General features: G+C 50.8%; 48 protein-coding genes (1 of these 48 running past the window's edge). 12 read left to right on the forward strand and 36 right to left on the reverse strand.

The annotated features are described in order from the left end of the window. Positions 1-749: 749 nt before the first annotated feature. The 4 genes from BM184_RS09265 to BM184_RS09280 form a co-directional block, all read right to left on the reverse strand. Positions 750-2,246 carry a DUF1538 domain-containing protein gene (locus tag BM184_RS09265; protein ID WP_086943653.1) on the reverse strand — a complete coding sequence of 499 codons (1,497 nt, stop codon included), beginning with the start codon at positions 2,244-2,246 and terminating at the stop codon, positions 750-752. Between the two features lie 72 nt (positions 2,247-2,318). Then, on the reverse strand, positions 2,319-3,122 hold the full coding sequence (locus tag BM184_RS09270; protein ID WP_177208613.1) for an alpha/beta fold hydrolase: 804 nt from the start codon (positions 3,120-3,122) through the stop codon (positions 2,319-2,321). A gap of 67 nt (positions 3,123-3,189) precedes the next feature. Beyond that, complete coding sequence (locus BM184_RS09275; protein ID WP_086943651.1) at positions 3,190-4,389, reverse strand: family 16 glycosylhydrolase; 1,200 nt, start codon at positions 4,387-4,389, stop codon at positions 3,190-3,192. A gap of 270 nt (positions 4,390-4,659) precedes the next feature. Further along, on the reverse strand, positions 4,660-5,370 hold the full coding sequence (locus tag BM184_RS09280; protein ID WP_086943650.1) for a hypothetical protein: 711 nt from the start codon (positions 5,368-5,370) through the stop codon (positions 4,660-4,662). Positions 5,371-5,648: 278 nt separating this feature from the next. Here BM184_RS09280 and BM184_RS09285 point away from each other — a divergent pair, with 278 nt between their 5' ends. The 4 genes from BM184_RS09285 to BM184_RS09300 all read left to right on the forward strand — a co-directional run bounded on the left by BM184_RS09285 (position 5,649) and on the right by BM184_RS09300 (position 10,484). Then, entirely contained in the window at positions 5,649-6,419 is a 771-nt protein-coding gene (locus BM184_RS09285; RefSeq protein ID WP_256213111.1) for a sulfite exporter TauE/SafE family protein, read from the forward strand. 31 nt (positions 6,420-6,450) lie between these two features. Further along, positions 6,451-7,407: an AEC family transporter gene (locus BM184_RS09290; protein ID WP_086943648.1), complete on the forward strand. Its 957-nt coding sequence runs from the start codon at positions 6,451-6,453 to the stop codon at positions 7,405-7,407. 282 nt (positions 7,408-7,689) lie between these two features. Further along, entirely contained in the window at positions 7,690-8,334 is a 645-nt protein-coding gene (locus BM184_RS09295; protein WP_086943647.1) for a TetR/AcrR family transcriptional regulator, read from the forward strand. 98 nt (positions 8,335-8,432) lie between these two features. After that, positions 8,433-10,484 carry an ABC transporter ATP-binding protein/permease gene (locus tag BM184_RS09300; RefSeq protein WP_086628644.1) on the forward strand — a complete coding sequence of 684 codons (2,052 nt, stop codon included), beginning with the start codon at positions 8,433-8,435 and terminating at the stop codon, positions 10,482-10,484. A gap of 277 nt (positions 10,485-10,761) precedes the next feature. On the opposite strand, the gene BM184_RS09305 is transcribed toward BM184_RS09300, so the two are convergent. The 7 genes from BM184_RS09305 to BM184_RS09335 all read right to left on the reverse strand — a co-directional run bounded on the left by BM184_RS09305 (position 10,762) and on the right by BM184_RS09335 (position 16,894). Further along, positions 10,762-11,910, reverse strand: a complete 1,149-nt coding sequence (locus BM184_RS09305; RefSeq protein ID WP_086943646.1) for an iron-containing alcohol dehydrogenase family protein — start codon at positions 11,908-11,910, stop codon at positions 10,762-10,764. Positions 11,911-12,009: 99 nt separating this feature from the next. Then, entirely contained in the window at positions 12,010-12,822 is an 813-nt protein-coding gene (locus BM184_RS09310; protein ID WP_086628642.1) for an ABC transporter ATP-binding protein, read from the reverse strand. An 11-nt stretch (positions 12,823-12,833) separates the two neighbouring features. Continuing rightward, on the reverse strand, positions 12,834-13,892 hold the full coding sequence (locus tag BM184_RS09315) for a taurine ABC transporter substrate-binding protein (protein ID WP_086943645.1): 1,059 nt from the start codon (positions 13,890-13,892) through the stop codon (positions 12,834-12,836). Between the two features lie 12 nt (positions 13,893-13,904). After that, positions 13,905-14,753, reverse strand: a complete 849-nt coding sequence (locus BM184_RS09320; RefSeq protein ID WP_086943644.1) for an ABC transporter permease — start codon at positions 14,751-14,753, stop codon at positions 13,905-13,907. Positions 14,754-14,791: 38 nt separating this feature from the next. Then, positions 14,792-15,109: a P-II family nitrogen regulator gene (locus BM184_RS09325; protein WP_086628639.1), complete on the reverse strand. Its 318-nt coding sequence runs from the start codon at positions 15,107-15,109 to the stop codon at positions 14,792-14,794. Between the two features lie 27 nt (positions 15,110-15,136). Beyond that, positions 15,137-15,466 (reverse strand): P-II family nitrogen regulator, encoded by a 330-nt coding sequence (locus tag BM184_RS09330; protein WP_086943643.1) that lies wholly within the window; start codon positions 15,464-15,466, stop codon positions 15,137-15,139. A 63-nt stretch (positions 15,467-15,529) separates the two neighbouring features. Next, positions 15,530-16,894, reverse strand: coding sequence for an aminotransferase class III-fold pyridoxal phosphate-dependent enzyme (locus tag BM184_RS09335; RefSeq protein ID WP_086943642.1), 1,365 nt, complete (start codon positions 16,892-16,894; stop codon positions 15,530-15,532). Positions 16,895-17,859: 965 nt separating this feature from the next. Here BM184_RS09335 and BM184_RS09345 point away from each other — a divergent pair. Beyond that, entirely contained in the window at positions 17,860-18,264 is a 405-nt protein-coding gene (locus BM184_RS09345) for a type II toxin-antitoxin system HicB family antitoxin (protein WP_086628635.1), read from the forward strand. Between the two features lie 79 nt (positions 18,265-18,343). Then, positions 18,344-18,988 (forward strand): hypothetical protein, encoded by a 645-nt coding sequence (locus BM184_RS09350; protein WP_086943640.1) that lies wholly within the window; start codon positions 18,344-18,346, stop codon positions 18,986-18,988. A 10-nt stretch (positions 18,989-18,998) separates the two neighbouring features. On the opposite strand, the gene BM184_RS15175 is transcribed toward BM184_RS09350, so the two are convergent. The 7 genes from BM184_RS15175 to BM184_RS09385 all read right to left on the reverse strand — a co-directional run bounded on the left by BM184_RS15175 (position 18,999) and on the right by BM184_RS09385 (position 28,310). Then, a complete protein-coding gene (locus tag BM184_RS15175; RefSeq protein ID WP_143091132.1) occupies positions 18,999-19,349 on the reverse strand; it encodes a hypothetical protein in 351 nt (116 codons plus the stop codon). 61 nt (positions 19,350-19,410) lie between these two features. Continuing rightward, positions 19,411-20,319, reverse strand: a complete 909-nt coding sequence (locus tag BM184_RS15710; RefSeq protein ID WP_086943639.1) for a glycine betaine ABC transporter substrate-binding protein — start codon at positions 20,317-20,319, stop codon at positions 19,411-19,413. Positions 20,320-20,367: 48 nt separating this feature from the next. After that, a complete protein-coding gene (locus BM184_RS15715; RefSeq protein WP_086943638.1) occupies positions 20,368-21,222 on the reverse strand; it encodes an ABC transporter permease in 855 nt (284 codons plus the stop codon). Continuing rightward, positions 21,215-22,411, reverse strand: a complete 1,197-nt coding sequence (locus BM184_RS09365) for a quaternary amine ABC transporter ATP-binding protein (protein ID WP_086943637.1) — start codon at positions 22,409-22,411, stop codon at positions 21,215-21,217. Before BM184_RS09365 ends, BM184_RS15715 begins: the two co-directional genes overlap by 8 nt. A gap of 845 nt (positions 22,412-23,256) precedes the next feature. Then, positions 23,257-24,747 (reverse strand): sucrose-6-phosphate hydrolase, encoded by a 1,491-nt coding sequence (locus BM184_RS09375; protein ID WP_086943635.1) that lies wholly within the window; start codon positions 24,745-24,747, stop codon positions 23,257-23,259. Between the two features lie 78 nt (positions 24,748-24,825). Then, positions 24,826-26,304 (reverse strand): sucrose-specific PTS transporter subunit IIBC, encoded by a 1,479-nt coding sequence (locus BM184_RS09380; protein ID WP_086943634.1) that lies wholly within the window; start codon positions 26,302-26,304, stop codon positions 24,826-24,828. 617 nt (positions 26,305-26,921) lie between these two features. After that, a complete protein-coding gene (locus BM184_RS09385) occupies positions 26,922-28,310 on the reverse strand; it encodes a PTS transporter subunit EIIC (RefSeq protein WP_086628625.1) in 1,389 nt (462 codons plus the stop codon). 873 nt (positions 28,311-29,183) lie between these two features. On the opposite strand from BM184_RS09385, the gene BM184_RS09390 reads away from it, so the two are divergent. Beyond that, a complete protein-coding gene (locus tag BM184_RS09390; protein ID WP_086943633.1) occupies positions 29,184-30,206 on the forward strand; it encodes a PLP-dependent cysteine synthase family protein in 1,023 nt (340 codons plus the stop codon). A 450-nt stretch (positions 30,207-30,656) separates the two neighbouring features. Here BM184_RS09390 and BM184_RS09395 read toward each other — a convergent pair whose 3' ends face one another. The 16 genes from BM184_RS09395 to BM184_RS09470 form a co-directional block, all read right to left on the reverse strand. After that, positions 30,657-31,661: an LCP family glycopolymer transferase gene (locus BM184_RS09395; protein ID WP_086943632.1), complete on the reverse strand. Its 1,005-nt coding sequence runs from the start codon at positions 31,659-31,661 to the stop codon at positions 30,657-30,659. Between the two features lie 103 nt (positions 31,662-31,764). Then, entirely contained in the window at positions 31,765-33,111 is a 1,347-nt protein-coding gene (locus tag BM184_RS09400; protein WP_177208615.1) for a leucine-rich repeat domain-containing protein, read from the reverse strand. A 261-nt stretch (positions 33,112-33,372) separates the two neighbouring features. Further along, positions 33,373-34,611, reverse strand: coding sequence for an L-lactate MFS transporter (locus BM184_RS09405; RefSeq protein WP_086943630.1), 1,239 nt, complete (start codon positions 34,609-34,611; stop codon positions 33,373-33,375). A 435-nt stretch (positions 34,612-35,046) separates the two neighbouring features. Further along, a complete protein-coding gene (locus BM184_RS09410; RefSeq protein ID WP_086943629.1) occupies positions 35,047-35,958 on the reverse strand; it encodes an AEC family transporter in 912 nt (303 codons plus the stop codon). A gap of 199 nt (positions 35,959-36,157) precedes the next feature. After that, positions 36,158-36,976: a carbonic anhydrase gene (locus BM184_RS09415; protein ID WP_086943628.1), complete on the reverse strand. Its 819-nt coding sequence runs from the start codon at positions 36,974-36,976 to the stop codon at positions 36,158-36,160. Between the two features lie 191 nt (positions 36,977-37,167). Then, a complete protein-coding gene (gene bioA / locus BM184_RS09420; RefSeq protein ID WP_086943627.1) occupies positions 37,168-38,511 on the reverse strand; it encodes an adenosylmethionine--8-amino-7-oxononanoate transaminase in 1,344 nt (447 codons plus the stop codon). A gap of 10 nt (positions 38,512-38,521) precedes the next feature. Continuing rightward, positions 38,522-39,214, reverse strand: coding sequence for a dethiobiotin synthase (bioD, locus tag BM184_RS09425; RefSeq protein ID WP_086943626.1), 693 nt, complete (start codon positions 39,212-39,214; stop codon positions 38,522-38,524). Next, positions 39,207-40,178, reverse strand: coding sequence for a biotin synthase BioB (bioB, locus tag BM184_RS09430; RefSeq protein ID WP_086943625.1), 972 nt, complete (start codon positions 40,176-40,178; stop codon positions 39,207-39,209). Before bioB ends, bioD begins: the two co-directional genes overlap by 8 nt. A 19-nt stretch (positions 40,179-40,197) precedes the next feature. Then, positions 40,198-40,803, reverse strand: coding sequence for a biotin transporter BioY (locus tag BM184_RS09435; protein ID WP_218151016.1), 606 nt, complete (start codon positions 40,801-40,803; stop codon positions 40,198-40,200). A 256-nt stretch (positions 40,804-41,059) separates the two neighbouring features. After that, positions 41,060-42,040 carry a LacI family DNA-binding transcriptional regulator gene (locus tag BM184_RS09440; RefSeq protein WP_086943623.1) on the reverse strand — a complete coding sequence of 327 codons (981 nt, stop codon included), beginning with the start codon at positions 42,038-42,040 and terminating at the stop codon, positions 41,060-41,062. Positions 42,041-42,353: 313 nt separating this feature from the next. Then, the gene (locus tag BM184_RS09445) at positions 42,354-43,679 is read right to left on the reverse strand and encodes a DEAD/DEAH box helicase (protein ID WP_245830770.1); all 1,326 of its coding nucleotides are present in this window, start codon (positions 43,677-43,679) and stop codon (positions 42,354-42,356) included. A gap of 75 nt (positions 43,680-43,754) precedes the next feature. Next, on the reverse strand, positions 43,755-44,762 hold the full coding sequence (locus tag BM184_RS09450) for a Gfo/Idh/MocA family protein (protein WP_086943622.1): 1,008 nt from the start codon (positions 44,760-44,762) through the stop codon (positions 43,755-43,757). Positions 44,763-44,918: 156 nt separating this feature from the next. Continuing rightward, positions 44,919-45,620 (reverse strand): DNA-3-methyladenine glycosylase family protein, encoded by a 702-nt coding sequence (locus BM184_RS09455; RefSeq protein ID WP_086943621.1) that lies wholly within the window; start codon positions 45,618-45,620, stop codon positions 44,919-44,921. 72 nt (positions 45,621-45,692) lie between these two features. Beyond that, positions 45,693-46,409, reverse strand: a complete 717-nt coding sequence (locus tag BM184_RS09460; protein ID WP_086943620.1) for a CPBP family intramembrane glutamic endopeptidase — start codon at positions 46,407-46,409, stop codon at positions 45,693-45,695. A gap of 83 nt (positions 46,410-46,492) precedes the next feature. After that, a complete protein-coding gene (locus BM184_RS09465) occupies positions 46,493-47,371 on the reverse strand; it encodes an aldo/keto reductase (protein ID WP_086943619.1) in 879 nt (292 codons plus the stop codon). A 140-nt stretch (positions 47,372-47,511) separates the two neighbouring features. Next, positions 47,512-48,390: a metallophosphoesterase gene (locus BM184_RS09470; protein WP_177208616.1), complete on the reverse strand. Its 879-nt coding sequence runs from the start codon at positions 48,388-48,390 to the stop codon at positions 47,512-47,514. A gap of 242 nt (positions 48,391-48,632) precedes the next feature. On the opposite strand from BM184_RS09470, the gene BM184_RS09475 reads away from it, so the two are divergent. The 4 genes from BM184_RS09475 to BM184_RS09490 all read left to right on the forward strand — a co-directional run bounded on the left by BM184_RS09475 (position 48,633) and on the right by BM184_RS09490 (position 52,852). Next, positions 48,633-50,120: a DUF1538 domain-containing protein gene (locus tag BM184_RS09475; RefSeq protein ID WP_086943617.1), complete on the forward strand. Its 1,488-nt coding sequence runs from the start codon at positions 48,633-48,635 to the stop codon at positions 50,118-50,120. Further along, positions 50,121-50,786 carry a P-II family nitrogen regulator gene (locus BM184_RS09480; RefSeq protein WP_086628607.1) on the forward strand — a complete coding sequence of 222 codons (666 nt, stop codon included), beginning with the start codon at positions 50,121-50,123 and terminating at the stop codon, positions 50,784-50,786. Between the two features lie 453 nt (positions 50,787-51,239). After that, complete coding sequence (locus BM184_RS09485) at positions 51,240-52,130, forward strand: transporter substrate-binding domain-containing protein (RefSeq protein ID WP_086628606.1); 891 nt, start codon at positions 51,240-51,242, stop codon at positions 52,128-52,130. Between the two features lie 41 nt (positions 52,131-52,171). After that, entirely contained in the window at positions 52,172-52,852 is a 681-nt protein-coding gene (locus BM184_RS09490; RefSeq protein WP_086628605.1) for an amino acid ABC transporter permease, read from the forward strand. A 159-nt stretch (positions 52,853-53,011) separates the two neighbouring features. Here the strand turns inward: BM184_RS09490 and acnA are convergent, their stop codons facing one another. Further along, a complete protein-coding gene (gene acnA, locus BM184_RS09495) occupies positions 53,012-55,705 on the reverse strand; it encodes an aconitate hydratase AcnA (protein ID WP_086943616.1) in 2,694 nt (897 codons plus the stop codon). Positions 55,706-55,835: 130 nt separating this feature from the next. Between acnA and BM184_RS09500 the strand changes: the two genes are divergently transcribed. Then, on the forward strand, positions 55,836-56,744 hold the full coding sequence (locus BM184_RS09500; RefSeq protein ID WP_086943615.1) for a LysR family transcriptional regulator: 909 nt from the start codon (positions 55,836-55,838) through the stop codon (positions 56,742-56,744). Positions 56,745-56,747: 3 nt separating this feature from the next. Here the strand turns inward: BM184_RS09500 and BM184_RS09505 are convergent, their stop codons facing one another. Further along, positions 56,748-57,671: the 3' portion of a CitMHS family transporter gene (locus tag BM184_RS09505; protein ID WP_086943614.1), read on the reverse strand. 453 nt of this gene lie beyond the right edge of the window; only the last 924 of its 1,377 coding nucleotides appear in the window; its start codon lies off the right edge, out of view; its stop codon occupies positions 56,748-56,750.

A 57,671-nucleotide genomic window follows, 5' to 3' on the forward strand; every position in this document is an offset into this window, starting at 1 on the left:
AAGGGAAAAAATAACAGCTCTACCAAAAATCCAATATTGCAGATGAAATAGAGTTGTTCATATCAAGATTTGGGGTGGTATGAATAATTCAGGTAGTATACGCATAATTTGCTATATAGCTTCTATAATTTGAAGAAGTGGAGATTGTTTACGAAACCCAAAGTATGTTTCTACGCGAAACGAGGTGTGGTACCGCATCGTGCAGTGTGGTGTTACATACTGCGTCGGCTGCTCTGTGTTCTTCGCTATTCGTTCAGTCGACGATTTTTCTTCTTGTCGACTGTTCGGTATTCTTCACTCCTCGTTCAGTCGACACATCGGGTTTTCGTCGGCCCTTCAGTAACATTCATTCTTCGTTCAATTGACATTCTTCTCTTTCAGGTTTATCCAGACTAAAAAGGCAGACGCATCATCCAACGTTGGAGAGGCGGCTGCCTGGTTTTTGTGTATTTGTAGAGCATATATGTTGTTCTAGGGTGTTTTGTGCTTTCGATGGGCGTTAGCCTGACATACATAGTTTATCTCGGCTGTTCGGTATCCTTCGTCCTTCGTTCAGCCGACATATCACGCGGGCGTCGGCTATTCGGTGTTCTCCGACTTCCGTTCAGTCAACACATCGTGCGGGCGTCTGCTGTTCAATGTTCTTCGCTATTCGTTCAGTCAACACATCGCACGGGTGTCGGCTGTTCGGTAACATTTATTCTTCGTTCAGCCGACACCCTTAATCCATAGACGGTTATCCCCAGCCGTCAGCCACATCCATTGTTTCCATCGGCCCGCAGCTTGTACACAAGCCCCAACACTTGAACGGCGATGATTGGGGTCATCGCGACGAGGGCGATCATGCCGAAGCTTTCGGAGATGAGGTTGTCTTCGGCCATCGCGCTGGCGGCGCCTTGGACGAAGGAGAGGATGAAGGTCGCAGTCATCGGCCCGGATGCGACGCCGCCGGAATCGAAGGCGATGCCGATGAATATCTTGGGGACGAAAAAGGTCAGTGTCAGCGCAATGAGGTAGCCCGGCAGCAGATAGTGCCAAAGCTGGATTTGAGGGAATACAATCCGCAGCATCGCCAAGGCGACGGCCGTGCCGATGCCCAAGGACAGAACAGCTTTGACCGCATTCCTTTTGACAGCGCCGTTCGTGATGTCCTCGATTTGGTGCGTCAGGACATGGACGGCCGGTTCCGCCAAGACTGTGACCAAACCGAGCACAAAGCTGATCACAAGCAAATATAGTTTATTATCCAAAGAGGCGACGTTGAAACCGATCGTGCGTCCGACTTCCATGAAGCCGCCTTGCGCGCCGAGGAGGAACAGGAAGAGGCCGATGTAGGTCAGCAGCAGGCCGTAGATGATCCACGAGACGTTTTTGCGGGACAGCCGGAAGGAAACGCGCTGCAGCAGCATGAAAATCAGGAAGATGGGCAACAGCGCCAGCAGCACTTCTTCGGCTATGACAGGCACTTTGTCGAGAAATGGGCCCAACACTGTTTGCGAAACCGTTAAAGGCGTTCGGACCGGAGCCTCAGCGATTGGGGTTCCTTGCAAGGTTCCTCGAAAGCGGTCCATCACCAGAACCGACAGAATGGGACCGATCGAAACAACACCGATCAGCCCGAATCCGCAATCATTGGAAGCGAGGGTGCTCTTGCGCAGCAGCGTGACCCCCAGCGCCATCGACATGATGAAAGGCACCGTCATGGCGCCAGTCGTTGCGCCTGATGCATCGAAGGCGATGGCGAGGAATTCATCGGAGGCGGACAGCGCCAACAGGAACACGCCGGCGTAGAAACCTACGAGCAGTTTGTGGAGGGGGAAGGTTTTGACGATCCGGATCAATCCGATCGCAAGCATGACGGCGATGCCGACCGAAACGACGAGGATAATCCACCATTTCGATACCGTTCCCGCTGTCAGCCGTTCGACTTGCCCGGCCAGAATGTGCAGGTCGGGCTCCGCGATGGAAATGATGAAGCCCAAAGCCAGTCCCGCTCCTGCCAGCAGCAGGAGGCTATCCGTCTTGGCGAAAGTCCGCCCCATCGCCCGACCGATCAGGTTGACGCTCAAATCGATGGCGTAGAGAAAAATGGATAGCCCGGCTGTTATGCAGAGAGCGCCGAACAGAAAACGGGCAAGCTGCAGGCCGGTCAGCGGCGTCAAGGTGATATGCAGCAGCAGGACGATTCCGACGACCGGAAGGACCGCTTGCAGCACTTCCCTGACTTTTGACACGAACAGCTTCATCGTAGGCACCGCCTTTCCTGGATTAGGGCTTGGAGGAATCGCACTTGTTTCTTTATTATTGATGCTGCCGTTTCAATTTTTGTCTGACGTTAGTTGCCCGTCGTTTATGCAAGCAACAATATCCCGTGCAATCAGGGCGGGTTCTTCCCAATAGAGCATGTGGCCCGATCCGGGATACGCGATGAGCTTGGACCCCTTGATTGCTTCAGCCAGCGCGAGCTGGTCAGCCTTGGTGATGATGGGATCCTCTTCGCCCCAGACGATGAGCGTAGGCGCTTGGATTTTGGCGAGCTCGCCAGGAAAGGGTTCCTCAAACAGGCCGTTGCCGGTCTCCACCCATACGTGCGCGGGAGCCTTCAGGTTTTCGGCTATCATACTGGCCAAGCCTTCCGCAGGTGCCGCCCGGGAGAGGACTCTCTCCGAAAAACTTTTCACGAAACCGGGATCAATCGGATCCTTCAGCTCCGCAAACAAGTTCGGCCGTGCTGCCAACGAGGCGGGTGAGCCCAACAGGATCAGCCCCGCCGTCCGTTCCGGATGCGTTGCGGCGAAGCTGCGGGCCGCGAAACCACCGCTCGATGCCCCGACGATAATCGCCTTCTGGATTCGCAGTGCATCCATGAACAACCGCAAATCTTCCACGAAATCACGAGTGCGGTAGCCGGTAGCTGGCCGGTCGGAATCACCGTGTCCGCGTTGGCTCAAGGCGTAAGCATGGACGCTCTCCGGAAGTTCGGCAAGCAGCGGCTCGAAGATGCGCCAAGAATCCGCGATGCCATGCAACAAGATGATTGGTGTGCCGCTATTTGCTCCTTGTTCGGCGTAGCTCAGGTGCAAGCCGTTCGCCAGTTCGACCTGCTTTGCGATAGGTTTCATCGGGCACTTCCTTTCATAAAGATTGCTTTTTAAACATGCACCAAATTGCTGGGTAGGTACTCTTTTCTCATTCATTCTGGCTGACGATTATTTGTATGATTGCTTTCCGGTTGCCCAGGATTGCTTCCGGCATGCCGATGATTTCGCCTTCCATTTCGAACGTTCCGGATTTGTCGAGTTTACTTAGGATGGCGGGCGTCAGCTCTTCCCATTTGACCCAGTGCTGCGTATCGGTGCCGTCGTTGTAGCGGAGTGTGACGTAGGACGGGAACCCGACGAGTTGGCCGTGTTCGATGGCGTATTGGCCGGCTGCCAGCGTGAAAGTCGCATAATCCTGAGAAGCAATTTTCAGTTTATCGACTTGTTCGAAGTCTTCCGGCACTTTTTTCCAGACTTTCATATAATCGATCTGGAACACCTTCGGGTAAGGCGCGGCTGGGTCGAAAGGCCCCACCCACCAATTCTCACGCCCTTCGTAGGCCGAGAGGATGGAGATCATCGGATAGGCGACCTCGGCCTGGAACGTGCCGATTTCTTCGTCATCGAAATAAAAGACGAAACCTTCCGGCGTCCATTCGAAAGTGTAGAGATGGAATTCATTGCTCAAGTCGGCCTCGCCGACATCATAAATGAAATGCTGCTCCCTCGCCAGCGGATCCCGGTGCGCGTAAAGCGAAGCCGTGACGACATTACCGAAATTGAGGGCATTCTCAAAGACATCCACTTCCACATCCTGTTCCGGTGTGTCCTGGATCCCGACGAGCCACCAAGCGCACATATTGCCGAGGCTATTCATCATTTTCGCCCGAATTTCGAAGACGCCGTAATGCGAAATGAAGCCCATGAACGGCTCGATGTCGTTGCGGACTTCCAGACCTTGCTTGAACTCGTGGAGACCGGCCCGGTTGCCGGTCATCACGCTGGATGTGCGAGCGGTTCCATCGAACTCGGGATTCCATGGCTGCGTGTCCTCATTGATGATGAGATTCAGATTACCGTCCACCACTTCGTAGACGGCACGCGCGGACTCCATGTCCGGCGTCCAGGAAGCAAGATACTGTTCGTTCCAGATTGTGGGATCGAGCGGACTTTCGTCGAAATTCTCGTCGAATATCAATCGATAATCGCCGTTGTATATAGGAATCGCCTCTGTTTCATCACCGTTCGCCTGCCACCCGCGCAGAAGCGCGTAATCCGACTGGTGGAGCCAGAAAAAGAGTGCTGCAAGTAACGCAACGGTGATGAGCGGTTTGATTTGTTTCTTCATCAGGATTCATCTTCTCTCGTGGGTCTGAGGAGGATTAAAGGATTGGAGGATTGGAGGATTGAAGGTTTGAGACTGGCCGGAGGTGAAGGCAGTGTTTGTGGTTTTTCCTCCGGTGAGGGTTTGCTCATCGGAGGTGGTGTCTATTTTTGAAGGCTCAGCTCCGGCGAGGCAGGGTTCGTCGGAGTTGAGCCACTGTTACCTGGTTGTCCTCCGGTGAAGAGGTTTCTCGCCGGAGGACAGGTTCAGCTGGTTCGGCGGCAGCAGCCTTTCTTATGGCAGCCATTCGTAGTCTTCGGGCAGTTCGATAAGCTCCGGTGAGGCCGTGTCGCTTATTTCGATGACATCAAGATTGAACTCATTTTCCCCGGAGGTCGAGCGGATCCGTTTCAGGACTTCGCCCTCGAAATAATAAAACATCCGGTCCCCGTTTGCGGTGTAGTATTCTTCATAGATGAGGTTCTCATCCTCCCAGCTGCCCACATACGTGCTGCCGATGTCCTTGAATGGCGGCGCTTCGATGATGCCGTCGTCTGCCGTTTCCCCGGCAGGATCCTCACTTTCGTTACGCGCAATCGTCCGGTTCAGGTGATCAACCACATAAGCCTGCCCGTCCAAGGTGAGATAGGTCGTGTCCGTGTTCTCCCCGCTTATCCGGACTGCCTGATCCGCGCCGTCAACAGCTACAGTCATCAACCGGTCCTCCAGCTGATTCCCTGTGAACTCCTGGTAATGGTACTGCGCCACATATTGTCTGCTCGCAAAAATCATGAAATACGGATCGGCCAAATGAATGCTGGCTATGCTGGTATCGGCTTCTGCAGCTGATTCGCTGTCGCTTCCTGCGGTTGACTCAATTGCTTCGCTTTGGCTACTTGCGATGACGCTGCTTGATTCATCTGATGCAGCCCCGTCCTGCCCGCAAGCGGCTGAAAATATGGCGATTGCCGTCAAAGTCCCTATTAAAGCTATTTTTCTTTTCATTTAAAAAACCTCCTTACGCAAGGCACAAGGTTCTAACTATTGTTCTGGCTTTTGTTTCCTTGTGTCCATTATACGACGGAATGATTGTCGCCACTACGAAAAACACTCCGCATCCAAATGGTGGGCGTTCGGATGTCCGTTCCCTGTCATATCATTTGCATAACCCGCTCCAGTGGGCGCACAATACCTATAGAAGAAAAAAATTATTTTGCGGATGACCTCACCAACTATCCTAGCCCATTTCAGTATGCCATCAAGCAAAGGTTGTGGAAAAAATGATGTATGTGATTGTCTGCCTTGTTGCCCTTGGCGCATCTTTTTTGACCCTTTTCTCCGGATTCGGACTGAGCACCCTGCTGATGCCGGCATTCGCACTCTTTTTCCCGTTGGAAACAGCGATAGCCATGACGGCGGTCGTCCATCTGGCGAATAATGTCTTCAAGCTGGCGCTTGTGGGACGGAAAGTGGATAAGGAAGTGCTGCTGAAGTTCGCCCTACCTGGCATCGCTGCGGCTTTCGTGGGCGCGTGGCTGTTGACCTATTTTTCGGAATTGCCGTCGATTGCAAGCTACGCCTTCGGCCAAAGGGACTTCCAGATTTCGGTGGTCAAGGTCGTCATCGGGCTGCTGATGGTCGGTTTTGCGTTTCTTGAATTGCTTCCGCGCTTCGAAAAGATGGCATTCGCTAAGAACTGGTTGCCGTTGGGCGGAGCCGTCAGCGGCTTCTTCGGCGGCCTGTCCGGTCATCAGGGTGCCTTGCGCTCCGCCTTTCTTAGCAAGGCTGGCCTCGAGAAGGAAGGCTTCATCGCGACCGGCGTTGCCGCGGCCTTCTTGATCGACCTTACCCGGCTTTCCGTTTATGCGAACCATCTGGGCACCATCGGCACGGATGCCGACTGGGCGTTGGTTGCAGCTGCGATTGTTGCCGCTTTTGCGGGCGCCTTCGTCGGCTCGCGGCTTCTGGAAAAAGTGACCTTGCGGGTTGTGCAGCTTATCGTGGGCGTCATGCTTGCCTTGGTTGGTGTTTTGCTCGCTGTCGGGCTGATCTAAAAGCACTGTTGGTGAAGGGAGGATTTGTTTCATGAATGACATCATAACCATCGCCTTGAAGGCCTTTCCCGTCATTGCGCTGATAACGACAGGGGTTGTTCTGGAAAAGACTGCATTCATCAGCGCCGATGCCGTCAGAGGCATGAAGAAGCTGATTTTGAATCTGGCATTGCCCTGTCTTTTGTTTCTTATTTTGTTGGATGCCGACTTGCAAACGGACTACCTATGGGGCTCCGTCGCGGTCTTTATCACTTGCCTGTTGGCTTTTTCGATGGGATTTTTGTTCAAAAAAATGTGGAAATCGCCCAATGCGTTCTTCCCGTCGATCTATTCCAGCTTCGTCACCGGCATCATCGGCTATCCGCTCTTCATCTCCACATTCGGCGCCGAGCACCTCTACAGATTGGCCATCCTCGATATCGGAAATCTGTTGTTCATCTTTATCGTGCTCGCGACTTTTTTGGATAAAGTCGGCTGCAACCAAACCGGCAGAAAAAGGATGAGCCTGAAGGATCAGGTCAAACATATCGTCAAATCCCCTTTCCTGATCACGATTTTCTTGGGAATCCTCGCCTCTATGCTTGGCGGAAGGATGTTTTTCCACACGAATCCCGTGACCTCTGCCTTTGTGATTGCCGCCGGGATGCTCGCAGAAATCACCTTGCCGCTTATCCTGCTGGTGATTGGCTATGAGCTCCACTTCGATTTGAAACAGCTTTTGGTGCCGCTGCCGGCGGTTTTACTGAGGATCGGCATGATGCTCCTGTTCGCCTATCTGCTGAACACTTTCATCATCGACAGGCTGCTCGGATTGGACCGGCTGTTCCAGATGGCCGTCTACACGATGTTCATCTGTCCGCCCTCCTTCATCATTCCTGTCTTCATCGAAGGCGATTGCCCCGACAAGAGCTTTATCCTGAATTTCCTCTCGCTGAACGTCATCCTCTCCATCATGACGTTCATCATTCTGATGACGGTGCTGCTTTGACAGTTCAAGCTGGGGCGGGAGTTTCCCCGCCAAACAGACTTTGGCGGTTTATTTCGGGCCGCACGATGCTGATTTAGCCCGCCAAATCAATTTTGGCGGGGAACTTTGAGCCCCACACGACGTTGTCTCCCCGCCAAACGGCCTTTGGCGGGGAAACTACGCCCGATCTGACATCCGAGATCCACATCTCCGCACATCCGCCACCAATCTTCGGAAACTGCTTGCTTGTTTCCGATTTACACCGTAAGATGGAACCAAAACTACAGTAAAGGAGCGGATAGAGTGGATTCGGTTTTTGAAATCTTTAAACACAAAATCCAGAACAACGAAAAACTGACGCCGAAGATGCAGGCCATTTTGAGCGCCAGTCTGGAGTTGTTCGCGGAAAAAGGCTATTCGAACACATCGACAAAGGACATCGCCCGCTTGGCGGATGTCGCGGAAGGCACCATCTTCAAGCATTTCGGTTCGAAGGAGAATCTGCTGTACGCCAGCATTTTGCCGATCCTCAGCAAGTCGCTCGAAGTGTTGATTCCTGCAGAACTGCAGAAAAATAAAGAGAATATGGCTGACTTATCCTTCCATAATTTTCTCCACCATGTCCTGCCCGACAGGATCGATTTCGCCGGCAACAACATTAAGATCTGGAAAATCTTTCTGACGGAATATCTGTACCAGGAAAACATGCGCGACAATCTGCTGACGCTGATTCCGGGAGCTCTGTTCCAGGAGATCAACCAACTTCTGAATCTGTTCAAACAAAAGCAAGAGATCGTCGACTGGCCGAATGAGGAAATCATCCGCCTGATCATCAGCACGGTTGCTGGCTTTGTCGTCGCGAAATCGATGGGTCTCTCCAGCACCGCCGATGCGAATGTCGAAACCGATCACCTGATTCTTTTTCTCGAAAAAGGCCTCCAGCCGTAATCAGTCCTTGACAGTATCCTCTGTTAAGGACTATACTGTACCCACAAGATAAAAGTGAGTGATTACTCACTTATTTATTTAAGAGGAGGAACAGTTATATGGCATTTTTGGAAGTAAACAACTTAAACAAATATTATCCCATCACCGACAGCGAACGTTTCCACGCATTGAAGGACGTCCAGTTGTCCTTCGAAAAAGGCGAATTGGTTTCGATCATCGGTGAATCAGGCAGCGGCAAGTCGACGCTGATGAATTTGTTGGGCGGCTTGGATTCGCAATTCGACGGTGAAATACTGGTGGACGGCGAGAATATCGGCCAGTTCAAGGAAAAGGAAATGGTCGCTTTCCACAAAGAGAAAATCGGCTTCATTTTCCAAAGTTTCAATCTCGTCCCTCACCTTTCCATTTTGGACAACGTCACCTTGGCGATGACTCTTTCGAACATCGACAGCAAAACCCGAAAAGCGCGCGCCAAAGAGGTGCTGGAGCAACTGGGATTGAAGGACCATTACCAAAAGAAACCGAACCAATTATCCGGCGGGCAAAAGCAACGGGTGGCGATAGCGCGGGCCCTTGTCAACGACCCGGACATCATCATCGCCGACGAACCTACCGGGGCGCTCGATTCCCAGACGTCGGATCAAGTGCTGGACATCATCCAGGACATCGCGAAAACCGGCAAACTGGTCATCATGGTCACCCACTCGGAGCGTGTCGCTTCCCGTTCCACCCGCATCGTGACAATCGATGACGGCAAAATCATCAATGACGAAAAACGCCCGCCGCTGCAGTTCCACGACAACGCCTTCCAAATAAAGGCAAAGCAGGAAAATAAAAACCTGAGTTTCCTCGCGGCCATCCGCATGGCCTTGTTGAACATGAAAGAGAAATTGAGCCGCAACATCCTGATCGCGTTGGGCGGAAGCATCGGCATCATGAGCATCATCCTGATGCTCGCGCTCGGCAAAGGCGTGAACGACTACTTGACCGACACGATGAACGAAAACGTCAATCCGATCATCAGTGAAGCGCGGATGACCGAGGAGACGCAATACGACGCCGCTGCAAGCGTCGAAACCGTCGCGGAAACTGCCCCTGCGCAACCAGGTGGCATGGGAGGGGGTGGCGGAATCGGCGGCACACTGATCGCCGATAATCCGGCTGCGCAGCTTTCGAAGAACATCCCGTTTGAAGAAGCGAATATTGCCGAATTGGAAGCCATTCCGAATGTCGAAAAGTTGGAATTGTCCTACGCTTCCTTCTCGATGGGCAGCGATACGGTCGTTTATGAAGGCGAAAATTATCCGTTCATGAACTTCGGCACGACTTCGGAGTTTATGACCGACTCCAACATCTTGTACGGCGAATTCCCGGGGCAGGATGAAGTCCTGATCACCGAGGAAATGGCAGATGGGATGGCCGGCACCCCAGAGGATATGATCGGCAAGGAAATCGAAGTCAAGCTTTCCGTCAACGGCAATCCTTTGAACGGCACCTACACGGTCAGCGGGATCTACACAGCCGGAAACGCAATCGGTCCTTCCGGCGCTTTCGACTCGGTCTTCATGACGATGGACACGTTCTCGGACATGAACGCTGAAAACGGCTTGACCGTCGAACCGAATGTCGCGTATCTATTCGCGGATGAAACAAGCAATTCCCAAGACATCAAAGATGCGATCAACGGATTGGGTTATGCAGGCTCTTCCACCGACACGCTGGCAAAAACCTTCACGAAATTGCTGGATATCTTCACGTATATCCTAGCCGGTGTGGCTGGCATTTCCTTGTTCGTATCGGCAATCATGATCCTGACCGTCCTCTACATCAGCGTCGTTGAGCGGACACAAGAAATCGGCGTCATCAAAGCGATCGGCGGGCGCAACAAAGATATCCGTCGCATCTTCGTCTCTGAATCTTTCCTGATTGGCCTGTTCAGCGGCCTGTTGGGTGTCGGTATCGCGGCTCTCCTTTCCACAATCGGAAACGTGGCGGTCGAGCGCATCTTCGGGACGACCATCCTGCACATGACCCCGACCTATGCCTTGTTGGGCATCCTGGCCAGCGTCATCATCAGCGTCATCGCCGGTGTCTTCCCTGCCAACAAAGCAGCGAAACTCGATCCGATCGAAGCTTTGCGTCATGACTAAGTTTTAGGGCAACTAAGGAACAGCCATCCAGCCTCGTTTTGAGGTTGGATGGCTGTTTTTTTGGCGTAAAGGAAAAAAAATTCAGAATGTTTCCAACCACGGGGCGGGGATTCCCCGCCAAACAGACTTTGGCGGTTTATTTCGGGCCGCCCGAAGTTGATTTAGCCCTCCAAATCAGTTTTGGCGGGCTATTTTGAACTGTGCACAATAGGAATACCCCGTCGAAACCGGTTTTGACGGGGTATTCCTTGTTATGTGGAAAGAAAAAAGCAGCCGGTTACGGCTGCTCCACATATATATCTTTCTTGGTCAACGTCCCGAACAGATCATAGAGGATGTCATCCGTGATCTTCACTGGATTGTTCTCGAGGTTCGGATGATGGGAAAGCTGAACCAACTCATCAATCTGGGCATCGGACAAGTCCAAATCCGTCAGATCCGTCCGCAAGCCAATCTGTTTTTTCAGCGCTGTGATGGCGTTTGCCATTTCATCTGCATCGGTGAAGCCGATTGCTTTGGCGAAGGCGGTCACGCGGCCATCCGTCTCCAGCAGGGCGTTCACTTTGGCGAAGTAATCGATCGTCAATCCGCAGGCTTCACCGTGCGGGATGCCGTACAAGTTCGTCAGCGGATAGGACATGGCGTGCGAAGAGGTCGTCTTCGGCAGCGCGAAAGCCAGGCCGGCGATGACGGAGGCTTCGGCCATTTTCTCGCGCGCTGTGGCATCGGTCGGGTTTGCATAGGCGACCGGCAGATGCTCGAACACCAATTTGGCGGCATGGATCGCGAGCGCGTCGCAGATCGGCTGGTGGTTCACGCTCCAGTAACCTTCGATTGCTTGGCACAGGACATCGATCCCGGAGCAGGCAGTCACGGTCGGCGGACATGTGTAGGTCAATTCCGGATCGACGACGGCGTAGGCCGGGAAGAAGTTCGGCGACAGGATCGGCGCTTTTTTCCCGGTTTCGTAGTCGGAAAGGACCGAAACGCTCGTGACTTCGCTGCCGGTTCCGGAAGTCGTCGGCACGGCGATCAAAGGCAGGAATGTTTCCGGCAAGGCTTTGCCGGTACCGTGGTAGAGCCTGATTGAATCGTCCACCGTAGCGATTGTCGCGGCGGCTTTGGCGAGGTCCATCACGCTTCCTCCACCCAGAGCGACCACGAATTTGGAGCCCTGCTCGCGCATCAGCTCGGCGCAGGCATCGACTTCGCTCACCTCAGGGTTGGGCGAAACATCGCTGTAGACGGCGGTCAAAAGGCCGTCCGCTTCCGCCATGACTTTGTCGGCCAGGCCGGATTTGCGGAAGGAACGCGAACAGATCAGGATGCCGTCCGTTTCCCCGAGCTCCGCGATGACCTCCTTCAAAGCGGACAGCTTGCCGTTTCCGAAGATGATTTTCACTGGTTGTTGATAATTCCAATCCATTCCATGCACCCTTTCTGCAGTAAGTTTTTCTCTATCAAGCAGTAATCCGAAAGGCGCGCCGTCTAGGCCTGCCCTTCGAATTATTTTTTATTTATTATATCACACAGCCAGCTCGTCTTTTTGGTTGATGACGTTCAGGATCGATTCGCGCATCGTCATGTATTGCTTGGAGTAGCGGGCGCTTTCGCTGTTGGCGCCGTCCATGTCGTAGGTGAAGTCGGTGTCGAGCACCTTCACGATGCGGCCGGGCCGGCTGGACATGACGATGACTTTCGTCGCCAACGACAGGGCTTCGTCCACGTCATGGGTGATGAAGAAGACGGTGCTCTGGTTCTTCATCCAGATGCGGCGGATCAGCGCCTGCATCTTATCGCGGGTCAGGGCGTCGAGCGCGCCGAACGGTTCGTCCATCAGGATCATGCCCGGTTCGTTGACGAGCACTTTGGCCAAGGAAGCGCGTTGCTTCATCCCGCCGGAAAGTTCATAAGGTTTGCGGTTGGCGAAGTCCGTAAGTCCGACGATTTCCAGGTATTCCGCCGTGATCGCCTCACGTTCCTTTTCCGGAATGTTGCGCATGCGCAGTCCGAAATTGACGTTCTCTTTGATCGTCAGCCACGGATAGAGCGGCGGCGACTGGAAGACAACCCCGCGCTGCCAATCCGGTCCTTCGATCGGCCTGCCGTTCATCAAGGCTTGCCCGTCAGTCGGCTGCATGAAGCCCGCGATGATGTTCAAGAGCGTGCTCTTGCCACAGCCGGATGGTCCCATTACGCAGATGAACTCACCTTCTTGGATGTCGAGATTGACTTGGGCCAAGGCCGTCACTGTCCCGATTTCGCTGTTGTAGACCAGTTCGACATCCTCCAGTTTTACCACTGTCTTTCCGTTTATTCCGTCATAAGCTCTCTGCATAGCGGCTCCCCCTATTCTTTGGAATCCAAGTAAGCTTGGATGTATGTCGTGTTGATGCCTTCAGCGAAAGCTTCTTCGCTCGGCAAATCGGTGATGTTGCCTTGATCCAAATAGAACTGGCCCATGTCAAGCATCGTAGCGGCCATTGCGCCGACTGCCTCGGAAGTGCCCAGGTTGGCTGCATCCAATTGTTCCGCTGCGGAAATCCAGTTCTGGCCTTCCATTTGCAGCTTAGCGGACTCTTCAGTGATGTTCAGCGATTTAGCGATGATGGAGATGGCTTGGTCAGGGTCTTCTCGGTAAAGCGTTACGGCTTTATCGACTGAGGCGATGTACTTCTCGACGATTTCCGGATAGGCTTCACCGAATTCGCTGCGGACGATTTCCACGTTGGCTGTCATATAACCCATTTCCGCCACGTCTCCACTGTGCAGAACGATGTTGCCGTCAGCCAGCAATTCGCTGAGGGTAGGCTCCCAAACATATGCAGCATCGATGTCGCCACGTTGCCATGCCGCAAAGATATCGGAAGGCTGCAGATCGATCAGTGTGAAATCAGTCTCTTCAAAACCGCTGGCCGTAATGGCGCGCAACAGGCTGTAGTGGGCCGTACTGGCGAAAGGAACGCCGATGTTCTTGCCTTTCAGGTCTTCCAAGGAGGTAGCGTTCAGCGCGTTTTTCGCTGCCAAAGCCTCTACCGAACCGAGTGTCTCATGGATCCAGATCATTTCGATCGGGATGCCTGAAGCGATGCCCAATACGGCCGAGCCCGAACCGGTCAAGCCGAAGTCGACGGCACCGGAAACCATGGCCTGGTTGATGGCTTTTCCACTTTCGAATTGGACGACTTCGACTGGCACACCCAGTTCATCTTCAAAATAGCCTTCCGCTTTCGCGATGCCTTCATCATTCGGCATTTCCAGGGTCGCGATGACGACTTTCTCAGGCAGATCGCCATCAGCTGAAGCTGTGGAAGAGTCGGTCGCGCTGGACGCGCCTCCGCAAGCCGCGAACAAAAGAGCCGAGCAAGATAAGAACAGTAGTTTAGAGAACATGTGGTTTTTTTTCATAAAAGCCTCCGATTATTTTCCTGCCCAAGGGACAAATTTATTTTGTATGATGACGATGATTTTATCCAAAAGAATGCCGGTGATGCCCATGATGATGATGCCGACGAAGACGATGTCGCTGCGCAGATAGTTGCTGGCATCAAGGACCAGCCAGCCGATTCCGGTCATTGCGGCAACCATTTCCGCCGAAACAAGGGTCGTATAAGCGACGCTGAGTGCGGTGCGCAGGCTCGTCAGGATATCCGGCAAGCAAGAAGGCAGGATGACATGGAAGAACACTTGCGTCTGGCTGGCGCCGACCGTTTTCGCGCTGTTGATGAAGTCTGTGTTGACTTTCGCAACGGCAGAGACGCAGCTGACGTAGATCGGTGCGAAGGCCGCCAGGAAAAGCAAGGCGACTTTCGAAGCATCCGCGATCCCTAGCCCCATTACCAACAGAGTGTAGTAAGCCAATGGCGGCAGCGGGCGGTAGAAGTTGATGATCGGATCCAAGGCGGCTTTGATCTTCGTGTTGTAGCCGCTGAGCAGGCCCAACGGAATCGCGGCGATGATCGCCAATCCGAAGGCACTGAGCAGGCGCCATAAGCTGGTGCCGATGTGCTGCAGCAAGGAGAAGCCTTTATAGCCGTTGAAGAGGATCTCCACGAAGGCCGTCCAAACCGCCAACGGGCTCGGCAGCAGCATCGGGCTGACCAGCCCCAGCGCGGTAACGACATACCAGAGTACCATGATCGTTGCGACGGTGCCGACGGTGATCATTTTTTCCGGCTGGATCCTCTTTCGTCTTTTCTTAACCGCGATCGCGGACGTGCTTTGCTCGGGAATCAGTGCATCGCTTGTGAGCGTATCTGCTTTCTTCATAAAATTGTCCTCCTTGGTCTCTTTTCGCCTAACCTGTTTCATGCGCGGCGTACCTGATATTCGCGGGCGATCGTTTGCACGAAAATTTTGCCGTCCCCCGCCTGGCCGGTGCTGTTGACCGCCAGCAGGATGCCGATCACATTTTCCACATGCTCATCCTCCGTCACGATCGTAAACATCCGTTTCGGCATCAGCACGCTGTGTCCGACTGTTTCGCGGAAGTCTCTCCCTATCAGCGGGTTCTTGCCGCGTCCGAAGACTTTTCGGCAAGTGAAGCCCGGAAAACCGCCTGCAGCCAGTTTTTGTTTCGTTTCCGTCACCTTGTTCAGGCGAATGATCGCTGTCACTTCCTTCATACAATTCCCACCTTTACAGTCCTTCTATTAAAGTCCTTCTGCGCCGCTACTGATTGTATAGGCACTTTCGATTGCGTGTACGAATATTCTGCCGTCGCCGTAATTCCCCAGATCGCTTGTGCGCGCCTGGGTGGTGATGACGTCGACGATTTCCTTTTCATGGGCTGCCTCGGCAACCAGGAACAGCAATTCCTTCGGCAGCTCGTCGTAGAAAACGTCGCCGATATGGATGCCAGCCTGTTTCCCACGTCCGTACACATCCATCCGTGTCACGGCGGTGTGCCCTTTTTCAGCAAGTTTCGCCAAAATCTGTTCGGTCTTCTCCGGCCTCACGATGGCCTCAATTTTCACTAGCATGCGCTCCACTCCTTTTATCCAGTAGATTTTTTGAAATGTGGTGCGGCCGGGATCCGGCGCAGTTTACATATATTGCTCATCGACAAGCGTCAGCACTTCATCCAGGATTGGCATCACTTCAGCCAACTCTGCTTCGGTGATCGTAAGCGGAGGGCAGACGCTGATCGTCGTTTCGCGGCCGAAAGTCGAGAATCCTCGGTCCTTGAGTTCCTTGTAGATGGCCGGCATGATCCGATTCGGCGTGTTGAACGGCACGAGCGGCTCGCGCGTTTCCTTGTCGAGCACCAGCTCCACTCCGCAGAAGAGTCCATAAGTTCGGACATCGCCGACGCAAGGATGCTTGGCTTTCATCTCATCCAGGTAGTCCTTCAAGATTGCGCCGATCTTTTCAACGTTGGCGGCGATGTTTTCATCTTCGTAGACTTCCAATGTCGCCAAGCCAGCCGCGCAAGCCAATGTGTGGCCGCTGTAGGTCAAGCCGCATTGGAGTTGGTTCTCGGTGAAATATTCACTGATCCATTCGGAGACGATCACGCCACCCAACGGCACATAACCTGATGTCACCCCTTTGGCAAAAGTGATCATGTCCGGCGTAAACGCGTATTGCTGGAAAGCGAAAGCCGTTCCGGTCCGGTAGAAGCCGGCCATGACTTCATCACAGATCATCACGATGCCGTAGCTGTTGCAAAGGTTGCGCACCCCTTCCAGATAGCCTTTCGGGTAGGCGATGATGCCGTTCGCGCCGATGACCGTTTCCAAGAGGATGGCCGCCACGTTGTACGGGCCTTCGTATTGGATCTGTTCACCCAGTTTCTTAAGGTAGAAGGCCGTCAATGCCTCTTCGGTTTCAAATGGAAGGTTGTCGCGGTAAGGCGACGGATTGGAGAATTTCACGAAGCCGTTCGCGCCGCCGATTTCAGCCGCGAACCTGCGCGAATCCCCGGAAGCATTCGATGCTGCAAGTGTAGCGCCGTGGTAGCTGTGGTAGCCGCTGAACACTTTCGTGCGCCCCGTCGCGATCCGCGCCATCTTGATCGCATTCTCGTTCGCATCCGCTCCGGCATTCGTGAAGAACACGCGCGCCATATCCCCGCCGGCCAGCTCGACCAGTTTCTTCGCCAACAGAGACTTCACATCGGTCGCATAACTCGGTGCCATGAAGCACATCTTTGCAGCCTGATCCTGGATCGCCTTCACGACTTTCGGATGCTGATGGCCGATGTTCGCGTTCACCAATAAGGAGGACATATCCACTTGACGGTTGCCTTCATAGTCCCAGAAATAAATGCCTTCCGCCTTTTCGACTGCCATCGCCGCTTGGCCCTGCTTCGACCAGGCCCGCATCACGTACTGTTGATCCATCGCTATTACTTCTTCTCCGGTTAGAGTTGTTGCTGTCGTTGTATTCCATGTTGCGTTCACTGTCATGCTGTTACCTCCCGATAAAATTTATTTTAATCAATTTCTAATATGTCCCCATAATACGGGGATTCGGATTCATCGTAAATAAAAAGCTCTAATTTGATGATAGCATTTATGGCATTTCTGCTTTCATCAGGAAAATATTCCGCTTACAACGGGGAATATTTCTTGCTGTTTGTCAGTGATGTAAGGTTTTCCTGAAAAGAAACTGACTTTCTCGGCTGGCTAATTGTGAGGGGTTTCAAGATTGCTATGAGTGAAATGAGGCGAAATAACTATCGATATATTTTAACGACGTTACAGAAAATGACGCCAGTTTCTAGGAATGTGCGTCAGGTTTACTGACATGTTTTGATTGCGGATGAGTTTTTTGGCGTTTATTAAGTGGAAGCATGTGAGGTATTCTGCCGTTGATAGGGTCGAGTTTGGGATAATATTCGGAAGTTTACCTAATAAATAAAAAGACAAAATGTTCAAAAGAACGCAAAAAAGCGAAGACAGCCAGCCTCCTTCAGCTAGTTATCTTCGCTTCTTTCTATTGGGAATCAAACCCAATAATTGGATCCCATAATCATTTTCGGTTTTCAAACTTTTATCCTTCGACTCTGAAATTATCACATCAACGAAAAAAGGTATGTACTGCGTATATTCCTTTTGACATTTCATTTTAAAGCCTATTCAACAAGAGATAGCGACCCATTTGACACATACGTACTAAGTACGTACAATACTATTGAAGAGGAGTTCATTAAATTGAAAACCCGTGACCTTATTAAACTTTTCGAGCAAAATGGCTGGTGGTTTCTGAACCATGGCGACAATCATGATATTTACACGAACGGAAATGTGAAAGAACAGATTGTTCGACACAGGGAAACAAATGAACGCTTGGCAAATGCTCTCATCAGAAAGCACGGACTTAAATAAAACCTAAATTTTACACTTATCATGAATCAACAGGAGGACTTATCATGATTGAAGACAAAGTATACATCTATCCCATCTACATAACCGTCGATTTGGCCGAGGAATACCCTTATTTCGTCGAGATACCGGATGTGGAAGGCTACACACAAGGGAAAGATTTGGCGGAGGCTATCACGATGGCCAGGGATTATATCGGTTTTGCAGTAATCGATAAACTGGAGCAAAACGAGCCTCTGCCCTTGCCAGATCAAATCGCCTATCAACAAAAAAATACTCAGATTAAGACGCTTGTGGATATTAATTTTAAAAAGTATAAAGCCCAGCGCGACAACAAGGTCGTGAAAAAGACACTGACGATTCCAAATTATCTGAATGAGCTCGGCATCGAAAGAGGCATCAACTTCTCGTTGACTTTGACAGAGGCTTTAAAGGAAAAATTGGGCGTCTGATGCAGCGGCATTATTGAATAAATAGTTGTATAATCATTAGGAAGCAAGTTACTTTTCCATTTGAAATGGGGTTTTAGTTATGGAATATTCAGAAGGCAAATTACCACCCAGCTATGATGTCGCGGAAAATGAGCTGCCTTACCAAATAAAATTGGCGTTATGGCAGACGGCATTCGGTCTGCAAAAAGTCGATGGCCTCAGCCCATCCGAGTACATGGTTGAGCTGGCCTACGAAAATATAGAAGGAAAAAAAGGATACGATGCCATTTATCGCGAAATTTCGGATTACCACCTGAAAGAACATGTAGATGCAAACACAGTCGAAGCGGATATCGTTTCGCTCCGGATTGCGGAATTATTGGCCGAAGATCATTTCCTGCTCTCCCCTTCCACGCTGTTGGGAATCCACAGGCATTTGTTCACTGATGTTTTCCCGGAGGAAATTCCTGTGGGCAAGTTCCGGACGGTGAATATCACAAAGAATGAGCCTGTGCTCAATGGGGAGACGGTCGCTGTTTTCGGTATCCAATATTTGAGAAAATTAGGGCTACATATCGACTATTCGCTCTTCAGCGAACATGTTGCCTTCTTCAGGAATGCCCTCGTGCTCTACTATTATCAGGGCGAGAAACAGGATAAACAGTACTTGAAAATGTTTTTCGAAAATCTGTTGTTGGGCAAACAGAACGTGCTGTCGGATGAAGCATTGCGCATGAAAGAATAGGACAAAATGTTCAAAAGAACGCAAAAAAGCGAAGACGATCAGCATGCGGATGCTGATGGCCTTCGCTTTTTTTCGTGAAGTAAACGAATTTCCTGTGGTTATCCGGTTTCCGCGTCTCACCATTGTGCTTTGAACATTTGGATCGAATGTTCGAAGGTTGTCCGATAACGTCGATGAATCGGACATCCGCTGTACGTTCAGTTCGTAGCTTGTCCGATAACACCAATGAATCGGACAACCGGAGCAGGTTCAGATCGATGGTTGTCCGATAACGTCGATTAATCGGACAACCGTTGCACGTTCGGTTCGTAGCTTGTCCGATAACGCCGAAGAATCGGACAACCCAGGCTACTTTTACCAAAAAAGCAAGAGCTGCTACCTCATTCCGAGGCAGCAGCTCCTGCTAGTGTTCAATATTCTGTTTATTCGGCTACACCGGCAGTCCATTCTGCGACTAAATCCGGATTAGCTTCCACGAAGGCTTCGGCAGCGTCTTCAGCTGATTCGCCTTCATAGATTTGGAGCATCAAAGCTTCGACATCTTCGATAGTCCATTGGAATTGATCCAATACTTGGTAAGCTTCAGGCATGTCTGTTTCGAGTCCTTCACGAACCATCGTGTGGACCGTCTCTTCGCCGCCGAAAGTTCCGTTGGGATCATCCAGGTATTTCAGGTCATAAGCCGAGAATTTCCAGTGCGGGTTCCAAGCTGTGATGATGATATCTTCTTCATTTTCGATCGCTTGCCCGAGTGTGACGGTCATGGCGCCCGACGAGGACGTTTCGATTGACCAATCGCTCAAGTTCGGATACTCAGCCAACGCGCGTTCAGCGGCTGCTACGATACCGGCACCTGGCTCGATTCCGGTGATGGATTTGCCGGCTTGATCGGTCAAATCTGCGATCGAGTCGACATCCATGTACGCAGGAACGGCCAGACCGATTTTCGCGCCTTCAAGGTTTCCGCCCAGGTCGACCATCTTGTCACCGTATTCTTCCATTTGCGCGCCGTGCGTTCCTGGCAGCCAAGCGCTCAGCATGGCATCCGCTTCGCCAGTGGAAACGGCTTCCCACATGATTGCGTTGTCCAATGGGGTCAAGGTCACATCGTAACCGAGGTCTTCCAATACTTTGGCAACGACATGGTTTGTGGCCACTGCGTCATCCCATTCGACGTAAGCCAGTTCGATTTCCTGGCCTTTGCCGACTGTATCTTCCATGGAGGCTGTATCTTCTGTCGCACCGCAGCCAGCGGCGATGAGTGTTACACCCAAGCCCAATCCGGCGGTAAGTCCAAGGCGTTTCCAGTTACGTTTTGTAGTTTTAAACATATGTATATTTCTCTCCTTTTTGTTTGGCAATTAGGAATAGTTGAGTCGTTATGCTGCGCTCTTTTTGCTGAATTTTTGGGTCAGACGGTCGATGATGATGGCAAGCACAACCAAAGCCAACCCGGATACGAAACCGGAACCGATTTTGGCGCGCTGCAAGGCGGAAAGTACATTACGGCCCAATCCAGGAGCACCGATCATCGAAGCGATGACGACCATCGACAAGGACAGCATAACGGTTTGGTTGATGCCGGCCATGATCGTGGATTTCGCCAACGGCAACTCGACTTTGAACAACCGCTGTGCGCCGGTGCTGCCGAATGATTCGGCTGCTTCAACCAGTTCGGTGGAAACTTGTCTGATTCCCAGATTCGTGAAGCGGACAGTCGGCGGGATCGCGAAAATAAGTGACGCAAGCACCCCGGGAACCATCCCGATTCCGAAGAAAGCTACGGCCGGAATCAGATAAACGAAGGCTGGCATTGTCTGCATGAAATCCAAGACCGGATTGATGATGCTGTTCGCAAGTTTGTTTTTCGCCATCAGGATACCGAAAGGCACGCCGATCAGGACGGACAGCAAGCTCGAGAACAAGACCAGCGTCAAGGTGAACATCAAGTCTTCCCATAGTCCTTGGTTATAAATGAACCAGAGACCGACGACAGAAAAGATGGACAGTCCGAATTTTTTCCCTGAGGCAAAGAATGCCAACAGAGCCACTAATGCGATCAGGATGACTGCCGGTATGGCCGTCAACGTTGAAGTCATCAGATCGATCAAAGTCTGCGAAGACGCTTTGATCGGATCGAACAGGAAACTGAACGTGTCAGCGGTCTTGTCCGTGACGTATTCAGTGAACTCGGCAACCGGCAATTCAGGAATAAAATTTAATAGATTATCCATTTACGGACACCTCGCTTTCTCCTGCCAAAGCGGCTATGACGGCGCCTCTGACAAGTACACCCACCAATCTGTCGTTTTCGATGACAGCGACCGGCGAGCTTGAATCATGGATGATCGGGAAAATATCGCTCAAGGTAGTATCTTTGGAGACTGTCGGGATATCTTCTCTGAGGATGCCATCCACTCTAGTAGTGTTGGCTTTCAACGCTTTCGAAGCGTCCTCGGCAGTGATGTACCCTTTCAGTCTGCGGTGATTGTCCACCACAAGGATTGTTGAAATCCCTTCTTGGCGCAATAATTCCAATGCGAAGAGCGGGCCATGTTTTTCGATATTCATGACGATTGGACGCTTCATGATGTGTTCGGCAGTCAATACTTTAGAACGGTCGACGTCCTCCACGAATTTTTCGACATAGCGTGTTGCCGGATTGGTCAAAATTTCCTCCGGCGTACCTATTTGGACCAATTCCCCATCTTTCAGCAGCGCAATCCGGTCTCCGATGCGCAAAGCTTCGTTCAGATCATGGGTGATGAAGATGATGGTCTTTTTGACGTTTGCCTGCAGATCCAACAGTTCATCCTGCATCTCACGACGGATCAATGGATCCAAAGCCGAGAAGGCCTCGTCCATCAACAGGATTTCCGGGTCATTCGCCAAAGCACGGGCCAAACCGACCCTTTGCTGCATCCCGCCTGATAATTGGTTCGGATACTGATGACTGTAATCGCCAAGGCCGGAATTTTCCAAGGCCTGTTGCGCTCGTTCCTTGCGCTCGGCTTTTACGACACCTTGAACTTCCAATCCGTATTCGGTGTTCTCCAAAATCGTGCGATGCGGGAATAAGCCGAAGTTCTGGAAAACCATACTCATTTTTTCCCGACGGACTTGGCGCAATTCCTTCTTGTCCATGATTGATAAGTTCTCTCCGTCGATCAGGATGTTCCCCTTTGTCGGTTCGATCAAACGGTTGAACATCCGCACAAGTGTGGACTTCCCGCTTCCGGAAAGACCCATGATGACGAAGATTTCCCCTTCTTCTATGGAAAGACTGACGTTGTTGACCCCTACTGTCGCCCCAGTGGCGCGCAGGATGTCTTGCTTGCTCTTCTTTTGTTCAAGAAGCTCCAGAGCCTTCTCTGCTTTTTTTCCAAAAATTTTCGTTACGTTCTCTATTTTTATTTTCGGCAAGTGCATTGCTCCTCTCAAATTTTTAATGCTATATGCGTGGATTCTGTTGGTAATGGGAATGAAAGCCCGAATCCGATTGTGCGTCTCCGTAATGTACAAATATAGTGTTACATTTTCATTTATTCCGAAAATATAAATTGAAGATAATTTCGTTACATCACAAAGCTATAACCACTATTATCCAGTTATGGCGCGGATATGCAAATCAAAAATGAATTATTTGTGAAATTCCCGTGAAAAAGTATGCGTTTACACGCGCTTCCTAAAGGTAACCGTGAAGAATCCGAAATTTTTTAAATTAACTTCTTGGATGAATCGTTATGTTGACATATATACAACGCAACATGCGGATATCTCCGATGATTTTGCTGTGCTTAGAGCTCAAGTTGTCGAATGTGTTCACGGCATTCGACAGTGCGGCAGATGATAATGTCAAAATTGTCGAATGTCATCAGCTATTCGACAATTTCGCCGTTTCCAGAGTACAGATTGTCGAATATCGGTGGTTCATTCGACAATTCTCAAAAATACAGGAACTCGTGGCTCCCATTCAGTTGGCCGTAGTTCCGAAGAGCGCGCTGACAGGTCGTTTGGCAATCAAATGTTGCAAGAAAACCCGCCAAAATGACTTTGGCGGGTTTTCTTGGGTCTCGGTTGGCTGTTTTTCCCCGCCAAGCCGATTTTGACGGGGAATTTCATGTTGTCCGGTGACGTTTTTCCCCGCCAAACCGCTGTTGGCGGGTTTTTCCGCGCCTCCGCGCCCCCAACGCAAAAAACGCACCACCCCTTCGCTCTGCCAAACAGAACTAAAAGGGTGGTGCATTCAACTGTCATTTCCCGCTTCTTCAGGCCAATTCCCAAAGATCTAGGCGATAATCGATAGTGCTGCCTGCCGCGAGCGACAGGCAGGTTTCTCCCGCTTCAGGGAATACGCGGGAGGTGAAGGTGCCTTCGCCGTCGTTGACGAAGATTTCGATCGAACTGGTGTCGACGAAAATTTGCAGTTTCACTGCATCCATCTGTTCGACCGCAAGCGTGCGGGTCGTTCCGAAGTCTTCGGCGAACGGGATGCCGCACTGGCTGCGGTCGATCGTGATTTTCTTGGCGGATGGATCCAAGGTGATGCGGAAACGTTTGTCGTTGGCGGCATCTTCGCAGAGATCCAATGTCACCGGCGCGTGGTCGGCTGACGCCAGGAATGTCACATCAAGTTGGAGTTCGTAGCAGTTTGCGCCACTGCGCTCGAAACGCTTAGCCTCAGACAACAATCCGGATTCAGACAAGGCCTGCTTTTTACGCAACGCAACCAGTTCGCGGACCGGTTGCTGGATTAATTTGCCTTCCTTGATGGCCAACTCGCGCGGCAAAGTCAGGCAGTGGGCCCAGTCTTCGCTGTCGGTCGGGTAAGCGACGTCCGGCAAGCCCATCCAGGCCGTCAGGATGCGGCGGCCGTCCGGGCTTTCGGCGGTCTGGGTGGCGTAGAAATCGAAACCGGCATCCAGTTCCTGGAAGCCTTCATGCTCCAATTTCAGCTCATCCATCCGGAAATCATCAGCGATGACATAACCGGTCTGAAAAATGTTGTGGTAACGGTCGCCTTCCGGCTCCAGTCCTTGCGGTGAAAACAGTAACACCGTTTTGCCATCGATTTCGAACAGGTCCGGGCATTCCCACATGAAGCCAAAGTCCGGCAAGCCAGCATCAACTTCACCCATTAATTCCCATTCCAAGGCATCCTTGGAACGGTACATCAGGATTGTGCCGGTTTCGTCGGTGCGTTGGGCACCGATGACGGCATAGTAGATGCCGTGCTGCTCCCAGACTTTTGGATCGCGGACATGGTCGGTATAGCCTTCAGGATTGCCGGCGATAGCAGGCGGCAGGAACTTCGTGAAGCTGCCGTCCGCCTCCATGCGGGCAACGATTTGGTTCGGCACCCTTTCCCATTCTTCCGTGCGGACATTGCCGGTGTACATGATGTGCAGCTGGCCGTCCTTGACGAAGCCGCTGCCGGAATAGACGCCGTGGCTGTCGTACTCCGTGTCAGGCAACAGCGCGACGCCCTCCTCTTTCCATTGCACGAGATCTGTCGAAGTCAGATGGAACCAGTGCTTCAGGCCGTGGACCGCGCCCATCGGAAACCATTGATAGAAGAGATGCCATTTGCCGTCGAAATAGGTGAAGCCGTTCGGATCGTTCAAAAGGCCTGTGTTCGGTTGGATGTGGTAGTGCTGGCGGAAGGGCGACTGCGCCACCCTTTTCGCCAATTCTTCCATATAGTCGTCGGAATAATCCGAGAGTTTTTTATAGCGCTCCTCGCGCGTCCATTCTTTCATCGTGTTATTCCTTTCCGTATCAAATTAGTCGTATGTCCAGCAGTCCAAGCCTGCCTCTCGGAAATTAGACCGATTGGGTCACAGTGTTTCCTTATTCAAAGTTGAAGGAACTTGTTCTTCATTTCTTTTTTTCGCTTCGTCTTTTGTCCAGTCGCGTTTGCTTAAGACGTATGTCATGGATACTGTCGTGAGTGTCGCGATCAGCATGCCCAAGACGTAGATCCACAAGTCTTCTTGTTTGATTGAGATGACGCCCGGCAGGCCGGCTGCGCCCATTGCGATCGCTTTAACCTTGAAGAAGGAGATGAACGCGCTGCTGACGCCGGAACCGATCATCGTTGCGTAGAACGGGTAGCGGTATTTCAAGTTGATACCGAACATCGCAGGCTCAGTGATCCCCAAGTAAGCGGAGATTGCGGAAGCGGAAGCCAAGCTTTTCGCTTTTTGTTCCTTGATAATGAAGAACATCGCCAATGCGGCAGCTCCTTGAGCCACGTTTGACATAGCAGCGATCGGGAAGATGAACGTACCGCCTGTTTTGGCGATATCAGCCAACAATTGCGTTTCGACAGCGATGAAGCTGTGGTGCATACCGGTAACGACCAGTGGAGCGTAGAAGAAACCGATGATGGCTCCGCCGATGGCACCTGTTGTGTCATACAACCATACAAGGCTGTTTGTCATCACGTCGCCGAGCGTGCGCGTCAGAGGTCCCACCAAAGTGAAAGTCAGGAAGCCAGTGCTGATTATAGCGAACAGCGGTGTGACCAGGTTATCCAATGATGTGTGCACGCGTTTGTGCAAGAAAGTTTCGATTTTTGCCAAGATGTAAGATGCGAATAAGATCGGCAGTACTGTTCCTTGGTAACCGACTTTCGCGATTTCGAAGCCGAAGATATTCCAGAAAGGCACTTCGCCTGCAGCCAAAACTGATGGATAGGCGTAGGCATTGACAAGATCCGGGTGGACCATCAACATCCCCAAAACAGCTCCCAAGTATGGATTTCCGCCGAATTTCTGCGTTGCGCTGAAACCGATCAGGACTGGAAGGAAGACATATGCCGCGTTGGAGAAAGTGTTGATCATCGCTGCAAAACCTTCGATGGCCGGATAAGCTTCAATCAGCGATTTTCCGGTAACAAACAAATCCGGTGCCGTGAATACGTTGTTCAATCCCATCATCAAACCACAAGCTACGATGGCCGGGATGATCGGTACGAAGATATCCGAAAGCAATTTGACGCCTTGTTGGATCGGATTCAATTTTTGCGTGCCGGCTGTTTTGACTTCTTCTTTGCTCATGGCGTCGATTCCGGCCATTTTGATGAATTCTTTGTAGACTTCATTGACGATCCCGGATCCCAGGATGATCTGGTATTGACCAGCCGTTGAGAAAGTCCCTTTTACTTCGTCGCGTTCATCCAAGCCCGCTTGATCGACTTTGCTTTCATCTTTCAAAACCAAGCGTAGTCGTGTCGCGCAGTGCGTCGCCGCCTGTACGTTGTCTTTTCCACCGATGTCCATCAACAATTCTTCTGCAATCTTTTTGTAATCCATTTTTTCTCCCTCTTCCCTTTAATCTGTTCTGCCTAAGAATAAGTGCAATAATAACAATACTTCGCTTCCATGCGGAACCGGTTCCTTTTCGGTTCAAAACGATAAGGAGCAGGTTTTCAGTGTTTGTGAAACCGGTTCCTATTAATAAGAAGAGTAAACCCTTTCAAAGATAAAGTCAAGCGTTTTCTAAAAATTTATTTTGTATTTTTTATAGATCGGCTGACGATGGCCTTTCCGCTCGATTCGGCCTCCGCGTAATCCGCTGAGGCTGAAGATAGTCATGTGGAAGGAAAAAGAAGGAACTTCCGACAATTACAGGGAGCAGGTTTTATTGAGTGCTGCATAAAGTCTCTTTTTTTGAATGTCCTTGACATTGGGTCCACATTATCAGTACCACCCAACGATTTGTTGCTTTCTTCATTAAAGCCTGAGATGGACTTTCACCACAAAGTTATCACCCGTTCCGGGCGCACGTTAGAAGGGGGTGTCTCAATAGGAGGCAGCCTCTTATTTGCGGTTTGGCGGGGTAGGTCTGCCCATAAACCTAGAAAAGGGAGTGCCTCAGAACCAGAAAAGGATTTTCTGGTTCTGAGGCACTCCCCTCTTTCTTTATTTAATTAATCTAAATTAAGCTGCTCTGAAATTTTATTCGACTGTACTTTCACAGCAATGAACCCTGTCACAAATGCTCCTACAATGACAACTAGGTACTGGATCATAGATGCGAAACTACTGGTGTAAAGCAACAGTCCAGGAATAAAGGTGATTCCCATACCTGTAGCAGATAGGCCAAAGATATACGTAAGCAGACCACCCACAGCTCCTCCCAACATGCCGGAAACCAGTATTCTCAAACTTCTCAGATTCACACCGAAGAGAAGAGGTTCTGTAATTCCAAATAAGGTAGATGTGGAAGAAGAAATAGCGTTAGTTCTCTTTAGTTTAACATTCATTAGTAAAGCTGCACTGATTGCTGCCCCTAATTGTCCAGCCATACTGGCTGTCATAAGTGGATTCAGCACATTTTCACCCGTATCGGCAAGTAACTGAAGCTCAATGATTGATAAAGTGTGATGAAGGCCTGTAATAACCAAGAGTTGTTGAAGTGCGCCAAAAAGGATATATCCAATACCTAAAGGTGCATTGATCAGCATGACGATAAAGTCACTGACTGCAATCTCGAATGTATGAGTGATAGGACCTAAGATAAAGAGCATTAGAAAAATGGTTACTGTTAATGTTACAAACGGCGTTACAATCAGGTCGATGATTTGAGGAACAACTTTTCGTAGCTCTTTCTCAATTCTTGATATTAGATACCCTGCTACGATAGCGGGGATGATAGATCCTTGATAACCTACAATAGGAATATTAAGTCCTAAGAAAGAAACGTTGATTGCTTCAGCGCTTCCACCGGCTACAGCCCAAGCATTAGGCAAATTAGGAGATACCATCATAAGGCCAACTACGATACCGATGATGGGATTTCCACCAAATTTACGAGTGGCACTATAGGCAATAAGTACTGGTAGGAAAGCAAATGCGGTATCTGTCAGCATCTGGAACATGCTCAACATAAATGGACTAAATTCTACACCCAGCTCCACAAGAAGTCCTCTTAAACCCATTAATAGTCCCGTTGTAACCAGTGCAGGAATTAGAGGAATTAGAATATCCGCCAAAGTTCGAACGACTCTCTGAACGGGAGTCATGTTGGAGTAAACGTCTTCTTTAAACGCTGTATCCGCTGATTCATCCATCTTTGTATATTGCTTAAATTCAGAATAGACTTCATTTACCTTTCCAGTTCCGAAAATAAACTGGTGTTGTCCTGTATTAAAGAAGTAACCTTTGCTTCCAGTGACAGCTTCCGCTTTTTCCTTGCTCACCTTGCTGTTATCTCTTAAGATAATTCGAAGTCTTGTAGCACAGTGTTCAAAATTTTTGACATTATCCTGGCCTCCCACAGCGTCAAGAATGTCTTTGATGGTTTGTTCATTTTTCATTAATAATTCCTCCTTTTTTTTAGATCTACCCCTAGTAACAATCCAATTTTTTTCTTGTAGCGATTCTATAGAGCCTATGGTTATGTACCTGTTCCATTTCGGGTAAAAAATGTGCTCACGTCATGAGTTTCATTAAGCTTCCATCTTCGTTGAAGGTATAAATAGTAGCTAAATAATTTCATGTTCACTTCTAAGAAACAAAAGCTCTCTGATATCAAAACACACCGAACGGAACCGGTTCCTCTACAACTGAATAGTAAACCCTTTCAAAAATAATGTCAAGCGTTTTCTCAAAAATTTTTTTTAGTATTTTCTGGATCGGTAAATCAAAATCGCGCCAGTTTTTTCGGTGCATTGGACACCTATTGCGACGTGATAATTGCTCTGCTGCTCCTATGCTTTCGGATCGCGCACATGATCGGTGTAGCTTTCGGATTGCCAACTTTAGCAAGCGGCAGGAAGTTCCTAAAGCTCTTTTTTTCTTCCAAGCTGGCGACGCTTTTGCTCGGCACCCTATCCCATTTCCACACCGGTATCCGTCAACACTTATCCTGCAATTTTTTGGTGATCTGTTTTTTTCTCCTTCCTTTTTTTGATCTGTTGTTCCTAAGAATAAGTGCAATAAAAGCTTTGTTTTACTTTATTTCGGAACCGGTTCCTTTCCGATTTAAAATGATAAGGAGCAGGTTTTTCATGTTGTTGAAACCGGTTCCTCTTGATATGAATAGTAAACCCTTTCAAAGATAAAGTCAAGCGTTTTCTAAAAATTTATTTTATTTTTTTGTGGACCGTCTTGCGATGGTCTTTATTTGCCAAAAGCGTTAAAATGAAGGTAAAGAGCGACATGACATAGGTTTGGGAGGTTCTTTGACCATGACGATAAATGAGAAAATGTCCGAAAAATTTGATGGTTTGGCGGCTTTGATCGGCCACACCCCGATGCTGGAAATTTCCTTGCTCTACAAAGGCGAACCGCGGGTCGTATACGCAAAGGCGGAATACTACAATTATTCAGGCAGCATCAAGGACCGGGTCGCCTGCCACATCCTCCGCCAGGCCTATGAAACAAGCGCGATCACTGAAGGGATGCCCATCGCTGAGGCGACCAGTGGAAACACTGGCATCGCTTTTGCTGCAATCGGCGCTTATTTGGGCAATCCTGTCACGATTTTCATGCCCGACTGGATGAGCAAGGAGCGGATTAACTTGATCGAAAGTTTCGGTGCAACGATTCGGCTCGTTTCCAAAGCGGAAGGCGGCTTCACCGGTTCGATTGCCCTCGCTGACAGGATGGGTGAAAACGAAGGCGCCTTCCTGCCGCACCAATTCTCCAATCCTGAAAATTGTGCCGCCCACTACGCGACAACGGGAAAAGAGATTCTGGCTCAACTGGCGGCTTTCGGCAAAAGACCGCAAGGCTTCGTCGCCGGCGTCGGCACAGGCGGAACGCTGATGGGCGTCAAAGATGTTCTGCAGGAAACCTACCCGAACTGCCTGGCTTTCCCGCTCGATCCGGCTTCTTCCCCGACGATGGCGACTTGCGGAAAAGTCGTCAGCCCGCACCGGATTTTCGGCATTGGTGACGAGTTCGTGCCGGCTATCGTCAAACTGGATCAGCTGGACAACATCCTCCTTATCGATGATTGTGATGCCATCAATATGTCCCGCAAACTCGCGCGCGTGCTCGGACTCGGCGTCGGCATCTCATCCGGTGCCAACTTTTTGGGCGTCCTGAAAGCGCAGGATCTGCTGGGGAACAAGGATGCAGTCGTCGCGACCGTCTTTGCCGACGACAACAAAAAATACCTCTCCACCGATCTGATGTACGAACAAACCGTTTCTGCGGATCATTTGGCTTGCGACGTCGAGCTGATTAGTATGCGGGCTATCCGATAAATCTTACAGAGGCATGCAAAAAAACTTCCAGCTATTCTGAACGATTAGCTGGAAGTTTTTTTATTTGTAGTCGGGGGGCGGCTGGCGCCCGCTCCTCCGATGAACGCAGGCTTCGCCGGAGTTCAACCTGCATTTAAGTCTTGTCCTCCGAGGAGACGGTGCCCCCCGGAGTTGAAGCCCACGAGTTACCGGCGTCCTCCGGGGAGCACACCCCTCACCGGAGCAGGGAGCTGCGAATGAAGCTGCGCAGATTCTTTCATTCATCATTCAACCACTTTCCACTCGGCCGCGACCGGATCACTGGTGACGGCAAGCCATCCCCACACCAATTCTGGTACGTACAGTTTAGGACTTTGCCACGTAATATACCGTCTTCTGCCGTCGAACCAGCAAACTAGATCCCGAACTGTTGCTCTTTCTCGTATTTTAAGAAGTCTCCCTGTTTCCAGGCTATTCCAATTCCAATTCGATCTGCAGCAGGTCGCGGACGCGCGTCAGTTCGGCTTCATCCACGAAATTGTAGTAGATGTCGTTCATCATATCGCCTGTACCGCCGAGTTGCTGCTGTTCGATGTTGCCTACCGCGCCGAGGTAATCCTGATTTTGGAGCGTGTAGAAATCGGACAGTTGGAAGCTTGTCTGCATGTTGGCTGAAAGAGTTTCTAAGACCGCCTGGTAGTTCAGCAAGGTTTCCGGTGTCGCCAATTTGCGGATGACGCCTTCAATGACCTGGCGTTGTCTGCCTTGGCGACCGGTATCGCCGGCCGGATCTTCGTAGCGCATGCGTGCGAACGCCAACGCTGCCTCGCCATCCAATTGGTTCGTGCCTTGGACGAAATCGTAGCCGTTCTGGTTGAAGGCAAGCGGGCTCTCGACAGTGATGCCGCCGACCGCATCCACGATTTCCTGGATCCCCGCCATGTTGACCATCACGTAGAAATCGATCGGGATATCCAGCATCTGCTGCACTGTATTGATCGACATCGCGGTGCCTCCGAGTGCATAGGCGTGATTGATTTTGTCGGAAGTGCCGTACCCGATTATTTCGGTGTACGTATCGCGTGGGATACTCAACAGTGTCGTCTTTTGCGTATGCGGATTGATGGTGACGACCACCATTGAGTCGGAACGGCCCTGTTCCGTGCGGCCCAAATCACCGGTGTCTACGCCTAGCAATAGGATTGAAACCGGCTCGCCGGCTTCCAGGAGTTCAGATGGTGTTAATGCTCGAACATCGGCTCCGCTTTCTTCATCAGCCGTTTCCGAAGCGTCGGCTTCCGTACCGGTGTTCGTTGTCCGGAAGGTCTCGACTTCGACAGGCGTATAAGCTGTGTCCATCGTGTCTTTCACATTTGCATAGATCGAGTAGACATACCCGAGGACACCGATCACCAGAATTGCCAGAATACTGATGAATATTTTCAAACCGTTCTTATTCCGTTTATTTGATTGCATTGTTCCCTCTCCTCTACCCAAAAAGCTCATTGTAAGATGATTGTTGATGTTTATTGCATTTCAGCTGGATCAGTCCGGATAGTAAAGCCGATGCGTTGGCTGCTTATTCGTACCAACTGATATCGCAGTCCGGCAGAACACTCTGCAGCATTGTTTGTTGTTCAGCATTGATGTCCGCCTTGCTGATATGCAGTTTCCCCAACTTAGCCAAACTCGACAAAGGTGCGATATCACTGATTGGATTTCCCTTCAAATCGAGGTACCACAGATCCGCCAAATCCGATAATGCTGTGATATCGCTTATCTGATTTCCAGACAGATTCAAGTGCCGTATTTTGGTGAGACTGGCCAAGCTGTCGATGGTGCTGATCCTATTCTGGGCCAGGTCTAGGTAGACCAATCCCGTCATATTTGCCAAGGCAGCGACGTCGCTCACTTGCGCTCCGCTGATTTCGAGATGCGTCAGCCCGGTTATTTCCGCCAAACTGCCGATGTCCTCAATTTTTTTGGCGTTCAAATCCAAGCGCGTCAGCTTCGTCAGTCCTGCCAGTGGCGAAATGTCGCTTATTTCTGTGCCACTAAGGTCCAACGTCAGCAGATTGCCGAGACCCGCCAAGGCGCTGACATCGGCTATTTCAGTCCCACTCATGTTCAACTCCATCAACTGCGTCAAATCCGCTAAGGCTACGGTGTCACGGATGAGTGTATTGTCCAGTTCCAGGATAGTCAGCTGCGTCAAGCCCGATAGCGCCGTGAGATCTTTGACTTTGGTGTTCCCTAGGCTCAGATAGCGTAACTGGGTCAAATCTGCTACAACTCCGACATCTTCAACTTCGGTGTTACGCAGCTTCAGCGACTGCAGGCCGGTCAAGTCGGCTAACGGGCGGATATCAACGACTTGTGTGTCATTCAGATAGAGCGCCTCAAGCTTCTTCAATCCGGCTAATGCTGTGATGTCCTCCAATTGGTTGTTGTTGAGGTAAAGGGTTTTGAGTTTCGCCAAATCCGTTAAAGCTGTGAGGTCCTGGATTTGGGTGCGGCTGATGTCGAGATATTCCAGCTGCGTCAAACCGGCCAGCGCGCTGATGTCATTAATTTGCGTATCATTCAGATGCAGTATCCGCAGGTTCGTAAAATGTTCGATTCCGCTGATGCTGTTGATATCTTTATTGCCCAGATAGAGCGCATCGACCGACTCGATATCGCTCGCAGTCAGGTCGCCCTCTTCTTTGCCGATCAATTTACGCACATAATCTTCAATCGCTTCATCCGCGAAAGTCAGCGGCCGATTTTCTTTTGCGGTTTCTGCGTCAGTTTCCGGTTTGCTGTTGGCTTGAGACGTGCTCTCTTGGCTGCTTTTTGCTGAATCCAGGCCCGATTCCATTGTGTCGGAGCAGCTCGCCAAAAAAATCAAGCTGAATAGGGTCACCAGCATCGTTCTATTTTTCATATAAATCACTCCTCCTAAAAGTACACTGGAGCTAACGATGGAATCCATAATGGCTGGATTCTCTCAGGAGATGGTCGTGGGAACGGGTTAATTTATATCTTGATTATAAGCCTCCTCTGCTCGGATCGCTAACTTTACGGGCTTAATACTTGTAGACACTTATTCGCAAATTGTGTGCCACAACTCTTTTCATTCAGAAAAATAGCCCGCGTTGAGGAGAACTTCTCTCCTCAACGCGGGCTATTTTCAATGAAGTGTCTTTTAAACAGTTTCCGCTGCAAGCTTGGCCACAGTTTTTCTTTTTGCATAGACAAGGCTCAAGCCCAGTCCCAGCAGGACGACGGCAATCGCGACATAGAAAGCTTTCGTGAAGTCACCGTCGTTCGCGGCAGCCAATGACGCAGTCACTTTCGGAGCGACGAATGCGGCGCTCGAAAAGCCGATGAAGACGATGCCGTAATTGACGCCCTGATTCGCCGGACCAAACTTATCCATGACCAATCCCGGGAAGACGCCCATCACGCCGCCGAAGCAAAGGCCCAAGGTGACGATCCCGATAGCGAAGGCCCACACTTGGTTGACGCTGACGAGCAGGATGAAGGCAAAAATGATGGCACTGTAGATGATGATGACCGCGCGGATTTGGCCGATGCGATCAGAAATCGCGCCCCAGAATACCCGGCCTGACGTGTTGCTCAAGGAATAGAGGCTGACATAAGCGGCAGCTGCCGATGCCGACAAACCGAACATCGATTGCCCGATCAATGAGGCGTTCGAAGCAATCATCAGACCGGAAAAGGCGCCCATCGCGAACATCAGGATAAGCAGGTAGAATGCGTGACTCGCCAACATTTCCTTCCAGTTTTTGTTTGCGGTGATGGTTTTTGCTGGTGCTGGAGCCTTTTCGGAGGCCACAGCCGTTTGTGGAACTGCCTGTTTCGGTGCCGAGCGGATGAAAAGACTGAAAAAGAATCCGATCAGCGCATACGCCAAGCCCATGCGCCAGAAGGCTTGGCTGACTCCGTAGCGTTCGATCAGCGTGTTCGCGATCGGTGCCGCGATGATCGCCGCTCCGCCCATTCCCCCCGTGATCAGACCGGAAGCCAAGCCTTTTTTATCCGGGAAAAAGCGGATTGTGTTGCTGAGACAGGCGGAATAGGCAAAGTTCTGCGCAAAGCCGCCGAAGATGCCGTAGATCAGGTACAACTGAAAAATGCTCGTCGCTTGCCCGGTGAAAGCGAAGCTGATACCGAAAAGCACAACGCCGATGCGGGCGATCCATTTTGCCCAGCCACGGTCCGTAAAATAGCCGCCGAAGATCATCGGGATCGGCCCCACTGCGGAGTTGATTGCGAACGCCATCATGATATCCGGTACCGCCCATCCCCGCAATTCCGCCAAAGGTCCTGCGAAAACACTGAACGTGTAGACGATACCGGTGCACAACAAGATCCCCATCGAGCTGATCAGGACCACCCAACGATTTGTTTCTTTTTTCATTACTGTTCCCCCTTTTCCTAGTTGTTTTGTATTATCAGGGATAACGGTGCAAATAATTGCGCCGCTATCCCAATATTTGCTGATGCCTTTCATTTATGAAGGTTGTTCCAGTATGCCATGGAATCCGATTATAGGGTAACACTTAAATGATATATTCAGTTATAGGTTGATGTTATATGTTTGTGCTGCTGGCCAGGTTGGCCGGAGCTGAACGATACGTGCGGCGCCCTGCTCCGGCGAGGGGGTGCTCACCGGAGGACGACAGTAACATCTTAGGGCCAACTTCGGCGAGCGCCCCCTCATCGGAGGAAAAGAGGCATATGTTGACCGAACTCCGGCGTAACCTGCGTTCGACGGAGGAAACAAATTCCGCCCAACAAAAAACCACCCGCTACACAAGAACGGATGGTTTTGAATTTTTTTCATTTGACATTTTTATCCCATGACCGCCAAAACGAGCGGCAGCGCGAAGATTCCGATCAGGATGGAAACGGAATTCATGAAGGCGGAGGTTTCGACGTCCCCGCCTGCTTCGTCGGTGAATCCGGTCGCCATGGATGCGATCGGCGAAAAGAACAGCATGCAGAGGATCGTCTTCACGACCATTGATACCGGCAGGAAGAGCACGGTCAGGATGGAGAAAATCAGCGAAAAGCCGTAGCGGATGGCCAAGTATTTGAAGGCCAGCTTGAAGCGGTGCGCATCCAAGCCCAATTCCAAACCGATTCCGATCATCAGCATCGCCAGGAATGTGTTGGCGCCGCCCACCGTGGACGTAAAGGTGATGACCTCATCCGGTAATTGCAGCCCGAGGAGGCGCATCAGCAACAGGATCAAGTATGTATCGAACAACGGCGAAAGAAACATGAGTTTGAGGAAGCCGCCTAAGGTTGTTTTTTGCTTCTCATCCGCAACAGAACGGGACCAACCATAGCCAATTCCGGCAGCTCCGAATGAATTGCCGACATCGAAAAGGGATGCGAAAATGATCGACTGCGGGCCCATCAATCCGGCGATATATGGCATCGCAAAGGCCCCGACATTGTAGCTGCCGAGGTTGATGATTCCGAAAGCCTGCGCTATACCGCCTTTCCGTTGGTTCACCAGATAGCCGGTGATTTGCAGGATCAAGTTAGCGAGGAGGCCGATTGCGGTCAAAAACAGCAAGTTGGAGGTGATGTCGAACGTGTTGAAACTGGTGATCAGTGCGCAGGGCAACGTGATCCGCAGTACGATTTTCGAAAATTTCGGAAAATCAGCTGCGCTCACCCACCCGATCCGTTTGATGACGTAGCCGATCACGATGATCAAAATCAATGATGCGGCTTTTGCTGCTATTTCCCCCATTACGTTCCCCCTGCTCGCGTTTTTCCTTAATTATAACAAAAAAATGCCTTCGCATATGTTCTTTCTTTATTTTGTAATCGCGTTACCGATTCCTTTGCATCCTCTATCAGAGCATTCAAAAAAGTTCCGCCCGCACCAATATGAATCGGGGGGACGGAACTTTTTCAGCCAAGGCGATCAAATCGCCAAAACAGGCTCGTTATTCTTCATATTTCAGAACGGAACGCTCGCCCAATGGTTGGACCTCTCTGTTGTTGCCTTCATAGTATTCGTTGAAGGCTGCAATTTGTTCCGCGGAAACTTCCACAGGGTTCGCCATCACGTACCACTCGACATTTTCGGTCAGCGGCGGTGTCGTCAAGGAACCTAGGTAATGGTAGTAGCTTTTGTTGGCTGGAAGTAGCTCGGCAACGTTCAGGCTGAGGCCGCTCGCAACGTCTGATTCTTCGTTTGCCTGCACATCATCCAGGATCGCCTGGAAGGCAGCGTTCTCTGTTCCTTCTTTAAAGAAGACCGCGATGACCGCCAAGCGTCCGTCCTGTGCCTTGTGGACAAAATGCAGTTCGATCGGGAAACTTTCGCCATCCACTGTATGCTCGCTCGGGGAATGCAGATGGAATTGCGCCAGTTCAAAACTGCGTCCGGCAATCGTCGCCTGCCCGCCGTCCTCGATTTCGATGCTGTGCCCGTTGTCGACCACATCGATGATCTCTTCCGCATAGTCCAACGTCAGGGAGCCATCTTCGACCATCGCTTCGGCTGCACTCGTTTCGATATTGATCGGGGATTGCATCTCGCCGGATTCGAAGTCCCACTCATCCTGGTTCTCGTAATCCAAATACGCTTCAGTTGCTGCTTCGGTTGTTTCTTCAACTACCGCTTCGGAAGTCTGTTCCGTCGTCTCCTGCACGCTGCTGTCCGTTTCCGCCGTTTGTTCTTGGCCGCAGCCGCTCAATCCCAATAAGGCGAACGCCCCCAGAACCGCCAAATATTTTTTTAATCCTTTTGCATCATTCATTTTTCGATCTTCCTCCTCTAACGCAATATCCATTTATTATATAATAATCCGCAATTAAATTATCGAATCAATCGAGAAAAACAATAAATCAATAGAGAATCCCTTTCGTGCCCTATGTTCAAAAGGATATTGCGATGAGAGGACTGGCGGGGCTATCCCGTCCCATGTGCGGTTCCGGATGTCGTCAACAGCTAGTTGCCGAGGATTTCCGCGATGGCCTCGGCGCAGATAACGACTGCTTCATCCAGTTCGGCTTCGGTTATCGTCAGCGGCGGATTGAAATAGAGCACATTGCCGAGCGGGCGCAGGATCAAGCCTTTCTCCAAAGCCTTTTTGTAAATCTGATAGCCGATCCGCAGATCCGCGTCAAACGCGGTCTTCGCCTGCTTGTCGGTCACCAGCTCGATGGCATGGATGAGGCCGATATGGCGGATTTCGCCCACGTTCGGGTGGTCCAGCAGCGTTTCGTTCAGACGCTTGGTCAGATGTTCGGCGCGGACGGCGGCTTTTTCAAGGATCCGCTCTTCGCGGAGCACCTTCTGGACCGCCAGCGCCGCTGAGCAGCCCAGCGGATTGCCGCTGTAGGTGTGGCTGTGCATAAAGGCCTTGCCTTCGCTGTATTCGGCGTAGAAAGCATCGTAGATTTTGTCCGTCGTGATCGTGATCGCCATCGGCAAGTAGCCGCCGGTGAGCCCTTTGGAGACGCACATGATGTCGGGGCTGACGCCGGCATGGTCGAAGGCGAACATCTTGCCGGTCCGGCCGAAACCGGTCGCGATTTCGTCAGCGATCAGCAGGACACCGTAAAGGTCGCAGAGTGCACGCAGTTTTTTCAGATACAGCGGCGGATAGATGCGCATGCCCGCGCTGCCTTGCACCAAAGGCTCGACGATCATGGCGCAGGTTTCGTCACCGTAGTCCGCAAAGGCTTTTTCGGCATAAGCAAAACATTCGCAATTGCAGCTGTCCCGGTTTTGCTTGAACGGGCACCTGTAGCAATCCGGCGCCTCGATCTGGTTTGTGTCCATCAGCATCGGCTTGTACATTTTGGCGTACAGATCCATGCTGCCGACAGCCAGCGCCCCCAAGGTTTCGCCGTGGTACCCTTCGGTCAAGCACATGAATTTTGTCTTCTCCTTGTGGCCGGTCTGGTATTGGTACTGGAAGCTCATCTTCAGCGCGCATTCCACAGCCGCAGATCCGTTGTCGGAAAAGTTGAACTTCGAGAGTCCGGCCGGGATGATCTCCATCAGCTGTTCGCACAAAGCGATCGCCGGTTCATGCGAAAAGTTCGCGAAAATCACATGCTCCAGCCGGCCAATCTGGTCGATGAGTGCTGCGTTGATCGTTGGATTGCAATGCCCCAGCAGGTTGCACCACCACGAGCTGACGATGTCAAGGTACGCTTTCCCTTCCTTGTCGTAAAGAAACACGCCTTCGCCCCGGTCGATGATGACCGGCTTGAGTTCCTCATAATCCTTCATCTGCGAGCAAGGGTGCCAGATGTATTTCAGGTCCTTTTCGACTAGATCCATCCGACAGCCCCTATCCATACAATCCGGCCAGTGTCGCCGCATCGATGGCGATGGCCGCTTCATCCTTTTTCACACAGGCAATGACGGGCACGCGGGTGAGAATCTCGACCATTTTCTTGTTGTCGCGCATCACCGCATCGGCCGCGTCGTAGCGGTTCAGGATGATCCCCTTCACCGGGATGCCGCGCCTTTTCATGTAGTCGACCGTGAGCACAGTCGCATTGATTGTGCCGAGGCCAGCATCAGCGACGACGAGGGCGCTCAACCCCAAAGCCGTAATCACATCCTCAAGCAAAAGCTGCGCATCGTCGTCGTAGCGGAGCGGGCAGACGATGCCGCCACTGCCTTCCATCGTGACGTAGTCGTATCGGGCCAGCGCCTGTTGATAAGCGGCCATCACGACAGCCATTTTGACGGGATTGCCCTCCAGCTGCGCGGCCAAGTGCGGCGAGACAGCCTTTTCGTAGACGTAGGAAACGAAATTTCCCGTTTCCTCTTCGGCTATTCCCGCAACATCCGCGACGTAGCCAGCATCCCCGGCGCGGAAGCCTGCCGCTGTCTTTTCGACTCCGCTGAGCGCGGCCTTGTAATATCCGGCGGAATGACCGGCTTCGCGCAATTTTTTGACGATCAGCGCCGTGACATAAGTCTTCCCGACATCCGTCCCGGTCGCAGTGATGAACAACCCTTTCCCATCAGTCATCGCGCAGTACCACCTCGTAACCGAGTTCGCCCAGCATGCGCATGTCCTGTTCGATCGTGATGCCGTCCGTCGTCAGCATATCGCCGGAAATGGCCGCATTGGCGCCGGAAAGGAAGCACTGCCTGCCTTTATCCGCAAGCAGCCCCCTTCCGCCGGCCAAGCGGATATAGGCATCGGGAACCAGCATCCGGAAAATCGCGATGATGCGAATCATCTCGGCGTCGCCGACGACTTCGTTTTCTTCGAATGGCGTGCCCGGAATGGGACTCAGCAGGTTGACCGGAATCGAGCGGATGCCCATTTCGCGCAGATCAATGGCCATATCAATGCGGTCCTCCATCGTTTCGCCCAAGCCGATGATGCCGCCGCTGCAGACGGTCAGACCAGCCTGTTGCGCGGCGCGGATGGCAGCGATTTTGTCGTCGTAAGTATGGGTCGTGCAGACATTCGGGAAGTTCCGCCGCGAAGTTTCCAGATTGTTGTGGACGCGCGTCAATCCGGCCTGCTTCAGTTTGGCGAATTCCGGTTCCTCCAAAAGTCCGAACGAGCCGCAGAGCGCGATGTCCGATTCCTTTTGGACTGCTTCCAGGCTTTCGCAGACCCTGTCCACTTCCTTAGGGGACAAGGCTCTGCCCGAGGTCACGATGGAATAACGCAGCACGCCGCGCTCTTCGTTGTATTTCGCCTGCTCGACGATCGTTTCCGATCCGATGAGCGAGTAAGCATCCACTTTCGTGCGGTAATAGCGGGATTGGGCGCAGAACTTGCAGTTTTCCGAGCATTTTCCGCTCTTGCCATTGATGATTGTACAGACGTCGAACACATTTCCGCAGAAATGCGCGCGCACCTCATTGGCGGCTGCGCAAAGTTCTTCGAGCGGCACTTCCGTCAAAGTCATGGCTTCCTGCTTGGTGAGGCGTCCGCCGGCGTAAAGCTTGTTTTTGATTGCTTCCATTGTCGTCATTTTCGTAGTCCTTCCTTTCCTAGAGCCCTTTTCTGATGACCGGGATCAGCCGTTTGCCGAGTGATGCTCCCAGGAAGCAGAGCGCGATGTCACCGGGCACTGACAAAACGAAGCCGTACAGGAACAACGGTCCCATCGCGATCGGGGCACCGATGACGTAATTACAGATGATGTAGTAATAGATCAACCCAAACACATACACGATGCCCAGACCGGTCAGGCTGGCCAATAGCAGTCGATTGAATGATGGTTGTGCCACCTTATGCGCGATCACGCCTGTCACATAAGTGCCGACGCAAAAGCCGATCAAGTATCCGAAGCTCGGTTTCAGGATATAGCCGATGCCGCCGCCTTCAGCGAACACGGGCAAGCCGGCCAGACCCATCAGCAGATAAAGCGACACGCTCGTTGCCCCGAGCCTTCCACCCAATAACACACCGGCCAGCATCGTGAACAGGAATTGCAGCGTGAACGGCACGACCGGCACCGGCACGCGGATAAAGGCGCCGACTGCGATCAGGGCGGCGAACAAGGCGCACAGGACCATCTCCTTCGTAGTCAGTTTGCTGCTGGCTCGCTCTTCATTTTTTACGGATAAAATAGTCTCTTTTTCGCTCATCATCATTCTCCATTCGTTCTGATATTGTACTTGCATCAATAATTACATAGGCGGAAAACTATGTCAACCACATAAATTCAATGGGTAACAATGAAAAGGAATGAGAAAACGTACACCTCTTACGATTTGGGTGTTATTGGAGCGGTTGCACAGATTTGCACTTTTTCTGTTTTTAGCGTACGAACCAAAAAAAGACCCGTAAGCAAAATTTGCTTACGGGCTTTTAATTGTTGAAATCTGTTGCTAGTCGTATAGGCTGGGGCTATTCTTTTCTCATTGTCGATTCCCGGATCAACAGCTCATTGTCCAGTGTTTGGATCTGGGCGACTTCTTTTTTCAAAATCAATTCCATCAGGATTTTCGCCGCCAATTCGCCGGATTCCATGAACGGATAATGAACCGTGGTGATGCGCGGATAGACCGCCTCGGTGATTTCGTAGCCCCCGAAGCCCGCCAAGGAAAGCTGATCCGGTATTTCGATCTGCAGTTCGTGGGCCGCGCGCATGATCCCGATCGCGATATTGTCGGTCGCGCCGATCACGAAGGTCGCTTTTGATTGCGGCAGGATTTCCAGCGCCTTTTCGTAGGCGTCCTTCATGGCAAAGCTCGTTTTGACAAAAGTATAGTCGATGTCGTGGCCTTCGAAAGCCCGCTCGATGCCGTTGCGCCGGGTCACCCCGACCGCCTTATCGGATTCGTCGACCCCGAAGACAAGGATGTTGTTGTGCCCGTTCGCCACCGCATAGGAGCCGACCGAATGGCCCGCCTTTTCGTCATCATGGATGATGCAGTGGAAATCGGGATGCGATTGCCCGACGATGACGACAGGAACATCAGCATCTTCGAATGCCTTCACATGAGCCGGCGTGATGGCCGCCGCGAAGAAGACGATGCCGTCGACGCGCTGCTTCGCCAAGGTGGAGATGGCTTCAATTTCGCGCTCGCGGCTCTGATCCGCATTCGTGATCAACAATTGGTTTTTGGAAAGGCGCAGGCTGTTCTCCAAGCCCCGCAACGCTTCATTCGTCGCAAAGGAATTCAGACGCGGAATGATCGTCCCGACCATGTGCGTTCGCTTCGCTTTCAGGCTTTGGGCAAATTTATTCGGTTTATAGTCGTTCTCGGCAACGATTTCATCCAGTTTCGCCTTTGTTTTTTCGCTGACCGCCCCGCCGTTCAGATAGCGGGAAACGGTGCTCTTCGCCACACCTGCCATTTTGGCGATGTCATTGATGGTGACCATAATTAGCATGCACCCCTTTCTTGTGTTGCATAGCGGACTTTGTTCCGTATCCGCATACATATTCGTTCTCTGTCTTTGATTATACAGGTGCGCGGGGTTCGCCGCAACGGACCGGGGAAGGAAATCTGCCTGTTGGGACTAGCGAACGCGCGAGTGGACGCAGTTCGCAGCGCTGTCCTCCGGCGACCGTCGGCTTGGCCGGAGTTCCCGTCTGCTTTCCGATCGAACAAAAAAATCCGCACGCCGCCGCGGACAGCCCCAGCAAGCGCGGTTTCGGGCTGTCCTTCCGGCAGAATGCGGAAAGTTTTCCAGTTTATTCTGTTGGCTTTTGTTCTGTTGGCTTGCGGCGCGCACCTTTGTTTTTCAGCGTCTTGGTGCGGACTTTTTTCTTTTTGATTTTCTTGGCTGGCGCTTGCGGGGACGCCTCTTCCTCTTTCAAGGCAGCTTTTTTCTGGATTTTGGCTGCTTTGGCTGCGGCCGGTTTCTGCGCATCGCGGATGGCGTCACGTGATTCGCGGCTCGGCAGTTCGTTGACGAGCTCACCGCCGTAGATGAAGAATTCTTTTACTTCATCCGGATGCGGTGCGAAGCGTTTGATATCGCGACTGTTGCGGTCATTTACGAGTGACAGCACGACCCCTTTTTTGCCCATCCGGCCCGTACGTCCGGAGCGGTGCAAGTAGGTTTCCTTCGAAAGCGGCAGATCGTAATGGATGACGTAAGGCAGATCCTGGATGTCGATCCCGCGGGCGGAAACATCCGTCGTCAGAAGGAAAGTCGCGTTGCCTTTGCGGAATTCTTCCATAGCGCTCTTACGCTGTGCCTTGCCGTAATCGCTGTGCAGCATGCGGACATTGATGCCCTCGAACTGCAGTTTTCCCGCCAAATAATCAAGTTCTTGCGTAGAATTCACGAAAACGAGCGCCTGCATGCCTTCCAAGTTGCCCAAACGGCGCAGCATTTCCGCACGTTTACGCGTCGGCGCCTCGATGAAGCCATGGACAGTCTGGTCCATGAATTGGCCTTCTTTGGTCGTGTCGAACCAAAGCGGCTCCGTATTGAACCATTTCTGGATATCCTTCAGGTTTTCGCTGTTCGTAGCCGAAAAGAAACCCATCTGGCGGGCACCCGGCATTTTTTTGATCAATTCGCGCAAAGCACTCAGATGCTCTTCCTGCATCAAGTAGTCGGCTTCATCCAAGATGACCGTTTTGATGTTGTGCAGTCTGAGTTTTTTCTGGTTGGCCAATTCCAGTAATCGTCCCGGTGTTCCGACTACGATTTCCGGTTTTTCCTTCAGCTTGTCGATCTGACGGCCCACGTTCGCGCCACCGATGATCACTTGCGCGGTCAAGTCCTTCAGGGAACCCCATTCCGCCAATACGTGCCCTACTTGGTGCGCCAATTCCTGCGAAGGCACGAGCACCAACAATTGCAATTCCTTGTTGGCATCCGTTTTTTGCAGCAACGGGATAGCATAAGCCAACGTCTTGCCGGTACCGGTCGGCGATAGGCCAACAACATCCTTGCCTTCCATCAATGGCTTGAAGACATTTTCTTGGATCGGCGTCGGCAGCTGAAAACTCATCTCGTTCCAGTATTTCTCGAATGGCATTGCCATTTCTTCCATCATCATCATTTATTTCCTCATTTCTTATAATGCAGCCTGTTTTTAGGCTGCGGTGCATACCTCGCGCGGAAGCATCCGTCCGACCTATGCCTCATCTAAATCCGCTGGGTAAACGATGCCTGCTTTTTTACGCAGAGCTTCCATTGTCCGGTTGACGTCTCGGCTGATCTGCGTCCAACGTTCATAGTCTTCTATAGTATCAGGATTTTCCGGATCATTCAAGACGCGCGCGAATGCACGGACCTCATCATCCATAAAATGTCCGGATGCTTTTTCGGCCAATTGGTACCGTTCGTTGGTCTCGCCGTCCACCAGTTCCACCGATTGGATCAAATTGACCCCATCGAGAATCAGTGTTTTTTTGGCACTGTATATTTCTGAATCGGCGAAGGAATTGTAAATTTTTGACGTGTGCAGGCTGGCTGTGAAATACGGATATTTCAGCAGCATCGTGCCGGCTCCGTCAACGCCCGTCTGGATTTTCTTGGCGGCATAATCGACTTCCTCTGGCACACCGAACCATGCGATGGCAGCATACAGCAAGTACACGCCCAAATCGGAGAGTGCCCCACCGGAAAAATTCAGTGAGAAGATGTTCGGTTCCTCGCCGGCCAAAACCTGGTCGTAGCGGGAGGAATATTTGGCATAAGTGAAGCTGGCGCCGTCGATTTCGCCCAATTTGGCGATTTCATTCTTGACCAGCGCGAAGTTCGGTTCATGCAAGTGGCGGGCGGCTTCAAACAGGAAAACATTGTTGGCTTTCGCTGCGGAGAAGGCTGCCTCCCATTCCTTCGTGTTCGAGAAGATCGGCTTCTCCACGATGAGATGCTTGCCGTTTGCGATGGCCGACATGGCTTGTTCAAAATGGAGGCTGTTCGGCGATGCGATATAGATGGCATCCACTTCCTCCAAGGCTGTGAATTTGTCCAATTCCGTGACGAACAGGTCCGCACCGTAGCCTTCCCCGAAACTTTGGGCGTTGAACTGGGTGCGGCTGTATACCGCTTTTATTTCGAATTGTCCGGATGCTTTTGCTGCTGTGGCGAATTCATGCGCGATGCTGCTCGTTCCGATGATGCCTAATCTGATCATGGCTTTATCCCCTCACTCGTTGTTTTCTTTTGAACATTCTATCCCTATTCTACACTAATCGGGGTCGGATTGCTTAGCGATACCACCTTTTTAGGGCACAAACCGCATCAGAAAAGAAAAAAGCATCCCGATGCAGCTGGGATGCTCTCCTCATATTTATAGCAGTTGCTTTTCCGCCCGTTTCAGCTCTTGGCGCTGCTTCAGTCGTTTCTTCTTTTCGGCTTCCGACAGCGGCGCGTAGTCCTTCAGATCCGGTAGGACGCCGACGGACACTTCCCACAGATAGAGGCTCGCGATCGAACCGTACGGCGCGTAACGCCGTTTGTATTTTTGGAACAATGGCTTCGTGATTTTGCGGTGATGGTACACCATCCGCAGTCCGCGATGAATGGCGAGGTCATCCCAGCTCAGCACATCCTGACGCCCCATCGAAAAGATCAGCAGCATCTCGGCTGTCCATTTGCCGATGCCGCGCAGTTGCGACAGTTCGGCGATGACTTCTTCATCGTTCATGTCCTTCAGCGCCTCCAGATTGCATTCGCCGGAAAGGACTTTTTCAGCTGCTTCACGGATATAGGTCGCTTTGCGGGTCGACAAACCGCACTGCTGGATTTCTTCGACGCTCACTCGGCAAAGATTCTCCGGTGTGATTGCCCCGAAAGCGGCAAGCATCCTTTTCCAGACGGTTTCCTGGGCCTTCATCGAAATCTGCTGGCCGACGATATTGTTGATGAGCGCCGAAAAGAGATCCGCATCGATCGGCCTTTCGATCGGCCCGATCCGGTCGATGATATCCGCCAAGATCGGATCTTTGGCCTTCAGATAGCGGATTGCTTCTTCGTCATAATAAAAATTCATATAATCCACCCTTGTTCTGCATATTTACAGCCATTATATCATTTTCCAGGCAGCCACACAGTAACACTACCTCTAGTTCTCAGTAACGACCCGCGAGAGATATAACGCATATCCCACAGATATGAACACCATCACGAGGCTGCTGACGAGCTGGACGGATCCATTTCCTTCCACTGCAAAGAGGCTCGTTGCGTTGATGAATGCGTGCGCAATAATGCCCGGCCACAAGCTTTTTGTCTTTATGAACAGTACCGTAAAAAGGAAACCGATTGCGCTCGCGTAACCGATCTGCAGCAACGTCGGAAGAAAATCCGCCCCGTTCAGCAGGTTTACGATATGGCCCATCCCAAATGTGACGCTGGAGATGAGCGTTGCCGAGCGGATGCTTTTCCTGGATAAGGCTTTAAACAGAAAGCCCCTGAAGATGACTTCCTCAAGGAATCCGATGAACAGCATACTGGCAATGAATAAGGCCGTTTCAAGGAAAGAATGTTCAAAGACGGCGCCGTTCCAAAAATTGGCTGTCGACAGGACCAGCAGCGGCAAAAAATACAGATACTTACGGAAATCGATAGATGTGATCCGCCGTAGCCCGTAGTACTGTTGCAGCTTGTTCTTCCGGATCCATCCGTAAAGAAAGAAACTCAACACTAGCGCCACAGGTAACGTGATCACTTTCAGGATCCCGATCTCTTCGGACAGCCCATCGGCGGCGCTGATGCTTAAGACATAGACGGCAATCCAGATCAGAGCAAAAAACAATTCATTTTTCTTGTAGAAATTTTGCATTCAGCACGTCCTTTTTTTAAACAATGTTCACATCCAAAAAAAAGCTGGAGACCCGGAAGCCCCCAGCTTTAATTTGATTGGCATCACTTGATGTTATGGGTGTCGACCCCGATTCTCTTGCCGAGGTTGTGGTCTTGGTGCCCCTTCACGAAGTTGCTGTCTTTCTTGATGCGGGTGATTCTCTCCAATTCCTCATCCGTCAAGGTGAAGTCGAACAGATCAAGATTATCTTTCATGCGGTCGGCATCCTTCGTTTTCGGAATCGGAATGATGTCGCGCTGCACGGCCCATTTCAATACGATCTGAGCCGGCGTTTTGTTGTATTTTTCAGCGATTTTCATGACTTTTCCGTCATCCAATACTCTGCCCTTAGCCAATGGACTGTAAGCCATCGTCATGATGTTGTTGTCGTAGCCGAAATCGTCCACTTCCTCCATGAGATTGAACGGATTGATCTCCAATTGGTTCACGACTGGTTTGATGCGGGAATTCTCCAACAAGTCCTTCAGGTCTCCGCGCATGAAGTTGGAGACACCGATGCTGCGGACGATTCCGGAATCCTTGGCTTCCTCAAGGGCTTTCCAAGTTGCTGCTGTCACGCCTTCGTCAGGGTTTGGGAAGTGGATCAGGAACAGGTCGATGTATTTTAGTCCGAGACGATCGTAGCTGGCACGGATAGCATCTGATGCTTTTTCATATCCCATATCGTCTTTACCGAGTTTGGTCACGACAAAAATATCATCTCTGGAAATTCCTGCGTTGATGGCTTTATGGATACCGCGGCCTACGCCGACTTCATTTTCGTACATGCTGCCTGTATCAATCAGGCGGAATCCGCGCATGATGGCCATGAAGACTAACTCCTCAGCTTCATCATTACTCACGCCCCATGTGCCGTATCCAATACCGGGGATTGTAAAACCGTCATTCAAAGGCATTCTATCCATTGCGCTCTTTACCATGATAATCCACGCTCCTTCTACTTATTACCTTAAGTGTAACGCAATTCCGTCAGAAATACAAAAATTATTAATGCGCTTTCATAACAAACCTGAGGGAAAAATTTTCCCTCTCCACTTTCAGAAAATCAAAACGGGTGCGTCTACAAGATTTCTGAAAGGGAGCCGTTCGTCAGAGTCACGACAATCAACTCCGGACGGTTGTTGATGCGGAACGGGAAAGAGGATCCGCCGAGACCGCGGCTGACGACCAGTTTCTTTTCCGGGTCCGTGGGCAACAAATATACCCCATCAGTATGCTGCGGCATCCTTCCTTGTCCCGGTGCATATAGTCCGCCCAGTCTAGGGATGCGGATCTGGCCGCCGTGCGCATGGCCGGCAAACGTGATGTCAGCTGATTTTTCCGGATCGATATGGTACTTCAGGAAATATTCAGGTCGATGTGCCAGCAGAAGGCGCGTTTGGCCTTGCCAATCTTTTCTCAGCCGGATCTTCTTCAGGAAGTCTTTCGTGATTTTTTGGATGGCCGAGCTTTTGTCGCTCAATCCCATGATCACGACAGGCTTTCGTCCCTTTGCAAGGACACTGATCGCTTCATCGTCCAGATAGCGGATCCCTGTTTTCTTGTACAGATCCAACGCAATCTGGAACATCGGCGAATGACGGTCATGGTTGCCGTTGATGGCATAGGTCGGCGCGATCGCCGCCAATTTCCGGAACAGTTTTTCCACAACCGATGGGTCAAAGGTATCATTGCCTTGGATCTGGTCGCCAGTCAGGAAAATGAAGTCCGGATCCGCTTCTTTGGTCATGCTGACCAGCTTGTTCAGATCGATTTTCTCTTTCGGCAGATGGAGATCGGAAATCTGAACGATCTTCAGCCCTTCGTTTTCCGGCGCAAGGTTCTTTACCGGAATCGTGTACTCGGTCTTCTGGATCCACGTGTTTTGGAGATGAAGATAGGCCGCCGCGCCAGCCAAAACGGCAGTCTTCAGCAGGCTTTTGTTTTTTATGTTCATCATAATCATCCTTCTTGAAACCCTATTGTTTCCTTTATTCTAATGCTTTGGGGCGCTTCCGTCAAAATAAAACGACTGGCTCTTGCGGCCGGCGGAGCCAGCAGAATTTTCTGGAAGAATAACTATATTGCCTGATCCGCTACAAAATAGTCCGTTTCACTTCCTATTTAATAGTTGGCATGTTATGTTTTATGTATGGATATTACTCTTCAACATTATAACATCAATATGAAAGGATTGAATCTATGCGTATATTTACAGAAAAATTAAGGGAAGTCATGCAGTCGGTGATGCCGATCACGCTGCTGGTCGTCCTGCTCCACTTTACTTTGACTCCGCTCGAGACGATTGACCTGCAGCGGTTCCTGTTCGGGGCGCTGCTCATCATCATCGGCTTATCCATCTTCCTTTTCGGAGTGGACATCGGCATCACGCCGATCGGGAAATTCCTCGGGAAAGGCTTGGCCCGCAGCGGCAGCATGAAATACGTGCTTGGAATGGGGCTTGTACTCGGTTTCTTCATCTCGATTGCGGAGCCGGATCTGCATATTTTGGCGGCGCAGGTTTCCGAGGTCACGAACGGCATGTATCCGAAGAATATGCTCCTGCTTGTCGTTTCCGTCGGCATCGCCGTGATGCTGACGATTGGATTGTTCCGGATCGTTTACCGCTATCCGCTGAACAAGACGTTCACGTTCCTCTACCTTGCCATCTTCGGCTTGGCTTACTTCAGCACGAACGACCTGTTCGCCATCGCTTTTGATGCATCGGGATCGACTACCGGCGCTTTGACCGTGCCCTTCATGTTGGCGCTGGCTGTCGGGGTCGCCTCCCTGAACCGGCGGACGCAATCAGCGGAAGAGGACAGCTTCGGCTTGGTGGGGATCGCCTCAGCCGGCGCCATTCTGGCCGTATTAATCCTGGGTTTATTCGTCCGTTCCGACGAACCGCTCTCGGGATCGATGCCTACAAGCTCAGCTACGGTGACCCACTGGCTTGCGCCATTCCTGCACGAACTGCCGAAAATCGCGGGCGAAATCCTGTTGGCCGTTTCGCCTATATTGATCATATTCGTGCTCAATCATGTTTTTTTCGCTGATGAGAAGCTTTCGAAACGCGCATTCCGCCGAATTTTCTTGGGGATGGCTTATCTGTTCGTCGGACTGGTCCTTTTCCTGACCGGCGTGAATGCCGGTTTCATGGAAGTCGGGCGCAAGCTCGGCATGCTGATCGCTGGGATGGACAGTTCCATTCCGGTCCTGATCGTCGGTTTTGTGCTGGGGGTATTGGTCATTTTGGCGGAACCTGCGGTATATGTATTGACGCATCAAATAGAAGATGTTACAACAGGGTATGTAAAGCGCGGTATTGTACTGGGATTCCTGTCCATCGGAGTCGGGCTCGCCGTCCTCTTGTCGGTCGTGCGTGTGCTCATCCCTTGGCTGCAACTGTGGCACTATCTTGTCCCCGGCTATCTGATCATCCTCGCCCTCTCCTACAAAGTCCCGAAGTTGTTCGTCGGGATAGCCTTTGATGCGGGCGGCGTCGCTTCCGGGCCGATGACGGCCACTTTCATCCTGGCGTTCATCCAAGGTGTCGCGGAAATCACGCCGGATGCCAACGTGCTCTTGGAAGGCTTCGGGATGATCGCAATGGTGGCGATGATGCCGATCATCTCGCTGCAATTGCTAGGCGCCATCTACCAGCGCAATAGTGTAAAGGAGGGTCTTTAAATGACCAAACAAGTTGAAAACACAAAATTCTACGACGTCATTTTTGTCGTCGTCAACATCGGCAAAGCCAGCCGGGTGCTTGAGGAAGCGAAGAAATGCGGCATCACCGGAGGAACCATCATGCATGGTTCCGGCACGGTTTCCAGCACTTTATTGCGCACAATCGGTTTTCATGAAGTAAAAAAAGAGATCCTCTTTATGGTCTGCGCTCGTGAAAAAACGCAGCCTGCCATCGAACACATCAGCTCACTCTTCCATTTCGAGTTGCCGAATCGCGGCATCCTCTTCACGAGTCCGGTTTCGCATCTGCTGGGCACTCACGGCGAACGCCTGCACATGGATGAACAGGAAGCCCATCTGCTGGCCGATCACGAAGTTTTCTTCACGCTCGTCGCCGCAGGATTGGGAGACGAAGTCGTCGAAGCTGCAGCAGCGGCAGGCGCACGCGGCGGCACCCTCTTCCACGGTACCGGAGCCTTCGCAGAAAAATGCCGAAAAGTGTTCGGGATCGAAGTGGATGCCGGCAAAGACATCATCATGAACCTCGTCACCTCCGCTGTCGCTCCGGCGGTGGAAACCGCCATCGTCGAGCAGATGCAACTGGATGTGCCGGGTAATGGCATCCTGTTCAGTTTCGATGCCGAAAATGTGCGCGGGGTGCGTTAAGAAAAACACGATTTGATAGACAAACTTAATGGACCCGGATTGGTGTTTGATGCCGATCCGGGTTTTTGTTTTGCATGCGGTGCTGGATCATATTCTGGTTGTCCGATTCTTCGCGGTTATCAGACAACACCGCTATATAGCTTGTTCCGCTTGTCCGATTCTTCCCGGTAATCGGACAATCCTAAACATTTTTTGTTTTCAGTAACTTTCGTTGCATATTGCGAAGGCTGTTCCCCACTTCACAATCTGTTTTGCGAACTGTACCAACATCCCAAGCGAATGTTCGGAACCACATAACAAGACATGTTCATTTTGTTCAATCTTTCCGATGAAAATGATTTATAACAGTTTTTAAAACTGTATTATTTTTATAGATAAAACGGTTGCTTTCATCCCTGATACGTGCTATCTTATGTCTAGTTCTTATTCGAGGAAAAAGGAGAGGTTTCACGGATGGTAAAGAAAAAGAGAGTTTTATTTGGCGGTTTGACAGCATTACTAGGTTTGACTTTGGCGGCCTGCGGGAGCGGCGAAACTGCCGACAGCAGCGCTACTGATACAGCAGTATTAACTGATTCAGAAACAGCATGGGACAAGATCGAGGAAGCCGGGGTTTTGAAGGCAGCCACTTCCGGAACGCTTTACCCTAATTCTTATCACGACAAAGAAACCGACGAATTGACCGGTTACGAGGTGGAAATCCTCCGTGAAATCGCTGAGCGCATCGGCGTGGAAGTGGAATTCACAGAAATGGGCGTGGACGGTATGCTTACTTCCGTCAACAGCGGCGCAGTGGATGTTGCAGCATTCGGGATCGACCGCAATGGCGAAAATGCCGACAAATACAATTACACAACTCCATACAAATATTCATTCGGTGCCATGGTTGTCCGTGAATCCGATAATTCCGGCATCGAAACGCTGGAAGATTTGAAAGGCAAAATCGCTGCCGGTGCGGCAACGACGACTTACATGAAAGTCGCGCGTTACTTCGGCGCGGAAGAAAAAATCTACGACAACGCGACAAACGATATGTACCTTTCGGACGTTGCGAACGGACGGACCGACGTTATCCTGAACGACTACTACGCACAAAAACTGGCGACTGCCGCTTTGCCGGATATCCCGGTAAAAGTGCATGACATTTTCTACAACCCATCCGAAACTAATTTCTCCATCAAAAAAGGCAACGACGAATTGACCGAAAAATTCAACGAAGCATTGGACGAAATGCGTGCTGACGGCACTTTGGCGGAATTGTCGAAACAGTTCTACGACGGCGCGGACGTAACCGTACAGATCGAATATGATTTCCCTGTGATTGATGTAAGCGACGTAGAATAGAAACATGAAGTAAATACGTAGAACAGAAAGGTGGGCAAGACATGTCAGGCATCCAATGGCAGTATATCTTCAATCCGGAGTTGGCTCTAGAAAGCCTTCCGTACGTCCTGAAAGGGATGGGCTATACACTTGGAATCGCGTTGACCAGCATGGTGAATGGCACGCTGCTTGGCTTTGTTCTTGCGATGCTGCAGTTGGCCAAGTTGAAACCACTACGCTGGCTAGCGCGGCTCTACATCTCCTTCATGAGGGGAACCCCTACTTTGGTCATTTTGTTCCTACTTTACTTCGGCTTTCCGTTCATCGGCATCCAATTCACTGCAGTTACGGCGGCCATCATCGGCTTCAGCATGAGTTCAGCCGCCTACAGCGCGGAAATCATCCGCTCATCATTGAATTCCGTCAATCACGGTCAATGGGAAGCGGCTTATGCGCTGGGGCTGAAGTGGTCGTTCATCATGCGGAAAGTGATCGTGCCGCAAGCGCTGCGGATCGCCATCCCGCCGATGAGCAATGTGCTTTTGGACCTGATCAAAGGCTCGTCTTTGGCGGCGATGATTACCGTTCCGGAAATGTTCCAGAACGCCAAGATTGTCGGCGGCCGCGAGTTCGATTATATGACCATGTACATCCTGGTCGCGCTCATCTACTGGGCGGTCTGCAGCGTCTTCGCTGCTTTCCAGACACGTATCGAGAAGAAATTATCTATGTATGTGGAATGACAAAAGAGGCAACCTCATTTTTTTTGAGGTTGCCTCTTTTTCAGTTTAATACGCAAAAAGCAGGCTGTTACGGGCCTGCTTTTTGCGTATTCTGGAAGCCGGAGTCGGGGCCGGCTCCTTCTATTTATCGATTACTCGGAATAGCATGTTAAGAAAAGCTTATTTGATCTTGTTTCTGAGCACCATCGGCAAAATCCCTTTGTTGCGGTAGTAGTCGATTTCGATTTCAGAATCCAGCCTTGCGATTGCTTGGAATGTTTTTTCCGTTCCATCCGCAGCTTGCGCTGTCACAGTGATCACTTCATTCGGTTTTACCTCATCCGTGATTGCGATCGCGTACTCTTCCAAGCCGGTCAATCCCAGCGTGTCCGCATCTTCGCCTTTCAGAAATTCCAGTGGAAGCGCACCCACCATGATCAGGTTGGAGCGGTGGATCCGTTCGAAACTTTTCGCGATGACCGCATCGACGCCCAACAGTCTGGCGCCTTTTGCCGCCCAGTCACGGGAAGATCCCATCCCATAGTCGTCGCCGGCCAGGATGACCAATCCCGTGCCATCTTCTTTATATTTCACGCTGGCATCGAAAATCGGCATGATTTCATTGGTCGGGATGTATTTGGTGAATCCACCCTCCAGTCCGTCAGCCAAAGCATTTCTCAGGCGGATATTCGAGAAGGTACCGCGCACCATCACTTCATGGTGTCCTCTTCGGCTTCCGTATGAGTTGAAATCTTTCGGTTTCACGCCATGCTCCATCAGATATTTTCCGGCAGGAGACTTCATTGCGATCGCCCCGACAGGTGAAATATGGTCGGTTGTGATCGAATCCTGGAATCTCCCTAAAACGCGCAATCCTTTCAGGGTCGTAATCGGCTCTGTTTCCAATTGGAAGTTTTCGAAGTATGGCGGATTTGCGATATAGGTCGAATCGGCATCCCAATCGTAGACTGGTTTATCTGCAGATTCAATTTTGTTCCACAAGTCGTTTGAATCGAATACAGAACGATATTCTTCTTTGAACATATCCGCCAGAACCGATTCATTCACAACTTTTTGGACTTCTTCGTTGCTCGGTAAAATGTCCTTGAAATAGACAGGCTGGCCTTCTTTGTCTGTACCGATCGGGTCAGTGGCCAGATTCACTTTGACATTTCCTGCTAAAGCATAGGCGATGACCAAGTGCGGCGCTGCCAGGTAGCCAGCTTTCACTTCCGCATGGATGCGTCCTTCGAAGTTGCGGTTACCGCTCAATACAGCCGAAAGCAGGATGTTGCCCTCTTTGGCCGCTTCGCTGACTTCCGGTCTCAGCGGTCCGGAGTTGCCCACACAAGTCATGCAGCCGTAGCCGATGATATTGAAGCCCAACGCTTCCAGATAAGGCAATAAGCCCGATTTTTCATAATAGCGCGCCGTCACTTTCGATCCCGGCGACATGGATGTTTTGACGTAGCGTTTGACTGACAGGCCTTTTTCAACCGCATTTTTTGCCAACAAAGCCGCGCTGAGCATCAGGTACGGGTTGCTAGTATTCGTACAGCTTGTGATGGCTGCGATCGATACGGCTCCGTTTTCCATTTCTTCTTGATAGCCGTCTTCATAAGTGATGGTAACTTTATGGTCGATATCGGCTGCATCCAACCCGTAGCCTTGATTTCCCATCGGCGCGGCGTATGCCTCTTTGAATTTCTGGCTGACATCGGACAGTTTCACTAAGTCCTGCGGTCTTTTCGGACCGGCCAAGCTTGGTTCCACTGTTGAAAGGTCGATTTCGATCAGTTCGGAGTACTCTGGTTCGATTGCATCATTGTAGTAAAGGTTGTTCGCTTTGACGTAGGCTTCGATCCTGTCGACTTTCGCATCTTCCCTACCAGTGAAGCGCAGATAGCCCAATGTTTCGTCATCAACCGGGAAGAAGCCGCAGGTCGCACCGTATTCCGGCGCCATGTTGGCAATGACAGATCTGTCGGCGATCGTCAGGTTTTTCAGGCCGTCGCCGAAATATTCGACGAATTTCCCGACTACTTTTTGCTCACGCAACACTTGGGTCATTTTTAAAGCCAAGTCAGTTGCCGTTGCCCCATTTTGCAGTTTGCCTGTGAAGCGTACGCCAACGACATCCGGCATCTGCAGGTAGCACGGTTGACCCAACATGCCTGCCTCCGCTTCGATACCGCCGACGCCCCAACCAAGGACACCCAAAGCGTTGATCATGGTCGTGTGTGAATCGGTTCCTACCAAAGTATCCGGGTAGAGGATGGTTTCCCCATCGGTTTCGGCTTCCTTGACGACATCCGCCAGGTATTCCAAGTTCACCTGATGGACGATTCCTGTTGCTGGCGGCACGACACTGAAGGAATCAAATGATTTTTCCGCCCAGCTGAAGAATTCGTAACGCTCGCGGTTCCGATCGAATTCAATTTCCGCATTCATTCTGAAGGCATCATTGAATCCGGAGTAGTCGACTTGAACAGAATGGTCAATGACCAAATCCACCGGTATGTCCGGATTGATGATTGCCGAATCTTTGCCCAATTTATCGGTCACATAACGCAGGGCCGCCAAATCCACAATCGCCGCTCCGCCTGTCAAATCCTGCAGAATGACACGGGATGGTTTGAAGGGGATCTCAGTTTTCACTTCGTTTACAGGTTTCCAGTTGGCTAAGGACAGGACGTGTTGTTCAGTGATGACTTTGCCGTCCTCTTGTCGCAACAAGTTTTCCAGCAAGACACGGATGGAATATGGCAATTTGGCGATCGCCACTTGTCCATTTTCCAGTGATTTCAGATCGTAGTACTTATACTCCTTCCCATTTGTATTGATGGTTTTGATTGATTTCTGCTTGCTGTTCATAGTATAGTACCTCTCCAATTTTTAATTTCTTGTATTTACTTAACGTGATTGTATCCCTATAATAAACATAAATGAAATATATATTTTTTATGTATATCATAACCAAAACTTATGATAAGGGGATGATTCTATGGAAATGAAAGATATCGAATACGTGAAGGCGATTAACGACTGCGGCAGTTTGACAAGGGCAGCTGAGTCTCTTTACATCTCACAGCCCTCATTGAGCATGTACATCAAAAACATGCAGGCCCGCTTGGGATTTCCAGTCTTCAATCAAATCGGAAAGAAATACGAACTGACTTTCCTTGGTGAACGTTTTTTGGCTGCCGGAATCGAGATTCTGCGCATGCGCGAAAACTTTTACGATGAAGCTGCCCATATATTGGACAACAAAATCGGCCGTCTGCGCGTTTCCATTCCATTCATGCGCGGCTCCTATCTGGCTCCGGATATCTTGCCGAAGTTCAATGAAATCTACCCAAATATCGAAGTCGAATTGCTCGAAGAATCTTCCAAAGTTGTCGAAGAAAAAATAAACAACGGCGAAGCGGATATCGCAATCATGAATATGCCGCATCACGCGTTGAATTTGGACTTTGAAATCATCAAATCGGAAGAGATCCTGTTGGCTGTGCCCTCAGGACATCCTTGCATCAATCAAGGGAAGCCTAATCCGAAGAGCAGCTACCCTTCCATTGATCTGCATTTGTTCAAAAAGGATCGGTTCATTCTGCATTTCCCCGATCAGCGCACCGGCCAGATCGCCGAAGCGATTTTTGCGGAACACCATTTCGTCCCCAATAAAGTGACGCATACGCGGAATATCGAGACAGCAGTCAACCTGACGATGACGGGATATGGCATCTCTTTTTTGAATGAGACCCATATCCGTCACTTGAAATTCGGCAATGCCCCGCGCTTTTTCTCTTTCGAGGGTAAGCCACATTATGCCGATATGATTGTGGCTTACCGAAAAGGGCGAAAACTGCCTCCTTACATCAGAACGTTGATTGATCTTTGCCGGGAAGTCGTTTGATGATTAATTAAACAAGAAAGGCAACGGAATCGCACCGATCAGAATGGCGATGACTGTTTGGATCACAAAGCTTGGAAGACCCCATTTCAGGTATTCTTTTGAGTAATCGCCAAAGCTGACTTCTGTTCTGTCAACCAAAACATAAAGGAAGGCCACTAATGGACTTGCAAAACGGATGGCTTGACCCATCATGGAAGCGACACCGATTTCAGTCGGTGTTGCACCGTATTGATAAGCGATTGGTGCCAATACCGGCAGGATACCGAAGTAGAAAGCGTCATTTGGCAAGAAGAACAAACCAGGTAAAGAAATCAAAGCCAGGAAGAAAGGAATGTAGGCACCCATAGTTTCTGGAATCATGCCAGCCATTTGTTGTGCGATGGCTTCACTCATGCCGCTGCCGTTCAGAACACCCATGATGATACCTGCTCCATAAACCAAACTTACTGGACCTAATGCTTCTCCACCATTTGCGATCAGACGGGAAGACTGCAGATTCAACTGTCTGTAGTTGACCAGCAACGCGATGGCTGTACCAAGCACGAAGAGGATACCGCCATTGATGATGTCCATGATCAACATTGTCATGATTGCCGCTGTAAGAATAAAGTTGAACCAAATCAATTTAGGGCGTTTCAAATACGCATCTTTTTCGTTGATTTCTTTAATGATGTGTTCCAAGTCACTGTCATGGATGATGCCGCTGCCTTGAACGTAGCCCAGACGAGCACGCTCTTTTTTACCGTAGTAGTAGCACATATACAATGCCAGGATTGTTGCGCCGATCATACCCGGAATAACGGGTACGAAGAATTCCTTCGGTGTCAAGTTCAGCACCGGCATGGCACGCGCCATCGGGCCACTCCAAGGGACTAAGTTCATTACCGAGTTACAGAAACCGATGATTACCGCCAAGTAGAGCTGGTT

It is taken from the genome of Trichococcus pasteurii (genome assembly GCF_900112935.1).
Classification (GTDB): domain Bacteria; phylum Bacillota; class Bacilli; order Lactobacillales; family Aerococcaceae; genus Trichococcus; species Trichococcus pasteurii.

Bases quoted from the DNA above. Each gene is read 5' to 3' on its own strand.
- BM184_RS15710 (WP_086943639.1), bottom strand. From the start codon at position 20,319: ATGTTTAAAACTACAAAACGTAACTGGAAACGCCTTGGACTTACCGCC.
- BM184_RS09500 (WP_086943615.1), top strand. From the start codon at position 55,836: ATGGAAATGAAAGATATCGAATACGTGAAGGCGATTAACGACTGCGGC.
- BM184_RS09405 (WP_086943630.1), bottom strand. From the start codon at position 34,611: ATGAAAAAAGAAACAAATCGTTGGGTGGTCCTGATCAGCTCGATGGGG.
- BM184_RS09470 (WP_177208616.1), bottom strand. From the start codon at position 48,390: ATGATGAACATAAAAAACAAAAGCCTGCTGAAGACTGCCGTTTTGGCT.
- BM184_RS09435 (WP_218151016.1), bottom strand. From the start codon at position 40,803: ATGATGATGAGCGAAAAAGAGACTATTTTATCCGTAAAAAATGAAGAG.
- BM184_RS09460 (WP_086943620.1), bottom strand. From the start codon at position 46,409: ATGCAAAATTTCTACAAGAAAAATGAATTGTTTTTTGCTCTGATCTGG.
- bioA (WP_086943627.1), bottom strand. From the start codon at position 38,511: ATGGATCTAGTCGAAAAGGACCTGAAATACATCTGGCACCCTTGCTCG.
- BM184_RS09335 (WP_086943642.1), bottom strand. From the start codon at position 16,894: ATGACAGTGAACGCAACATGGAATACAACGACAGCAACAACTCTAACC.
- BM184_RS15715 (WP_086943638.1), bottom strand. From the start codon at position 21,222: ATGGATAATCTATTAAATTTTATTCCTGAATTGCCGGTTGCCGAGTTC.
- BM184_RS09310 (WP_086628642.1), bottom strand. From the start codon at position 12,822: ATGCAGAGAGCTTATGACGGAATAAACGGAAAGACAGTGGTAAAACTG.
- acnA (WP_086943616.1), bottom strand. From the start codon at position 55,705: ATGAACAGCAAGCAGAAATCAATCAAAACCATCAATACAAATGGGAAG.
- bioB (WP_086943625.1), bottom strand. From the start codon at position 40,178: ATGACGACAATGGAAGCAATCAAAAACAAGCTTTACGCCGGCGGACGC.
- BM184_RS09285 (WP_256213111.1), top strand. From the start codon at position 5,649: ATGTATGTGATTGTCTGCCTTGTTGCCCTTGGCGCATCTTTTTTGACC.
- BM184_RS09345 (WP_086628635.1), top strand. From the start codon at position 17,860: ATGATTGAAGACAAAGTATACATCTATCCCATCTACATAACCGTCGAT.
- BM184_RS09265 (WP_086943653.1), bottom strand. From the start codon at position 2,246: ATGAAGCTGTTCGTGTCAAAAGTCAGGGAAGTGCTGCAAGCGGTCCTT.
- BM184_RS09280 (WP_086943650.1), bottom strand. From the start codon at position 5,370: ATGAAAAGAAAAATAGCTTTAATAGGGACTTTGACGGCAATCGCCATA.
- BM184_RS09375 (WP_086943635.1), bottom strand. From the start codon at position 24,747: ATGAAAGAATGGACGCGCGAGGAGCGCTATAAAAAACTCTCGGATTAT.
- BM184_RS09320 (WP_086943644.1), bottom strand. From the start codon at position 14,753: ATGAAGAAAGCAGATACGCTCACAAGCGATGCACTGATTCCCGAGCAA.
- BM184_RS09350 (WP_086943640.1), top strand. From the start codon at position 18,344: ATGGAATATTCAGAAGGCAAATTACCACCCAGCTATGATGTCGCGGAA.
- BM184_RS09300 (WP_086628644.1), top strand. From the start codon at position 8,433: ATGGCATTTTTGGAAGTAAACAACTTAAACAAATATTATCCCATCACC.
- BM184_RS09270 (WP_177208613.1), bottom strand. From the start codon at position 3,122: ATGAAACCTATCGCAAAGCAGGTCGAACTGGCGAACGGCTTGCACCTG.
- BM184_RS09490 (WP_086628605.1), top strand. From the start codon at position 52,172: ATGTCAGGCATCCAATGGCAGTATATCTTCAATCCGGAGTTGGCTCTA.
- BM184_RS09440 (WP_086943623.1), bottom strand. From the start codon at position 42,040: ATGGTCACCATCAATGACATCGCCAAAATGGCAGGTGTGGCGAAGAGC.
- BM184_RS09485 (WP_086628606.1), top strand. From the start codon at position 51,240: ATGGTAAAGAAAAAGAGAGTTTTATTTGGCGGTTTGACAGCATTACTA.
- BM184_RS09445 (WP_245830770.1), bottom strand. From the start codon at position 43,679: ATGATGATGATGGAAGAAATGGCAATGCCATTCGAGAAATACTGGAAC.
- BM184_RS09410 (WP_086943629.1), bottom strand. From the start codon at position 35,958: ATGGGGGAAATAGCAGCAAAAGCCGCATCATTGATTTTGATCATCGTG.
- BM184_RS09415 (WP_086943628.1), bottom strand. From the start codon at position 36,976: ATGAATGATGCAAAAGGATTAAAAAAATATTTGGCGGTTCTGGGGGCG.
- BM184_RS09380 (WP_086943634.1), bottom strand. From the start codon at position 26,304: ATGGATTACAAAAAGATTGCAGAAGAATTGTTGATGGACATCGGTGGA.
- BM184_RS09475 (WP_086943617.1), top strand. From the start codon at position 48,633: ATGCGTATATTTACAGAAAAATTAAGGGAAGTCATGCAGTCGGTGATG.
- BM184_RS09390 (WP_086943633.1), top strand. From the start codon at position 29,184: ATGACGATAAATGAGAAAATGTCCGAAAAATTTGATGGTTTGGCGGCT.
- BM184_RS09385 (WP_086628625.1), bottom strand. From the start codon at position 28,310: ATGAAAAATGAACAAACCATCAAAGACATTCTTGACGCTGTGGGAGGC.
- BM184_RS09330 (WP_086943643.1), bottom strand. From the start codon at position 15,466: ATGCTAGTGAAAATTGAGGCCATCGTGAGGCCGGAGAAGACCGAACAG.
- BM184_RS09290 (WP_086943648.1), top strand. From the start codon at position 6,451: ATGAATGACATCATAACCATCGCCTTGAAGGCCTTTCCCGTCATTGCG.
- BM184_RS09480 (WP_086628607.1), top strand. From the start codon at position 50,121: ATGACCAAACAAGTTGAAAACACAAAATTCTACGACGTCATTTTTGTC.
- BM184_RS09465 (WP_086943619.1), bottom strand. From the start codon at position 47,371: ATGGTAAAGAGCGCAATGGATAGAATGCCTTTGAATGACGGTTTTACA.
- bioD (WP_086943626.1), bottom strand. From the start codon at position 39,214: ATGACTGATGGGAAAGGGTTGTTCATCACTGCGACCGGGACGGATGTC.
- BM184_RS09450 (WP_086943622.1), bottom strand. From the start codon at position 44,762: ATGATCAGATTAGGCATCATCGGAACGAGCAGCATCGCGCATGAATTC.
- BM184_RS09395 (WP_086943632.1), bottom strand. From the start codon at position 31,661: ATGCAATCAAATAAACGGAATAAGAACGGTTTGAAAATATTCATCAGT.
- BM184_RS09305 (WP_086943646.1), bottom strand. From the start codon at position 11,910: ATGGATTGGAATTATCAACAACCAGTGAAAATCATCTTCGGAAACGGC.
- BM184_RS09275 (WP_086943651.1), bottom strand. From the start codon at position 4,389: ATGAAGAAACAAATCAAACCGCTCATCACCGTTGCGTTACTTGCAGCA.
- BM184_RS09315 (WP_086943645.1), bottom strand. From the start codon at position 13,892: ATGAAAAAAAACCACATGTTCTCTAAACTACTGTTCTTATCTTGCTCG.
- BM184_RS09325 (WP_086628639.1), bottom strand. From the start codon at position 15,109: ATGAAGGAAGTGACAGCGATCATTCGCCTGAACAAGGTGACGGAAACG.
- BM184_RS09400 (WP_177208615.1), bottom strand. From the start codon at position 33,111: ATGAAAAATAGAACGATGCTGGTGACCCTATTCAGCTTGATTTTTTTG.
- BM184_RS09455 (WP_086943621.1), bottom strand. From the start codon at position 45,620: ATGAATTTTTATTATGACGAAGAAGCAATCCGCTATCTGAAGGCCAAA.